A 56783-nucleotide genomic window follows, 5' to 3' on the forward strand; every position below is an offset into this window, starting at 1 on the left:
CGGTCCGGCAGCAACGGCTCGATGCGGGCCCACTGGGCGTCAGTCAACGACACACCCAGACCAACGATCCGATGATCTGAAAGAAACGGCCTAGGCCCGCCGTCGGCGTCGTACGAGGTCGCGGGCCGCCCCCGGCCACGCCGGGTACGCGAAGCCGAAGCCCGCGCCGGTCAGACGGCCCGGGACCACCCGCCGGCTCTTGAGCAGCAGCTCGGTGTCCGAGCGGAGCGCGAACGCGCCCAACTCCGCCATCCACCGCGTCGCGGGCAGCCCCACCGGCATCCGCCATGCCCCACGCAGGCCGCACATGAACTCCCGCTGCGGGAGCGGTTCGGGAGCCGCAAGGTTCACCGCCCCGGTGATGTCGTCCCGGTCGATCAGGAACTCCACCGCGCGGACGAAGTCGTGGTCGTGGATCCACGACACGTACTGCGCACCGCCCGCGACAGGACCGCCGAGACCGAGACGGGTAAGCCACGACAGAACGTCGAAAACGCCGCCCCGGTCGGGGCTCATCACCATCGCGGAGCGCAGGGCGACCTTCCGGGTCCCCGGCGTCTCCGCTTCTGCCTGCTCCCGCTCCCACGCCCTGGCGATGTCGACGCTGTAGGACCAGTAGCCCGGGAGGTCCGGCTCCGTACCACCGATCACACCGGTGGCCTCGTCGTTGGGCGCGTCGAAGCGGTGCGCGTAGACGGTGGCGGTGCTCATCTGGAGCCAGACACGCGGCGGGCGGGCCACGGCCCCGATCACCTCGCCGACGACGCGGGTGGACAGCACCCGTGAGTCCATCATGGCGCGGAGATTGGCGGGCGTGTAACGGCAGCTCACGCTGCGGCCCGCGAGGTTGACGACGACGTCACTGCCGTCGACCTCCTCGACCCACGCCCCCGCGGTCCTGCCGTCCCAGGCCACCTCCCCCGGCGCGCCCGGCCGCCTGGTCAGCACCACGACCTCATGCCCGGCCGCACCGAACGCCCGCTTCAACACGGCCCCCACCTGCCCGGTCCCCCCAGGAATCACAATCTTCATCGACCCCTCCCCCTCGGTACGGAGCCCACCCTATCCCACTTTTGAACACGTTCAACTCCGGCTCGACAGGCTGCGCCTGCACTTACCCCTCGGCTCGCTACCGGCTGTCGCCGCGCGGGTGCCCGCGACAATCCCGCCGCACGCCCCGGAACGCACCCGATCGGCCCTTCAACCGGCGTCAACGCTAGGACTCGGCGCGCGGAGGAACTGGTGAACGACCACGGTTCACCAGATCGAGTACACGCGTACGCGCACGCTCCTCGACGGACGTCAGTGGTTCACCCCGGACCCGGCTCGCTCCGGAGGGACCGGACGATTTCCTGGACCTCCTCCGAATACCAGGACAAGCGGAGCTCCAACTGTCTGCGGATGGGAGGGCTCGATCGATACATGGACCGCACCAGCGACGCCCACGCGGCCTGGTTGCCCGGACTCAGGTTGTGGGACTGCTCCACGAGTTCCTGGAAGTAGACGCAGTAGAGCTCGGCGAGTGAGGCGATCCTGCCGGCGTCCGGATGATCGGGCGGAACCGGGACGTCGTCGAAGAAGAAGGGCCGCAGGTGCGGGTGCTCGATGAGGACCAGTTTGATCTGGACCCCGATGTCGTAGGTCGCGCGACGGGCCGACGACCTCATTCCCTCAGCAAGGTGCCTCAGTTGCACGATCACCGCGGCGAGGCCCACGACCGCGGCCGTACTCGCGACCACCGCGGCAAGCGCCTCCGTCGTGTCCGTCCACTGCACAACGCGCCCCCCAGTGCGGCTCGCACCTGCGCTTATGACGTCCTGTCCCCGCAGCAGAGTACGTCGCGGCCCCTGTCCCGTCCGGGGCGTTCCCGACGCGCACGGCGGGCACACCGGCGCACGTGCGTGCTCCCCCTCCGCCCCCGTGCCGCATGGGAGTACGATCCGTCACGCATCGACTACTGTACGAGGGCGTTCGGCCCGTGATCGGCATCGTGGAGGGGGTACCTCATGGTCGGCAGCGCGCCCGCGCCACCGCCCGGTCCACAGGCGCCCCCGGAGCCGGAATCCGCCGAGGTCCCGGTGCCCCCGTCCGTCGAACCGGCGGAACCCGCAGTCGAGTTCACCGACACCGGCGTCAGCACGGGCATCGAGGCCGAGGACATCGGCGAGGCCGGCCGGATGCCCTTCGATCCCGAGCTCATCGACGTCGTGCCCCGCAACCCCATGATCGACCTCGTCCTTCAGCGGCTGAAGCGCGGGCTCATCGACCTCCAGCCGGACTTCCAGCGCCGTTCCGGTATCTGGAACGACACCGCGCAGAGCCGGCTGATCGAGTCGCTGCTGCTGCGGATCGCCCTGCCCACGCTGTACGTCGCGGAGGAGGCGGACGAGTCCTGGTCCGTGGTCGACGGCGTCCAGCGGCTCACCAGCATCCTGCGCTTCGTGAAGCCGGAGGCAGCCGGCCTGAAACCGCTGCGGCTGGAGAACCTGGAGTACTTGACCCGGTACGACGGCGCGGGCTTCGAGGACCTCCCCGGCAGGATGCAGACCCGCATTCTGGAGAGCGAGCTCTCCGTGCTGCTGATCCGCAAGGGGACCCCGGAGGAGGCCAGGTTCAACATCTTCGCCCGGATCAACACGGGCGGTCTGCCCCTCTCCCAGCAGGAACTGCGGCACGCCCTGATCCCCGGCCGGGCGCGGACCTTCCTGGCGAAGCTGGCGGAGAGCGACGCCTTCCTCGAGGCCACGGCGCACAGCGTCTCCCCCGCCCGCATGGCGGAGCGCGAACTGTGCCTGCGCTTCCTGGCGTTCTGGACGACTCCGCCCGCCCGCTACGTCACCCAGGACTTCGACGGCTTCCTGCGCAGGACCATGCACGCCGTCAACGCGCTCTCCGACGACGAGCTGAAGAAGTTGGAGCTGCGCTTCCACGTGGCGATGCTGGGCAGCCGGCTCGTCTTCGGGGACCAGGCGTTCCGCAAGCAATTCCACGGAGTCACCCGCCGCTACCCCATCAACAAGGCGCTCTTCGAGGTCCAGGCCGTGACGGTGGCCGGGTGCGAGCCCGACGAACTCGAGACGCTGCACCGCCGGGCACGCACCCTGGAGAAGAAGTTCAAGAAGCTGATGGACGACACGGCCTTCTACGACGCGATCTCCTCCGGCACCGGCGACGCCGACAAGGTCAACTACCGGTTTCAGTCCATGAAGGACCTGTTCCGCGAGGTACTGCATGCTTGAGTCATTAACCCTGACCAACTTCAAGGCGTTCGCCCGCCAGGAGATCAGTCTGGCCCCGTTCACCCTGCTCACCGGGCTCAACTCATCCGGCAAGAGCTCCGTCTTACAGGCGCTCGCCCTGCTGCGGCAGTCGTACGAGTCCGGTGACCTCGCCCCGGTGGGCGGCCGCGAGTCGGGGCTGCTGCTCAACGAGGAGCTGGTGCAGCTCGGTACCGGACAGGACGTACGGCACGAGGCGTACGACGACGACACCGGCCCCCACATCTCACTCGCCCTGCGGGGCAACGGCGTGACGGCGCGGTGGACCGCCGTCTACGAGCGCGAGGCGGACCACCTCGAACTGGTCCCCGCCGAACACGGCATCCAGCCGGATCCCGCCTCTCTGTTGCCCAGCCTGTTCGGACCGGGCTTCCAGTACCTGAAGGCCGACCGGGTGTCCCCGCAGGTCAGTTACCCCCGCTCGCACCACGCGGTGACCACCCGCGGCTTCCTCGGCTCGCACGGCGAGCACACCGTGAACTACCTGCGCACCCACCAGGACGATCCGGTGACGGGCAAGGCCCTGCTGCTCCGGGACGCCGCCTCCACCACCCTCCTCGCCCAGACCGAGGCATGGATGCAGCGGCTGTGCCCCGGGGTACGGCTGGTGGCGGAGGACATCGACGGCACCGACGCCGTCCGGCTCGGCTACCACTTCGGCAGCGGCTTCTCCGAGTCCAACCGGTACCGGCCCACGAACGTCGGGTTCGGGCTGACGTACGTGCTGCCGATCGTCGTGGCGTGCCTGTCGGCCCGGCCCGGGACCCTGGTCCTGCTGGAGAACCCCGAGGCACACCTCCACCCACAGGGGCAGACCTGGATGGCGTACCTGGCGTGCGCGGCGGCCGCGAGCGGGGCGCAGATCGTCATGGAGACGCACAGCGACCACGTGCTCAACGGCCTGCGGCTCCAGGTGAAGAACGGCCGGCTGGCCGCCGGCGAGACGGCCGTGCACTACTTCCGCCGCAAAGGACAGACCACGGAGGTCGTCAGCCCGGTCGTAGGACCGGACGGAACGCTCTCCGAGTGGCCCGAGGGGTTCTTCGACGAGTGGGAGAACTCCCTGGACCAGTTGCTCGACTGATCCAGGGGACGTGTGAAGGGCACGATCAAGAAGGGGGTAGGACGTGCCACTGCTCGTGTTTCTCAATGAACGGTCCTGTGCGTCGGAGCGCGGACCGGACGAAGTCGCCGCGGGGATGCGGACCTTCGTGGACGTACTGCGGGAGTTACGGCGCTGGCGGGACATCAGCCTGGCCACCCAGAGCCCGCTCGACCAGGCAGAACTAGCCCGCGGCCACTACTACGCCCAGTGGCGCAACGACGCGCGCAACAAGGACCAGCACCGCTATATCCAGGCGATGCGCAACCGCTGCACGACCTTCCAGACGGCCCTGCACGCGTCCGCCGCGCCCGACCACGCCGGTGTCTGGCACCGGCACGAGGGAGTAGACGTGCAGGGGCTCGGGGCGGCGCGGATGGCGGACGGGATGGCCGTCAGCCTGCCGCTCGACCCGGCCTGGGACGCCTGCTGGCTCGACCTCGCGATCGAGGAGCTGTCGGAGGACCCCGCGACCGGGAACGTCTCCGCCGACGAGTACACCGACCGGGTCCGGCACGCCTCACGGGTGGCGCACCTCGGCGAGCACGAGGCGTGGGGGCGTCTGGAAGGGCTCGACGCCGTCTCGAGTGGCGCGGAACTGTGGGCCGGGCGGGAGGACTTCTTCCCCAACCTCCAGTTCCTCCCCCGGGTTCGGGAAGACCTGGAGAGCCTGGACCCGAAGTGGTTCAAGGGGGCCCGCAGGCTACTGCGGCAGCTCCAGGAGACCGCCGCCGGATGGGATCCCGTCTCCTCCCCCACTGGGCCGCACTGGGAGGCCCCCCACATCCGGCCGGAGCACGAGAACGCCCGCAGGAACCGCTACTGGGACGACCTGGACGGCGAGAGCCGCTGCTTCGAGCTCCACGGGAACCTCAACCGGAACGCGGGGCGCGTCTACTTCCGGCTGGTGCACGAGGAGAAGGCGATCCGCATCGCGCACATCGGACGACACCTCTGACGCCGCGCCCGGCACCATCACGGTGGAGGTCTCGGACACCCGCGCGGAACGACGGCCGCACCTTGATCCGGCGACCGGGGGTCGGGGCGGGGGCTGCTGCTGGTCGACGCCCCGCGATGTTGGCCCCGGCAAGGCGGTGTGGGCCAACATCGGCTGCTCGGCCCCGGAATGAGAACAGCGCTCCGGCAGGACGTCTGCAGGGCACACCACACTCGTCGCTCCGTCGACACCCCGCTCTCCGCCCGCCCCGGTGCCCAAGCGCCTGATCCTCATCACGGGCGGCGTTCTCGCGACAGGAAGGCTGATCGCCTTCAACTCCGTACGCAGGAGGCGCAGCTCCCCGCCGAGGCACCTGACACACGAGGGCTCGAACCCTGGTAACGGCTCGGACGGGATGGGGTCCCACCGAGTCTCCTCCTTCCGGCACCGGCCCTGAACTTCCTGAGCTCAGCCCCGGGATACCGGTGATCCGGCATGATGACCTTCATGGCGGACGAACCGGACCTGCGGGCGGCGGCAGCGGAATTCGACCGGAGCGCGGCGGTGGAGGCCGAGGCTGCCGCCGAGGACGAACGCAAACAGGTGCTGTCGCAGTTCCCCCTGGAAGGCTGGGCGACGATACCGCTGTCGCGCTACGCGCTGGGGCAGCCCGCACCGGCCACGAGCGGGCCGACGTACTGCCGACTGATGGAGTTCGGCACCCCGAACCTCGGCAGCATCAAAGGCGGCAGCGCCGCGAAGCACATCATGTATCACCACAACTCCGGTGAGTGGCGACTGGCTGCACCGCTGCGCGACATGGAGCCGCAGGAAGCGTGGCAGGAACTGCGCGGACAGTTCATGCGAGCCTTCGAGGCTGTAGAAGCCAGGGACTTCGACGCCGTGGACGACCTGGAGGCGCTGCGGTTCGGACCGGCGCTGGTGACCAAGTCCCTGGCCACGTACTTCCCCGAGCACTTCCTGCCCATCTACGCGGCCGAGCACCTGCGCCGGTTCCTCATCCTGTTGGGGGACTCCGCGCAGACCAGCGCACCGGCCTGGCGCAGCAACCGCCGACTGCTGGAGCTCGTGCGCTCGCGCACGGAGTTCGACGGATGGAGCGGACAGGAGGTCATGCGCTTCCTGTACCTGAGATTCGATCCGCGTCCACGCCAGAACACGATCTGGAAGATCGCGCCCGGTGAGCGCGGGCGGCTGTGGGAGGAGTGCCGTGATGACGCGGTGATCCGCGTCGGGTGGGACGAACTCGGTGACCTGGGGCAGTATCAGAGCGACAGCGAGCTCAAACAGGCGCTTGACGCGCGCTGGCCGCGTAGCAGCGGAGGCAGCCTGACGCTCGCCCGACGGTTACTCGCCCTCCGCGACTTGGAACCGGGGGACCGGATCGTCGCCAACCGTGGGACGGACGAGGTCCTCGCGACCGGCACCGTCAGCGGGAGTTACCGCTTCGAGCCCGACCGCTCCGAATACCAGCACGTCGTTCCGGTGACCTGGGACGTCTCCCATGCGCAGAAGCTTTCGGAGCCGCAGCACGGTTGGCGATCCACGTTCGCCAAGGTCGACGCTGCGTTCTTCGCCCGGATCTCCGTGGGCCTCGCCACCCCGGACACACGGTCCGCAGAGCCGCACGCCGGTGATTCCGTCATGTTGCCCGAGGACGTCGAAAGCGTGCTGGAGGCACTGGAACGCAAGGGGCAGGTGATCCTGCACGGGCCTCCTGGAACGGGCAAGACCCGGCTAGCTCTCAGCACGGCCCTCGCCCTCGCCGGCCGGGCCGACGCCCTGAGCTCCACGCCGGAGCAGCGGGCCGCCGCCCAGGCGGAGATGTTGCGGACCGGCCGCATCCACATGGTGACCTTTCACCCTTCCTACGGATACGAGGACTTCGTCGAGGGATTCAAACCGGATATGAAAGCCACGGGACCCGGACTGACGCTCGCGCTCACCGACGGCGTGTTCCACACATTGTGCGCCCAGGCCACGACCCACCCGGACAAAAAGTTCCTTCTGATCGTGGATGAGATCAACCGGGGTGATCTGCCACGTATCTTCGGTGAGTTGGTGACACTCCTCGAACTCGACAAGCGTGGCCTGCCCCTCACCCTGCCCGTCAGCCGACGCACGTTCTCGGTACCGCCGAACGTGCGGATCATCGGGACCATGAACACGGCGGACCGCAGCGTCAGCCACCTGGACGCCGCCGTACGCCGCCGCTTCGCCTTCCTTCCGGTCGGCCCCGATCCGGATGTCGTGTCCGGCACCGTAGGCCCACTGGACCTGGCGCAGTTCTTCGAGTCGCTCAACACCCGCATCGCCCGGCACCTCGACGCCGACCATCAGATCGGACACGCTTACCTGCTTCGCGACGGCGAGCCGATCGCCGCCGAGAACGACCTGGCCGCCGCCTTCCACCACGAGGTGATCCCACTGCTGGAGGACTACTGTCTCGGTCGCGCCGACCTGCTGCACCGCCTCCTTGGTGGCCTCGTCGACGCGGACACCGGGCGTCCCGCGCTGATGTCCCCGCAGGACCTCGTCGCCGCGCTGGCGAGCGAGTTCACCAGCGGCGCACCGGGTCCCGATGCCTGATCGCGCCAGGGTACGGATCGGGGAGTACGGCTCGGTCCTGCTGGCGGACTCACAGCTCACGCCCCGTGACGTCAAGCGTCTACGCGCCCTGCAGGCGCGTGGTCGCCTCGGCCTGGAACAGATCCCGACAGGATGGCGACTCAAGGCCGGTGCGACGGTCGGCCTGCTGGTACTCGACCGCATTCGCCTGGTCATGGAGCCCAAGTTCGCCCTTTCCGGCGATCGGCTCATGGACTGGCTCGCGTACGCCCTCGGTGCGCCGGCTCCGCTCCTGGTGGCGTCGCGGCACTGGACCACCAACCCGGAAGGCTACGCCGACCTTGTGGTCGCGGCCCTGTTGGAGCAGTGCGAGCAACTGCTGCGGGAGGGCCTGCACCGGGACTACGTACGCCGCCAGACCCTTGAGCCGGTCCTGCGAGGCCGTCTGGACGTCGCGGCCCAGGCAACCCGCCGTTACGGGCAACTGGACAAACTGCACGTCCGCACCTTCGATCGGGAGACGGACATCTGGGACAATCGGATCCTGGGAACCGCGCTGCACATGGCCCGCACCCTGACCACGAGTCCCAACCTGGCCCGCGGTCTCCACGCCATTGCCGACGCGTTCCCGAAGGCCGCGCCTGCCGACGCCGCCCTCCACGCCCTGGACCGCACCCAGTACACCCGGATGAACACCCGGTACCGCGCCGCGCACACCTGGGCGCGCCTGCTACTGCGCGGCGGCGGCGTGACGGACATCCTCACCGACCGCGGCACCGCTGCGGACGGCCTCCTGCTCGCCATGCCTGCCCTCTGGGAAGCCGTCGTCCGGCGTCTGGCCACCGACGCCGCCCTCCCGCACGGCATGCACACCGTCCCCAGCAGCGGCGCGGCAGGCATCACCGTGCGGGGCGACCTCGGCATCACCTCGGCCTTCCGGCCGGACGTCCTGATCAGCCTTCCCGGCCACGACTCGACCGTGCGCACGCTGCTGCCGGTGGACGCCAAGTACAAGCGCTACGACCGCCACGGCGTCGGCGCCGCAGACGTCCACCAGCTCCTCAGCTACAGCGCCGGCTACACCCCGAGTGACGATCCGCGTGCCGTCATCGTCCACCCCCGCACCGGTGGGCACTCTCACCGTGTCCTCCAGGTCGACAGCCCACGCGGAAGCCTCGGAAGCATCCACGTCCTCGGCGTCGACACCGACACGCTCCCCCAGCAGGCAACCTCATGGGTGGGATCGGTGCTGCCGCTGGCCAACGGATGAGCGCCTTCCAGCCGACATATCCAGCAGCATGCCAACCGCCGCTCCTCGCGAAGGGCGTCGGCGAGGGGCGGTTTTCGGACGATGTCGTTCCCGGCGCAACCGTCCCCCGGGCGGTCTGTCGCATCTGATAGTTGATCAATAACCTTGTGCGGTACACGAAGTCACGATCGCAGGGAGCTCCATGTCCACCGCGCAGCAGGTGCCCGACATCCTCTCGCCCGAGTTCGCCGCCGACCCCTATCCCGCCTACCGGGTGATGCGGGAGACCGCGCCCCTCATCTGGCACGAGGCGACGAAGAGCTACATCATCTCGCGCTACGAGGACGTCGAGCGCGTCTTCAAGGACAAGGCCGGGGAGTTCACCACCGACAACTACGCCTGGCAGCTCGAGCCCGTGCACGGCAAGACGATCCTCCAGCTCAGCGGGCGGGAGCACGCCGTGCGGCGGGCCCTCGTCGCGCCCGCCTTCCGCGGCAGCGACCTGGAGCGGAAGTTCCTGCCGGTCATCGAGCGCAACTCGCGCGAACTGATCGACGGCTTCCGGCACACCGGCTCCGCCGACCTGGTCGCCGACTACGCCACCCGCTTCCCGGTCAACGTCATCGCCGACATGCTGGGCCTGGACAAGGCCGACCACCCCCGTTTCCACCGCTGGTACACGGCCGTCATCGCCTTCCTCGGGAACCTGGCGGGCGACGCCGAGGTGACGGCGGCCGGCGAGCGGACCCGGGTGGAGTTCGCCGAGTACATGCTGCCGATCATCCGGGAGCGCCGCGAGAAGCCGGGCGACGACCTGCTGTCCGTGCTGTGCGCCGCCGAGGTCGACGGGGTGCGGATGAGCGACGAGGACGTCAAGGCGTTCTGCAGTCTGCTGCTCGCCGCGGGCGGCGAGACCACCGACAAGGCCATCGCCGGCATCTTCGCGAACCTGCTGCTCCACCCCGACCAGCTCGCCGCCGTCCGAGCGGACCGCTCGCTGATCCCGCGCGCCTTCGCCGAGACCCTGCGGTTCACCCCGCCCGTTCACATGATCATGCGGCAGTCGGCGACGGAGGTGGAGCTCAGCGGCGGCACCGTGCCCGCGGGCGCCACCGTCACCTGCCTGATAGGCGCCGCCAACCGCGACGAGAGCCGCTACGCCGACCCCGACCGCTTCGACGTCTTCCGCGACGACCTCACCACCACGACCGCCTTCTCCGCCGCAGCCGACCACCTCGCGTTCGCGCTCGGCCGGCACTTCTGCGTCGGCGCGCTGCTGGCCAAGGCGGAGGTGGAGATCGGTGTCAACCAGCTCCTCGACGCCATGCCGGACGTGCGCCTCGCCGACGGCTTCGAGCCGGCCGAGCAGGGCGTGTTCACCCGGGGACCGCAGAGCCTGCCGGTGCGGTTCACCCCCGTGGGCGGCTGACCCGTACCGGACAGTACGCGTTCACCGACCCGGCCCGCCGGGTCTCCGGGCCCCTCGCCGTGGGCCCGGAGACCCGGGCTACCGCACCACCGGCGTGAACCGCACCGGGAGCGCCGACAGCCCCCGCATCCAGATCGACGGCCGCCAGGTCAGTTCCCCCGGGTCCACCGCCAGCACCAGGTCGGGCAGCCGCTCCAGCAGCGTCTCGACCGCCGTGCGCGCCATCACGTCCGCCAGCAGCGGGGCCGGGTAGGGGCAGCGGTGCTCGCCGTTGCTGAACGACAGGTGCGCGGCGTTCTCCGCGCCCACGTGCCCCTCCGGCCAGATCTGCGGGTCGGTGTTGCCCGCGGCCAGCCCCAGCACCAGGCAGTCGCCGGCCCTGATCTGCCGGCCGCCCAGCTGGACGTCCCGCACCGCCCACCGTCCGATGAAGTTCTGCGTCGGCGTGTCCAGCCACAGCACCTCGTTGAGCGCCTCGCCCACGCTGAGCCGGCCGCCCGAGACGTTCACGGCGAACCGCTCGTCCGTCAGCAGCAGGCGCAGCGTGTTGCAGATCCAGTTCGCCGTCGGCTGCTGCGCCGCCGCGATCACGGAGATCAGGTCCTGGACGATCTCCTCGTCCGTCAGACCCGCCGGGTGCGCCAGCATGCGCGAGGTGACGTCCGGGCCGGGGGCGGCCCGCTTGTCCTTCACCAGCTGCCGCAGCCGCTCGCCCACGCGCCCGTACGCCGCCACCGGGTCGTCGCCCTCCCCCGCGTCCAGGGAGATCCGCAGGTCGTCGACGAGCCGGCGGGTGTCCTCGCCCGAGGTCGGCATCCCGCACAGCTGCACCACGGTGCGCATCGGCAGGGCGTGCGCGTAGTCGGCCATCAGCTCCGCCTGGCCGCTGCCGGCGAACCGGGCGATGAGTTCGTCGGCGATCAGCAGGCAGTCGTGGGACAGCTCGAACTGGTCGACCCCCTCCAGTGCCTCGGTGATCACCCCGGCCCGCCGCCGGTGCTCCTCGCCCTCGGTGAACAGCACCGACGGCTGGTATCCGACGAAGGGCAGCAGCGGCCAGTCCGACGGGATGTTCTCCCACTGGTTCCAGCGCCGTGAGTCCCGCGCGAACAACTCGTCGTGGCTGGTCACGTACGTGAGCTCGGAGTAGCCCAGCACCAGCCAGGCCGGGATGCCGCCGTCGAGCACCACGGGCGCGACGGGGCCGTGGTCCCGGCGCAGCGCGCGGTAGAGCTGCGACGGCGTCTGCTGGTACTCGAGCCCCGTCAGGCTCACCGCGCCGGCGTGGGCGGGACACCCCGGGGGCGCCGGGGGTACCGGGTGCGCGTGAGGGCCGCCGGGGTCGGTCACAGTGTCGCCTCCTCGGCGATGGCCATGGCGTGGAGGTGGTTCACGAGGGTGATCAGCACGTCCTTGCCGGAGTGCCGGACCCGTGCGTCGCAGTCGACCATCGGCACGTGGGCGGGCAGGGCGAGGGCCTGGCGGATCTCGTCCAGGGAGTACCGGTCGGTGTCGTCGTCGAACCGGTTCACGGCCACCACGAAGGGCGTGCGGTGGTGCTCCAGCCGGTCGATCGCGTACCAGGAGTCGTCCATCCGGCGCGTATCCACGAGCACCACGGCGCCCAGGGTTCCCGAGAACAGCCTGTCCCACAGGAACCAGAAGCGCTCCTGGCCGGGCGCTCCGAACAGGTACAGCACCATGCGGTCGTTGAGGCTGATCCGCCCGAAGTCGAACGCGACCGTCGTGGTGGTCTTCGACGTCACCGCGCCGGTCTCGTCGACGCCCACGCCGGCCTGGGTCATCACCTCCTCGGTGTTGAGCGGCCGGATCTCGCTCACGGAGCGGACCAGGGTCGTCTTGCCGACGCCGAACCCGCCCACGACGACGATCTTCAGACCGGTCTCCGCGGTGTCGTTCAGCGGTGTGCGGTGGGAGGGCAGCTCAGAGGTTGCGGAGCCCATGGAGCACCTCTTGGAGTAGGGCGGAATCAGGCAGGGAGGCGACGGACGGCGCCGCGCGCGGATGACGGGCGGTGATGCGGCCGGTGTCCAGCAGATCGCCGAGCAGGATCCGCACCACCATGACCGGGAGCCCGAGCTCCGCGGCGACCTCGACGACGGCGATGGGGTGCCGGCACAGCTCCAGGATCCGGGCGTGCTCCGACTGCATCCCCGGCACCGGTCCGCTCTCGCTGACGATGAGGGTGACCAGGTCGAAGGACTCGTCGGCGCGGCTGCGTCCACCGGTGACGGTGTAGAGCCGGTCCGGATCACCCGTGTCGACGGGTTTGCGCGTCACGAGGTGCCGCTCCCCCTGGCCTGGTCCCGCGGCTCGGCCCGCAGGTGTTCGCCGAGCTGCTCGACCAGCTCCGTCATCTGGTGGCCGATCACGCCGGGATCGGCGTCCTCCCGGGCGACGACGGCGAGATGCGCCCCCTCGCCGGCCTCCACGATGAACAGCAGGCCGCCGTGGAACTCGGTCATCGACTGCCGGACGCCGCCGGTGCCGTCGCCGAACTCCACGGAGGCCCCCTGGGCGAGGGCCTGGATGCCGGAGCAGATCGCCGACAGCTGGTCGGCCCGGTCGAGCGTCAGGTGCTCGCTCCAGCAGAGTTTCAGGCCGTCCCGGGACAGGACCAGGGCGTGACGTGCGCCGGGGGTCTGTTCCAAGAGGCTCTGCAGGAGCCAGGTGAGGCTGTTGTCGGTGGTCTGCATGATGGGTGATGGGACGGTGGTGTCCGGCTGACCGGTCACCGGCCCGTTCCTCCTATCTCACGAGCTCGAGCGGGAAGGGGCGCCGTCGCCCCGGACGTCGTACGGGATGGGGCGGGCCGACGCCGTACGGGAAGGGGTGGGCCGACGCCGTACGGGAAGAGGCGGGACTACGGAGCCGCGGGCGGCTCGGATCCGGGCCGGGCGGCCGGTCCGGCGGTGCCGCCGTCCGCGGACTGCCGTGCGCGGTGGAAGGCGCCGAAGCGCGAGCCCGCGTCGCGTGCCGGGCGCCGCGTCGACGCCGTGTCACCGGCTTGGGCGGACGCCGACTGGCGCTGTTCGCGTTCGCGTTCCGCCTCGGCCATGGTGCGGCCGGGGGCCCGGACCGGCAGACCGTTCGGCGTGGTGCCGTCGGGCCGCCGGTACCGCCCCTGTTCGGGCAGTTCGGGCCGTGCGGTGACCGGGGGCAGTTCGGGCCGTGCGGCCGAGTGCTCGGCGGCCGGGGACAGCGCCGCGGCCTCGGGGCGGGCGGTGGCGTCGGGCAGCGGGGCCGGGGCGGGTGCGAGCGCGGCGGGGGCGGGTGTCGCGTCGGGCAGGGGGGCCCGCTCGTGCGGGACCATGTCGCGCTGCTGGGCGAGCAGGTCCAGGGGCAGCAGGACGACGACGCCGGTGCCGCCGCGGGAGGAGGGACGGTAGTTGACACTGATGCCGTACTTCGCCGCGATCCGTCCCACCACGGCCAGGCCGAGCCGGGTGCCCTGCAGCGACGCGAGGTCGGTGACGCGGCCGCTCACGGCCTCCTCGGCGCGGCGCATCGCCGCGTCGGCCATCTTCAGTCCACTGTCCTCGATGGTGACGACGATGCCGGCGCTGCGGTCCTCGACGTAGACGTGCACCTCGTCGATGGGCGGGGAGAAGTTCGCGGCGTTGTCCATCAGCTCGGCGAGCAGGTGCATCACACCCTCGGCGGCGAAGCCGGAGACCGCGGCGCGGGTGGAGCAGTGCAGGCGGACTCGCTGGTAGGCGGCGATACGGCCGACGGCACCGCGCAGGATGCTCTCCATCACGATCGGCTTGTTCCAGGCGCGGCTGGACCTGCCGCCCATGAGCAGCGCCAGCCGGTCGGTCATCAGGCCGAGCTGGGAGGTGCCGTGGTCCAGCTTCAGCAGGTCGCCGAAGACCTCCTCGCCGTGCCGCTCCTGCATCTCCCGCAGGTCGGCGAGCATCCGCACGGCCTTGGCCTGGACGCGGCTGAGCGCCTTGGCGGAGGCTGCCTGTGCCGCGGCGGCGCGCCGCTCGCTGTGGGCGAGCTCGCGGATGAACGACTCGGCCGGGGTGCGCAACGCCGCCAGCTGGGGCAGGTCGGTTTCGGCGAGCACGGTGTCGGCGGACCGGCCCTCGCGCAGCCGGGCGACCGCGGCGGGCAGCGTCTCCCTCACGAAGCGCTCGTACTCGGCCGCCGCCTGCTCCACCTCGCTCCGCATCCTGCGGTATTCGCCGTCCAGGGCGACCGCCCGACGCACGTCCTCCTCGACGGAGACGGCGAAGGTGTGGGTGATCCGCCGCAGTTGCGGGTCGGACGGCGGCGGCACACTGCCCAGCACGTCGGCCGCGCTCGCGCCCTCCCGCAGCCGCTGGGCCACGGCGGGCAGCGTCACACCGGCCAGGTGGGAGATCTCGGCCGACAGCCGGGCCGCTTCCGCCTTGAGGCGGCTGTTCTCCGCATCCCGCTCGGCGGCCGCGCCGCGGGCCCGGCGGACGAGCCGGTGGTCGACGAGGACGGTGACGGCCACGCACACCCAGCCGGCCGCCACCACGGCCAGGGCCCACGTGGTGGCGTCGGACGGTGCCAGGGCGACCGCCGCGCCACCGGCGGCGGCGCTCGTCACCAGCACGGCCGTCCGTGCGGTGAACGTAGTGCGCGGTGCCCCCACCGGTTGGTGCTGGCTGGGCGAAGCAGGCACTGGCATGGAGCGGTCCCTCGGTCGGTGAGAACAGGGGAATCAGGGGGCGGCGGCACGAGGCAGCCGCGGGCCGGAAAAGAGGTCAGCCAACAGGAGGGTGATCTTCCGGCCGCGTACGGCTCATGCTAATCACCCGGATGTGCGAGGAGGCTCCGCTTGTTGCACAGGCCGTCAGCAATCCGAGTTCGTCGTGAACCCGTCGCCCGTGCGTCCCGCTGTGGTATCCGGGACGACATGGGCACGCCCGGCCGGAGGGCGGGGACGTGGGCGGGGAGGACACTGACACGGCGTCACACCGCCTCGGTTGCTTGGGGTACACCGGCTCCCTCATCCGCACGAGCTGTCGAATTTCAGCCAACTATACGCACAGTCAGCGCTGTTCACTCCCCGGCCCTCGTGATGAGCGGGCCGTCGGAGTGGGGGAATGCCGCTGATCGTGAAGTTTCCGTGACGGCGACCCGCGCGGAGCGGGAGGCGGGTCGAACCGCCGGCAGGAGCCTCAGGGGGTCCGCCCGAGGACGTACGAACGTGTTCGGCGGGGAGGGCGCGCAGCCGTGTCCTGGGCGTGGTCCGCTCCTCGTTCCATGCCCTCGCCCGGCGCCTTTCGCCGTCCGCCGCGGCGGGCACCCGCACGTCCGGAAAGAGCCTCTGTCCCGGATCAGGGGCTGCCCTTTCCCGGGTGAGACCTCGGGTGGCGGCAGACGAGTCGGGCTGTACGCCGGGGAGAATCACCGCAGCACTATCACCTGCGGAGACAGGTAGGACGCCCACCTCTGTGGCTACTTTGGTGGCTACTTACGCTTCCCACCCGACTCCACGCCTACGCGATGGCGTCCAGCGGCCCAGCCGTCAAGACCTCGTCAGACTCCCAAGGGTAGAGGCGAACGGGGCGTCGCGCAGCCTCCTCATCTCAACTCAGAGAGTCCAACATACGGACACTTCCTATGACTTGTGTCACACCCCTGTAATTATCGTTCGAATTCCGGCAACGCCCTGCACGGAAACGCGCGCCCACGGCGGACCCGAAATGCGCCATCGCCGCATGCCTCTCGGATGAGCCATGATCCGGCATCAGATCGCACGGGCAGCACACGGACGGATTGCCCTTAATCCGTACGCCCGATCGGCGTCGGTGGCGTCGTTCTCGAGAGCGCACAACGTGAGCAAGACGAGGGGCCTGGCGCTGTGGTCTGGTACGCCACTGGATTTCATTGAGGCGCTGCTACCGCATATCTGCACAGCGGTACTAATCAATGCCCGTCGGAGGGCGGGGACACGCGCTCGACATAGAGCGGCGTAGCGACGACGACTCTCGGCTCGTCTCTCCACTGGGACGGCACCTTGGCAGTCACGCGCGCATGGCCCGCCATCCACGAGGCCGTCAAAAACGGCTCCACGAGGGAGTCCAGATCTCGGACCTTGCCGCGTACCACGTCTGCGACGGTAACGCTTCTGCGCTCCGACCTCCCGGGTGGCGACCATGCTGTCCAGAGCGGTCGTTCATCCAGCGCAGCCACTGCATCCGCGTCTCCGTTGTCCGCGGCGGCCCAACTGCGGTTCAACTCGGTCAATAGACGGCTGAACCCTGTGAAGTCGCTGAGGTCGTTGAACCGTACGGCGGGAAACGAGTCTTCGGGGTCTCCAGGATGCACGGGCGGACTAGTTGCTGCACCAATCACATGCGCTTCTGACCCATGCATCAGAAGGCGGACTTTCCCGCCAGTCGGGTAGCTTGCGGTCGGCTCGCCGTGGTCGATGAAGACGACGGCCCCAGGCTGGTCGCCCACGCCCAGCGGCGCATAACATAACGGGGCCTCGAAGTACACCCACTGGCCGGGCTGTACGGCTGGGTCGCCAAACCACATCGCCGCCCGGTCCGACGCCTCCAGCGCGGCGATCACGCTCTCCACATCAGGCGTAACCGCCTCGCCAGTATCAGGTGATGTGGGGCCGAACCTGACACCGCCGAAGCCGAGAAAGCTAATCTCGCCCTCGATGGGAGTTCGGCTACTCCAGCGCCGCCGCTTTCCGAGCCTGAACTGTTGCAGCTTGCGTTCGGACAAGTACACCAGCTCGCGCATGAACACATCATGGCAGAGTGACTGCCTGGCGAGCGGCCAACTACAGAAGCGGGCAACAGTATCCGGGCCGCACAGACCTACCGAGGGTTCCTCCGAAACGGCACGGACACCCAGGTCACATACCCAGCCTCATCACTGCGGTACTGCCCGATGTCGTCGGTGAGGCGGTGCACGAGGAACAGCCCCGGCTCCTCCTCGGGCGCTGGCAATGGCCGGCCCATCTCTCCGACCGTAATCAGGACATGATCCCCGTCGTACGACACCCGGCCACTCAGGTCGACGCTTGCCCGATGCCGAGCGGTGACGTCGACGAGTTCAGTCAGAACGGCGAGCGTCGCCTCCTCGACGGCTTCGACATTGGATGCGCCAGCAAGCAGCGTCGGCAACACCTTCGCAACGAAACTACGCGCGCGGCGCATGCTCTGGACGGCGGTGTGCTCGGGGCCGAGGCGGAACTCGATCGAGTCCTCCAGGTTGGGCAAGCCCAGTGACACGCCAGTGCCCGACCTGACCGCGGCGAACTGCAGCCTCGAAGCCCAGAGTTGAGGCATGGCGTCGGAGATTGTCACAGCTGACCCGTCCCGTCGGTTAACTCGTGGGCGAATGTTAGTTCGATATACATGGGCGCACAGATCAGGCTCCCACGGCACAGAGAGATGGAACGCCTCCTCCCTGGTGAGGCCGCAAGCAGCGAGTGCGCGGGCGAGTCGAGCGCGGGAGGACGAGCACCATCCATGACCCAGGATCGTTCATGCTCCCCTGCCCCTCCTCAGTAGTGTGCTGTTCCGGGAATCGGCCGGTCTACGGGCCGGCAACCACCCAGAGGCCCCCGGAAGGCAGGCCCGGTGAGCCCCACGGGCCCATGACCCAGAAGCGGAATGTGTGCACGCTGCGCACAATCTGTGATCATGCCTTCGACGCCTACCTGTGTCAACTAAAGTACACAGAGACAAGATCGAAGAGAGCGAGACGGTACGTGGTTGAGTGCAGTCATCGGCCGGACGGCTTCCCGGCCATGCCCGGCAAGACGGGTGCGCGGTGAGCCCCAACCCTCCGTCGCTGGCAGACAAGCTCAAGGCCCTCATGACCAGCCGACGGGACACCAACGGCCGGGCACACACTTCACGGTCACTGTCCGCCTCTGTCGACGCGCTTCCCGGCAATCACGTATCGGTCTCCCACGCCGCTGTCGCCAAACTGGCCAACGGGTCACAGGACAACCCGACCGTCGGGACGATCATGGCCCTGTGCGAAGCTCTGGGCGGCGTACCGCCGGCACACCTGCTTCCTTACGACAGCTACGACGACCTTGACGCGCTGGAGGCCTTCGAGGATCCGTCTGCGCGCCGTGTCCTAGCTCTCCTAAACGGGTTGCCTGAGAGTGAGTTGCGGAATGTCATTGCAGACTTGGAGCGCCGACGCGCCGACCTCGGCATGGCACCGGTGCCGCGCAGGGAGGCCGACGAAAGACCGGGCCGGCGTCAACGACGGCGTAGTAAGGACGAGGCCGCCCAATATGCGGCCGATGCATTGGAAGGGCTCTAAGTGGACGGCATAGTCTTCGGGATATGCACTGTGGCCGGCTTATTGGTCACCGCTCTCTGCACCAGGAGAGCTGTCGGCAACCCGCGCGTGTCGACCTGGTCCATCGCCGCCGCGTTCGGCATCTGCACCCTCGGCGTCTTCTTCGCCGTCCCCGCGGTCGCGCAGGCAACAGAGGATGCCACCGGTGTCGCCAACGTCGGCAAACTGATTGCCCACATCTGCGCAATCCTGTGGTGCGCCGCTCTCCAGATCACGATGGTGGACCTGGCCTACCGTTCCGAGTACCTGCGCGCCGCGATGTTCCAGCGGGCCTTCGCGGCCATGGTGGAGCTGGCGATCATGGTGCCGCTTTTCCTGGCGACGAACAAGCCGGACATGGAGTTCACCACTGCGTATGTCCACAACGAATCGGTGGCCGCATACCTGCTGATCTACCTGTCGTACGTCATGGTCACCTGCGGCGAGTTGGCCTTTATGTGCGGAAGGACCGCGCAGCGCAACTGGGGCATCCGGCCTTGGAGCGGTGCCGGCTACGCGCTGTCCTCCATGGCCGCGACGCTCGGCATGGCGTACACCGTGTCCAAGGGCTCCTACATCATCTTCTACGTCCTCGGCGACCCGTGGTCGCTGGACGTCGAGGAGGTTGTCAGTCCCTCGTTGAGTGCCCTGGCCGTGCTGTTCCTCTTCCTGGGCTTGACGCTTCCCATGGTGGGCGCGCTGCGTGAGCGGGTTCGCCAGCGGAAGGAACTGGCCGATAGCTGAGGCTGCCTCAACATGAACGTGCGCCGCCTGCAACCCGCATATGGCCCACGTTCAGGTTGAGGCGGTCGGCGGCCAGAGAAACGGATGGCCGCGGAGCGCGCAGATCCGCGGCGCCTGTGGCGTCAGAACAGACCAGATTGCCCGGCGTCCTCGAGGGCCCGCCGCTGCTCCTCAGCGCGTTGCTGCGTCTCCTGCTGCCGTATGAGAGCCGCGAGTTGGGCCTGACGTGCTCCCTGGGCCGCTTTGCGGGCCTGCAGCTCCGCGGACGTCGCCCACCGCACCAACAGCTCGTGGTCGGCGAGCCCGACCGCGTCGCCGTCGACGTGACACCTCACGTACGGCTGCTCCAGCCGGTGACGGGCCTCGCGCATGGTGGTGAACCAGTTCGGCCCGTACGCGCCGACGATGACGAGCAACGCCCCAGTGGCGTCGACGTGCTGTCGGGCAGCGAACCCGTCGGTCTCGTGCCGGGCGGGGTGGCCGGCCTTCTGCGCGGCCTCGCTGAGCCCGAGGTCGACGAGCCCGCCTTCCACGAGGTGACGGCGGATCGTGCTGACGCGGGTGGCACGGGACATGGGGGCGGTTCCTTCCTTTGGGACGGGGCCGGTGCTCTCCGGCCCCAGATACAGACGGACGGGCCGCCCACGGCGCCGCTCCCGGGCTGGGGCGGGCCGTGGGCGGCTCGGAGGGGCCTACTCGGACGCGCGGGCCTTGAGGTCGTCGAGGACGCCGTGGGCGCGCCGTACGGCCTCCTGCGCCATGGACCGCACCATGCGGATGCCGACGACGTCAGCGAGCCGCCGAACGGTGTCGTCGGCGAACATGCCCAGCTCCGGCCAGTCGGCCATGCACGCGGCGATCTGCTCGTCGGTGAGGCGGTCGATGGTCCACGCCGACGGTGCCGTGCTGTCGATGACCCGGCACTTGGACATCTCCGCGTCGATCGTGCCGAAGTCCTCCACTATCTTCGCGGCGATGTCGTCCCGCTCCTCCATCAGCTCGACGTCCCACGCGAGTCCCTTGCCCTTGCGCTCCTCGGAGGAGTGCCGCGCGAGGCTGGTCTTCCACACCTCGGTGTTCGTGCGCAGGTTGGCGAGCGGGGTGTTCAGGTCGGGCTTCTGGTACATGGTGGTGTCCCTTCGTTCGGGTCGGTGGCGGGGTGCTCTCCCCGCCGGTGGGCCCGGGGCGCCCGTGGCGGACGCCCCGGAAATCTGGTGGATCAGGCGGTCAGCGTCAGGAGCTGCCGGTGATCGGGGAGGGAGTTCAGGAGACGGTTCCGCCACGCCATGGCGTACCGCGGGCAGTTGCCGCAGTGCTTGTGCGTGCACCCGGGCATCGGGGCCCGCTTGGTGGCGTTCAGGCTCCACGCGAGGGAGTCGGAGGAGTAGAGCAGGTGGGAGGTCTCGCGGAGGCCGGTGACCTTGAAGCCGAACCCGTGGAGGCGGATGCCCATGGACCACAGAGTCTCGATGATCCGTACGGCCTCGTTCGTGGTCTGTCGACGGCACACGGAGCCGATGCCGACGACCGGCTCATACGTGAGGTCCACTCCGGCCCGCTCGTAAAGGTCCACACAGCGCAGGTAGTCGTCGAGCGTGAAGCCCTGGAGGACGGGCATCCACGGCAGATCCGCGTCCAAGCTCATGAGGTTGAGGAAGGACGCCACGGTCTTGTACTGGTGGCGCTCCACCGTCAGGCCGGTCTTCGCCAGGATCTCGTCCTCGCACATCCAGTCCTGAATCGCACAGACGTCCATCATCCCGATCTCGTCGCAATACCGGCGTGCGGCCGCGGCGTACTCGTACGGGGTGACGGTCCACTGGCCGTACTTCGACAGCTCCGTGAAGCCGCCGCTGTCGAGCATCCACGGGGTGACGGCGCGCGGCAGGGTCTTGCGGCCGGAGAGACGGTGGTTCGCGACGCAGAGCGGGACGCAGTCCTCTCCGAACTCCGGCCGGGCGAGCCACGACGGCTGATGCGTGCCCAGGTACGTCACGCGGTCGACGTCGTCGTACGAGCGACGCCCGGGGTTCTTCGGGGCGGCTGGTCGCATGGCTGCACTGTTCTCGGCAGACGCCGGAAGGTCGAAGAGGACGACAGAAGACACGCGGGATTCCTTCGTTCGGGACTCGTCGGCGGCGCTCTCCGCCAACACCCCATATAGTACAGCAACGAGACTCGCAGGGAAGGGGTAACCCGCAGAAAAGCGGGGTCCACCCGGCCGGGCGGCCCCCGCAGCACACCGCGGCGCTCAGCTCTCCTCGGCGCCAGCCTGCTGGTGCGCCTGCACCTTGCGGACCAGGTTGGCCATCTGCCACGGCGCCATGCCCATGTGCGCCAAGGTCGCCACCATCCCGCCCAGGGCACGCAGTTCGGGCCGCTTCTCCAGCTCCGCCGCGACCTGCTCCTCGGACAGCTCCCGGCCGATGCTCCACTCCTTCGGCGCACGCCGATCCGCCGTCGCCCGCTGGTCGAACTCGGCGAACCGCTCCGCCAACTCGTAGCCCGCGGTCGCGCGCTCCTCGAGGGCCTTCACCTGCTCCCAGGTCTCCGCCCCGGGCGTCATCGGCTTCACCACCGCGGCGGCGAGCCCGCGCAGCGCCTCAAGGTCGTCGTCCAGGGTCGGGGCGGGCTTCCTGTCGGTCATCGTGTTCCTTCGGTCGTCGGAGCGGTCGGCCGCGGTGGTCGTGGGTACCTGGGGCGCAGGGCGGATCTGCTCGGCCGGCACGGGCCGGTCCCTGCATGCGGCGTAGCTGAGGTGGGTGTCCACCGGCAGTACGTAGACGGTGCCGTTGGCGAGCGGCCAGCCGAGGATCGCCACGGGCCGGGCGGGCTCCCCCTCCTCCCGCTTCCACATCGCCCGGGAGCCCACGGGGTGGCGCTCGGCGAACTCGGGAGCTGTCAGCGGCATGCCGACCAGTCTCCGGCCGCGCTCGGTGATGCGCAGGGAGTTTCCACGCTCCCAGCGGTCCGCGACCGGCACGGGGCGGCCGTCGCTGTCCTGGAGGACGGCAAGACCGTCGCGGACCAGGGCGAGCATGTCACTGTGCCCGGTCGTGCCCGGCAAGCTGCCCGTCTCAGGGTTGGCCCGCGCCAGGAGGGAGAAGCGGCCCAGCGGCGCAAGCGCGGCACGCCCCTCGACGGTGAGGAACCGGCCCCCGGCCGCCGCGTCGGTGCGCGCCCAGGTCTCCGGGATGCTGTTGAGCACGCGCTGATTGGCGCCGTCGGGCAGTTGGCCGTCCGCGTCGACGGCGGCGAGCATCACGCGGCGCTGTCCCGGCGTGAGCTTGTCGGTGGTGTAGTCGGCGGTGGTGAACACGGACACGGGTCTTCTCTCCGGGGTCGAGGGGGAACGGCGGGGCCGGGGCGCATCGGGCACCCCGGCCGGGCAGGCGGCTACGGGTGCCGCGGGCGGCCCATGCGCTCCTCGCGGGGGAGCAGCGAGCGGTCGACCGGCGGGCGGGGCACCGGACGGCCGTACACCCCGAAGCGCAGCGCGGACTCCCCCCGCTCCACGCGCGCCTTGAGCCACGGCGCGGAGCGGCGCTCCCCGTACCGGTACGAGCGGGCGAGGCAGGCACGGGCAGCGCCGACGGTGCTGCTCGTCGACCGGATGCTCGCGGGGCGGGGACGGCGGTCGGTCCAGCGGGGAGAACGGGCCTTGCGGGCACGGTGGGCGCGGATCGTGGCATGCATGGTGAAGTCCTCGAGGTCAGTGGAACGGTCGGGGCGGCGTACGGCCGGGGCGCGTTGAGGGCGCCCCGGCGGAGGGAGTTGCTACGCGGCGGCGCGGGCCTGCCGGGCGGCGTGCGACTCGGCGCAGCCTCCGCACTCGGGGAGGCCGAGGATCATCCAGCTGTCGGGATGCCGGATCTCCCCGTTGTGCCGGTACCAGGAGGCGAGCTGCCACTCCTGCCCGCACAGGGTGCGGCGGCCCAGCTTGTTGGGGTTGGGCAGGTGCCGGGTCCTCGCGGAGTGCGTACGGACGTAGACCGGCTCACCGGTCTCCGGGTCGGGCCCGGGGTGCTCGCCCTCGTCCCACTCCAGCGCGGCCGCCCAGCACGCGGTCACGGTGCGGGTGCCGTCGTACAGGTACGCGGCGCGACGGGCGACAGAATCACGGCGCACGGTGGGAAGCGCGAAGAACTTGGCACGCCTCTTGGTGAACCCCGGGGCCTTACTGCCGCCGGGGCCGTCCGCGGCGTACAGGTCGGCGATTGCCTCGGCCGCCTCCTCCTTCGAGGGGTAGAAGCCGACGATGCCGCCGCGGTTGCGGCACTTCGAGGACCAGGCGGCGAACCCGCCGCGTGCCAGCTTGGCCGGGGACTCGTCGAAGACGACGCCGATCATCTCGCCGTCCAGTTTGACGTTCAGCTTCATCTCGCCGCGGCGCGGGGAGTCGGGGGTGACGGTGAGGCCGGCGCGCATGGGGCGCTCCTGGGGCTTGGGCTCCTCGGCGGCGACCGGTTCGACGGTGGGCGCCTGCGCGGTGGGCGTCTCGTCCTCGACGACCGTCGCCGCGGTGGCCTCGTACCGCTTGGCGTACGGGTTGGACGACCGGGGCGCCTTGACGGCCTTCGCGTACGTCTCCTGCGAGCTGTAGCCGAAGTGCACGAGCCCCTTGCCCAAGTCGCCCCACGTGATCCAGCGGATCGGGCGGCCGCCCTTGGTGAAGGTGACTTCCTCGTTGGTCTCGGGGTGGATGGTGCGGTATGTGGTCTTGGTGCGGGCCATGGCGCGGACTCCTGGTGTGCGGAAGACGGTTGGGGGAGGGTGCCGGGGCGCGGCGGTGAACGTCGCGCCCCGGCCGGTGGGGGTGCTACGCGGTGCGGGGAAGGCCACCGCGCAGCCGTACGTGATCGGTCACCGCGGCATGTCCGGCCCGATGCACGTGCACTCCGCGCGCCGGGCGAGCAACGTGCGTATCTCCGTCCAGGCGTTGTCCCGCTCGCTCGTGAGGGCCTTGTGCCGGGCGTTGCGCTCCTCCGGGTGGGCGGCCCAGTAGCGAACCTCGGAGCGGTTGCCGGTCATCGAGCGCAGTGCGTTGTCGGCGCGCAGCTCGGCCTGCTCGGCGCGGAAGATGGCGCGCGCGGTGATCCACGCGAAGCAGGTAGGGGCCTCGGGCTCCTGCATCCAGGAACGGCGGCATTCCGGGTAGGTGGGGCGCTCGGTGACGGCGACGGCGACAGTGGCGGTGGCAGTGGACATGGGGCTCCTCGGGAAGCGTGTGGCCAGTTGGGGCGGAGGCCGGAGCACAGCAGGTGCCGCGCCCCGGCCGTGAGAGACCGGACCGGTCAGGTGACGTCGGTGACGTCGTAGAAGCTGGCCACGCCGCGCGTGAACCGCTCCGGGGGGAGCTGGAGCCGCGTGTGCCGGACCTCGTCGCGCACGGCCTTCTCGTACGACAGCTCCGCCATGGCGCCCGTCTCGTGGTCGCTGGCCCAGTACCGCAGGACCGACCAGTAGTCGACGCCGTACCGGGTCCGCTGAGTCACCGGGTCGATGTACTCGACGAACCGGATGATCAGGACCGGCCTACCGTCCGCGCCGTTCACGACGGACTCTCGCTTGCCCTTCCCGCCCAGGATGTTGAAGCGGTAGACGTCGGCCTGTTCGCGGGGGACGTCGGTGGGGGCGCTGGAGTTCAGCACCGTGCGCATCGGCCCGTACTGCGCGGTGAGCTGTGCCAGGGGCTTGATAGCCAGGACAGCGTTCATCGGCGGCGTTCCTTCCTTCGGGACGTTGGCGGCGCTCTCCGCCAACACGGAAGACAGTACAGCAATGAGACTCTTGTGTGTAGTACCCCGCCCGATACAGGGGGGACGCATACGCGGGTCTCATTGCTGCATCGTCAATCACGCGATGAGCGTGACCTCCCCGATGGTCTTCGCCCGCCGAATGAGTACCGTCCCGCCCGTACGACGCTTCGGGCCCGGCTCCGGCAGCTCCCGCACCGGCGTGCCCATGGTCCCGTCCCGGCCCGTGAGCTGAGTGAACCGCTCCTCGAACCTCGGGCGCTGCTTGTCGTGCACCCCGGCCGGCCCCGCCACCAGGTACGCGGACGCCGTCGGGTAGCTGTCGCCCTCAGTCAGGTAGTGGGCCCGCTCGATCCCGGAGTGTTCACCCCGCTCGAGCCGCATGTCGTATGCGACGGCCATCGCCCGTACGTACGTCTCCGCGGCTTGCCGGTTCCCCTCGAACACGGTGCGCACCGACCGCCACGCCTGGCCCTTCTTCGCCTGCCCCCGGCATGAGTCCCAATAGCCGGAGCACCACGGCTCGAACCGGCCCGCGGGATGCCCTTGGACGCACTCCTGCGTACGGGGCTGACGGCACCACCAGCGCGGCGTCCGGCAGTTGCCGCCGTGCCACTGGCGGCAGTCGTCCGTACGGGCGGCGAAGTAGATCCGGCGGACCTCGTAGACCGCGTGCGGGGCCTGATCCAGCGACAGCGCGAACGCGTCGAGCACCGCGGTGTTCTGCCCGTCGTCCGTGAGCCGCTTCCGCAGCGACGTCGTCCCGTACAGGGCTACGCGCTCGTTCAGGGCCTGGGAGACGTACTCCATGCGCAACACGTCGGCCGCGACGTGCGGGTGAGCCCTCAGCCGGTCCTCGTGGGCGTCCCTGGAGGCACAGACGCCACTGAACGGGCACTGCGCGCAGTACGACTTGCGGATGGGCTCGCCGAGCTGCGCCAGGACGTACGCCTCCACCGCGGCCCGGTCCATCTTGGCCAGGATGAGCGGGTAGTGCGGCTCGCAGATGCTCCGGCCGGCCTCGGCGTTCAGGCGCCGCTGGATGCTCGTGTCCTTCTCCGCCCGGCCCATCTCGCCCGCGTGGTAGCCGATGACCCGCCGGAAGCTCGACGTGCCGAACTCGTGGGCGGCCCAAGCGTCCAGGCACCAGCCCTTGAACTTGATGGAGCACGTACGGCGCCCGTTCGCCATCTGCGGCACCGTCCCCGCCGCGCGCAGCTCATCCGACAGGCGCCACGGCCCCTGGGAGAAGATCCGGCGCGGCTGCCGGGAGTCGTCCAGGATCACCACCCCGTCGGCGTCCTCCGGCCCGCCCCGGGCTATCTGCACCAGCCGTACCCCGGCGCGGCGCAGCAACGGCAGGACGAGCCGGTCTACGTAGCTCAGGGAGTCCGGCCACTCGTCGCCGGTGACCGCGTGCACGACCACCAGGTCCGACAGGTCCCGCGCCAGGCCGTACCGCTCCGGGTCGGCGAGGAACATCAGCAGGATCGCCGTACTGTCCGCGCCCAGCCCGTACGACAGCACCGTGATGCCGGACCGGCGGAACGTGGCAGGCGCGGCCGCGGGGCGAGCAGAAGCGGGCACGGGGAGGTCGAACAGAGCAGGCGCAGACACGGGCGTTCCTTCGGAGATCCGGCGACGGCCGGGGAGGCAGGGGAGCTGAGAGACGGGCGAGATCAGCGGCGGCGCAGCACCCGGGCCAGCAGGGACCGAAGGGACTGGACACGCCCGCGCCGCTCGTACGCCCGGACCATCGCGGCGACGTCGGCCGGGTCCGGCGAGTTGTGCCAGATCACCTTGATGACCAGGGCCTGACGCAGCTCCCCCTCCGGACGGTCCATCAGCAGCACCGCGCCGTACCGGTCGGGCTTCCACAACAGCCAGACGTGATCCGTCTCGGAGCTCCGCTCGAACTCCCCGGTGCGCATGGTCGGCGGGAGACCCAACAGGCGGGCCACCTCGTCGGCGAACGACTCGAACGTGTACCTCGGCGACTCGGCGGCCTGCAGGTGGGACTGGAGCCAGGACGGCAGCGGAGACATGGGGCTGGAACCTTCCTCGGAGCGGCGAACGGACCACGGCGGACCAGGACGCCAAGAGCGGGGGCAACAGGGCAGACAGGCGGGGTTATGGGACTTCTGGGACCGTCCACACGCGCGCGGGCGCGTATGGGCCCGTGGGGCGCCGCCCGACCCCTCCGGCCGGGCGGCGCCGGGGCGGATCAGGGACGGCGGTCGCGGATGTACTCGACGGGGACGGCGACACGGAACCGGGAGCCGAGCACGCGGCGGGCGTTCTCGGCGGCATCCTCGCGGCCGTCCCGCTTGCGGAACTTCACGACGATCGGCGGGTGCGCGGGGGCGTGCCCGATGGGCGAGTCCAGTCCGGCGGTGATCGTCGCGGTGACGGTCCATCCGAGGCCGGAGTCGCTACGGCAGTGCACGCGCACGGTGGGCGTGCCGGTGGCGACGGCGGACAGCTCCTCGGGCGTGGCGTCGACGGCGTTGTACGCCAGGGCTGCGACGCGGATCTCCTCGGCGGTGCCGGGCATGTCCGTGCCGTGCATCCGGTGCGCGCGAGGGGCGACGGCCAGGATCACCGCGCGGGCCCGCTCGACGGCGGCGCGCGCCTGGTCGTGGGCGGCGTTGCGGGCGTTGAGGGTGTGGGCGGTGCGCAGCGCTTCCCACGCCTCCTCGAGGTCCGCGCGGGTCTCGACGATCTCGAGGTGGTGCTCCGGGGCGGAGATCTTGCCCAGGGTGAGCAGGTGGCGGTCGAGGTTTGCGAGGTCGCGGGGCGCACCACCGAGGGAGGCGTGCACGGTGGACTCGTACGCGGCGAGGGCGGCGTACAGGGGCGTGGTGTCGGGCGCGGCCGGGGCGGTCTCCCCGGCGGGGGCGGGGCGCTCCTCGACGGCGGCCGGGCGCGGCATGCGCCACAGGCGGATGGACACGGGCTTGCAGCCCTGTAGGCGGCGGGCCTGCTGACGGTGGGCGAGGCGGACGGAGATGGCGTTCGTCAGGGCTTTGTCCCAGCCGCGCGAGTCGTCGTCGCCGCCCTCGGTGATCTCGTCGCGCAGCGCGTGAACCGCGTCGGTGCTCATGTGGTGGAGCTGTTCGCGGATGGCCCAGTACCGCTCATCCTCGGTGAAGATGACCCGGACGCGTTCGGACTCGGCACGCTTGCGGATGATGCGGCGCACCATCTCCTTGTTCGCCTTGCCCTGCTCCTTGTCGGCGTCGCGGCTCATGACGGCGTCGACGAGGTCGTGGGTGACGACGCGGCCGTTGTGCTCCCTGGCAGCGATGAAGATCTGCAGCGCCATCCAGTCGGCGCGCTCCGTGGCAGTGATCACCGGGTGTTCCTTCGTTCGGGACGTCCCGGTTGCTCTCCGGGACTGTGGTGGGGCGGTGCGCCCTGCGCCCGTTCCGGCGTGTGCCGGCCTCGAGGGCGGGGCGCACCGCCCGCCGGGGGTGGGGGCGGGCGGTGCGGGCCTGTCAGAGCTGGTCGAAGCTCTCGGGGGTACTGCCGGGGGTGTCGTCGCCGAAGAGGCGGGCGGCCTGCTCCTGACCGTGGAGGTATCCGGCGATGGACTCGATCTCCGGCTCCTCTTCGTCCTCGGCGAGGGTGGCCGTGTCCTCGTCGTCGTCGATGCCGAGGCAGGCGCGCATCACGTCCTCGAACGTGCTGGGCACGGGGGAGATGAGCCGACGGGCCTTGAGAGCGGCGTCACCGGCGCTCACGGCGTGCAGTTCGACGTAGACCAGCCCGGGGACCTCGAAGCACTGCGCCTCGATGTCGAGGCGCTGGAGGGCCTGTTCCACGTCGTTGTCGGCGGCCCGCTCAACGGACACGACGTCGACGCGGTTGTCAGGGGTCTGGGGGGTCCACTGGCCCGTGGTGTCGGCGACGACGAAGAACGAGGCGGTGAACTTGCGGAGTTCGACGCGGTAGGCGGGGGCGCGGTCCATGTCTTCCGGGAGGGGTGCGGGGGTCTTGTCGAGGGACACGGGCATGGTGACTTCCTTCATTCGGGACTGCCCCGGTTGCTCTCCGGGGCGCGGTGTGAACCACCGAGAGAACAGTACAGCAATGCGACTCTAGGGCAACAGGATTCCCGTAAGAATCTGTAAACGTGCAGGTGAAGCGGCATGCCTGCTCTCGGGTCGGTCTCATGGCTGTACTTTTCCGTGTCGGCTGTGTACGTTCTGGAGCCCCGCCACCCGGCGGCCCGGGGTCGAGCAACCCCGGGAGTCCCGAACGAAGGATCACCACCATGCGCATGCCGCACCTTCTCGCCCGTCGCCCCCGTCCCGCCGCACTCCTGGCCGCTGGACTGGCTACCGCACTCCTCGGTGCCGCCGCCCTCGGCCCCACCTTGGACGCCGACACCCCCGCCGCGACGCCCAAGGCGCACCCCGCCGCGATCGTCACCGTGGACACGGCCGACCTGGTCGCCGCGTACAACGGCGGATGGATGGCGGGCGTGGCCGCCCTCGGCGACGACTCCAAGCCCACGTATCCGGACGTCGTCGCCGACGGCAGCGCCCCGGGCACGGTCGCTTGGATGGACGGCTGGACCGACGGGCAGGCTGATGTCCTCGGTGACGACAACCGGGACGGCGTCGTCGACGAGGATGAATCCGGCTGGGACTGCCACACCGTGGACAACCGCAAGTGCGGCCCCACGGTGCCCGCCCAGTGCCTTGGAGAACTCGACTTCGCCGATCCGTGCGCGACGGTAGCGGAGCGCCCCGCGTACGCCTGGACGGACGCCGACGGCACCCCGCACTCCGTGGCGGCCGGGCGGGAGTTGCTGACCCGCGTCACGGCTGTCCCGGGCACCGAGGAGTTCGCCGCCGCCCTCTTCGCGCTCGACACCCAGTGGGCACAGCACAACGAGGACTGACCGCCCGCCGTCCCCGGCCGGGGGCGCACTGCTCGTGCCCCCGGCCCGGCCCCGGACAGGAGACCGCCGTGACCGCCACCAAGCTCCCCGGGCGCAACTGGCTACGCATGGCGCCCGCCGACTTCGACCGCGACGCCCCGGACGCTGTGGACCACCCCGTCCCCGCCGTCCCCGACGAGTGCGGCACCGCGCCTCTGTTCGGGGAGGACCCGGCGGCCGTGCGCACCCCCGACGCCCGTATGCCGGCCGCAACGTTCCCCGAGCAAGCAGACACCCTTTTCTAGGCCGCGAGAACAGTGCAGCCGCGAGACCTCCGACGCACACCGCGAACCGTGTCGATCTGTGTCCCACCTGCGAGGCCTTCGATTCTTTTCGGGATCTTTTAGTGCCCCGGAGTCTCATTGCTGTACTATCAAGGGGTTGGCGGAGAGCACCGCCAACAAGTCCCGAACGAAGGATCACCACCATGGCTTCTGTCGCCGCCCGCCGCGTACTCCGTGACCGCGTCCGCGCCAACCGCGCCGCCTCCGCCCAGCGCCGCACCGTCGCCCAGGCCACCCGCCGTGTCCGCACTGGCGCCCGCTCCCTGGTCACCCACATCATCGCCACCGGCGCCGACCGCAAGACCGTTGAAAGCGTCGCTGACGCCCTGCGCACCGTCGCGAAGAAGAGGGGCGTCAAGGGCCGCCGCGCCCGCATCCGCCGCTCCTTCAACGGCGCCCGGAACATCGTCAAGACCATCTACCGGTACACCCGCGCCCAGGTCGCGCAGATCGCCGCGCAGTACAAGCCTCGCAAGGCCGAGTACAAGGCCGTCCGCGCCGCGCTGATCGCCGCCTGAGCGGCTCCCTGACCGCCGGGGCGCGGCCCTTCCCCCCGCCGCGCCCCGGCACCCCACAACACCCTTCACGCCCCGGAGACGGAGACACCCATGCCTGCCACGCCCAACGCCCTCGCCGCCGCACACCGCGCCAACACCATCGCCACCATCGCCCGGACCCGCGCCGCCTCCCCCGCGCCCGTGCCGAACGCTGAGGGCCGCGCCGCCCTGCTGGAGATCGCCGCCCTGCTGGAGACCGCCGCTCACTCGCTCCAGACCGAGGAACCCGGCACCTGGGACGGCATCGTGATCACGAACACGATGGACTGGGACGCCTCGCACGCGCTCCACACCGCCGACGAGATCGCCGCCGACCACCCCACCATCGGCTTCCCGCCCCGCTTCACCCAGTACGTCACCGCCCCCGTGTTCGGCAACGAGGTTGACCTGCCCCCGTCGCTGCTCCCCGGCGGCCCCGTGCTGATCGCCCGGGAAGGGGACCTGTTCGCCCGCCTCCACGCGATCCACGGCCACCTGCGGCGCATGCCCCCGGCCCGGGACACGACCGCGCTCCTGGAAGGCGCGTTCGCCCTGCACTGGAAGCACACGCTCCTCGCCGCGTCCGAAGCCGTCATGACCGACCGACCGGCGAACCGGCCCGCCGTCCCGGCCGCCGTCGAGATCGCAACCCCGGGCACCACCATGGCGCTGCGCCGCGCCCACGGCGCGTACGGCGCGACCGTGACGTACGGGCTCACGAGCCGCCACCTGCCGTGCCACGTCAGCGACGAGGGCGTCACGCACACCGCCGTCCGCATGGTCTCCCACCTCGGCGCCACCATCGCCACCTGCGACGACGACAGCCACCGCAACGCCGCCGCCGTCGCCGCGCGGGAGCTGTACGACTCCCTCGACTGACCAGCCCCGCCGGGCGGACGCGACACAAGCCGCGCCCGCCCGGCCCACTGGCCAACGGCCACACAGCCCGCCGCGCCCCGGGGCCGGACGTACGAGCCGCCCCCGGGCGCGACACAAGCACCACCCGCATGACCACATCACCCGGCCGGAGAGCACCGCGCCGGAACGTCCCGAACGAAGGAACACCGAATGTCCCTGTCCACCACGGCGCCGACCGTCACGGTCCCCGGCGCCTTCGGCGAGACCTTCACCGTCACGCCGGGCCACATCGACGACGCCGCGCTCCTGGCGTTCACGTCCGGCCAGTGCCACGCCCTTGCGCGTGCCATCGCGGACTCCACGGGGTGGCCCATGGCCCTGATCATCGACGACGAGTGCGCGTACGACCCGGACCTCTGCGCTGACGACGACATAGCCGAAGGACTCTGCGCCTGCCAGCTCCGGCACATCGTCGTCGTCCGCCCGGACGGACACCACGTCGACATCACCGGCGCGCACGCCCCGGGCACCGTGCCCGGCTACGAGGGCGCCCCGGCCACACCCCTGACCGAGGACCTGTGGCAGCACCTCCTCGACTCCTCGGACTGGCGGACGCCCGCCCTGAACGTCGCCCGCACGTTCATCGCTCCGCTGCTCGCCTCCCTCTCGTAGCCCCCGTCCACCCGGCCGCGCCCCCGGACTGCTCCCGGGGGCGCGGCCCCCTCGAAAGGCCCTCGCCATGACCCCGACCGCCATCGCCCCCGCCCGCCCCACCTGCCCCGCCCAGATCCTCGCCGGACGCGTCGCCGCCCTCCTCCCGGAGCGCGCCGGTGTCCCGTGGACCGTCGAGCCTCACACCGCGTGGTGGACCGTCCGGTACCCCGCCGCCCGGCTCGTGCAGGGGGGCCGCGCCCTGGTCCTGGTCGCCCGCACCTGGGACACGCAGATCGGTTGGCAGCTCCCCGACCGCGAGCCGACCCGCCCCGACCTCCACCTCGAGAGCATGAGCCCGGCCGTCATCGCGCGTGAGGTGCTGCGCCTGGTCTTGCCCGTCCTCGACGACGAGGCCGCCGGACGCGCCGCGAAGGACGGCCCCCGCGTGATGGGGCGCCTGGAGCTGCTGAACGAGATCGGTCACGCGATGCGCATGCAGGGCGCAGCGACGTACAACCGGATCGGTCTCCTGCCGAACACGTCCACCCTCGCGTGGGCCGCGCCGTCCGGCGCCCGGTACTCCGTCGCCCTTCACGGCACGAACCCCGTGGCCGACGTCCAGATACAGGGCCCGGTGCGCGCCGTCGAGAAGGCCGTGACCTGCTTTCTGCCCCCGGCTGCCGACGGGCGCCCTGAGATCCCCCGCGTCCGCGGCCGTCTGCAGCGCCGCCTGGCCGCCGTCCTCGCCCGGCACGGGCACGTCGAGCAGACCGACCAGGGCGGACTCGCCTTCAGCACGGGCCCCGGCTCCGGCCCGTACGGGTACGCCGCCCCGGCCACCGACGCCCAGGCCCGCGCCCACGACACGACCCCGGCGTCCATCGACCTCCACGGCATCGGCGCGGACTTCCTGATCTCCCTCGCCCCGCAGCTCTGCCGCTGACCCGACCCGGCGCCCCGAGGCCGGCCTCGGGGCGCACCCCACTACTGGAAGGACACCCGCGTTGTCTGAGTTCACCGTGCTCGCCAAGAACCTGGCCACCGGCCGAGAGATCACGCTCACCGGCAGCGGAGACGACACCGCCGATCGCGTCATGGAACGCGCCGCTCGGGCGGGGGAGCTCCCCGGCGTCGACGGCGGTCTGCCGACCCGCCTCATGTGGACGGAAATCGCCGACGGATACGAGTGGCGCTCCGTGCCCGCTGCGCCCAAGCCCGAGCACCGCCCCGGCGAGGACCCGCTGCCCGACGAGCGCCTGGCGGAGATCCGCGCCGCCGAGGACACGCCGGAGGTGCGCGACCTGCTCGGGGAGCTGGACCGCGTCCGCGCGCTGCTGAGCACCACCATGGAGGCGAACGGCACGCTCCTCGACAACTGGGCCCGGCTGGAGGGCGTAGCCCCGCACCCGTTCCTCGGCGTGTCCTGCCGGACGTGCCGCGCCGAGGTGCAGGTGGGCACGGAGGGATGCCCGCGGCACTCGCCCACCGTGATCGGTCGCGCCCTGTACGCGATGCACGCGGAGAACCGGTCGCTCCTCGACGCGGAGGAGGCGGGCAACCGCGCGGTCGCGATGCTGGACGCGGCGCTGCCGCTGCTCGCCGCGGTGCTGAACCCGGTGGACCACAAGGAGGGGTGCCGCCCGCACGACTGCCGGTGTGCGTGCGACCGGCGGCAGAACTGCCAGGACTGCCACCGGTGTGTGTGCTGGCGGTCGGAGTGCTGCGCGGAGAAGGCGATTCGGTGGCACGCCGAGGACCGGTGGGCGCGGCTGGTCGTCGAGGCCGGCCTCGGGCCCGAGGGCTCCGGCGCCGACGCGGAGGGCCCGAAGTGCGCGGTGTGCCTGACCCCGATCGCCGAGCACGAGGGGCGGCACTGCGAGCGCCCGGCCACCCGGTACTGCTGAGCGCTGCGCCCGGTCCCCTTCGACCACGGGGGGCCGGGCGCACCCCGTCATAATGATGCAGCCGTGAGACTCGTGCGGGCATTTTACCTGTCCCTCTGTTGCGGGAGTCTCATTGCTGTATCATCAGGCGTGTTGGCGGAGAGCAGCCGCCGACAGTCCCGAACGAAGGAACGCCGCAATGAGGACCCTCCCGGCCAAGGTTCAGACCGCCGTCCACGTCGCCACGCTCGCCCGCAAGGCGGGTCTGCCCATCCCCGCCAAGGTCCTCCCCGTCCTCGAAGAGGCCGCCGCCCCCTGGCCCGCCGAGTGGCTCCTCGCCCCGCTCCCCGGCGACCCGATCCGCGTCGTCGAGCTGTTCGCGGGCCCCGGCGGCTGGTCCGAGGGCATCTCCGCCGTCCTCGGCGTGGCCGTCGACTCCTGCGGCGTCGACATCTCCCCGGACGCCTGCGCCACCGCCCGCGCCGCCGGACACCGCCGCATCTGCGCCGACATCACCGCCCTCGACCCCGAGCACATCGCGCTGCGCCACACCGCCGCCGTCATCATCAGCCCGCCGTGCCCCACCTTCTCCCCGGGCGGCAAGCTCTCCGGCCTCGAGCTGGGCAACATCCAGATCCTCGGCGACGCCATCGCCTACGTCGGCGAGACCGCCGGGTTCATCCCCATGGACTGGCACCACAGCGACTACGACGACGGCGAGTGCGAGTGCGACCCGGACGCCCCCGACGGCAAGGGATGCCACGGCGACGGCTTCGCCCCCCGCTCCGGCGCCACCTGGGACGAGGTCCGCGAGATGGCCGCGGGCGTCAGTGACCCGCGCATCGCGCTCATGCTCGAGGTCGCCATCTGGCCGATCGCCCTGCAAGCCGCCGGTGCGCCGATCCGCTGGATGGCCATGGAGCAGTCCAGCAACCTGCCCCAGGAGATCATCAGCGACCTGACCATCGAGTTCCAGTGCGCTGAGTGGTTCTACACCAGCCACGAGATCAAGGAGGCCGCCGACTACGGACTGCCGTCCCGCCGCAAGCGCGTCTACATGATCGCCTCCCGTTCCTACTCCCCCACCGTCACCCGCTGCATCCGCCCGCTGCCCGCCACCACCATGGCGCAGGCCCTCGGATGGCAGCCGGGGGAGCGCGTCAACACCCGCGGCAACCGCCCTGTCGACCCGAAGACTGGCCGCGCCAAGGGCGGCAACGCGTTCTCCGCCGACGGCCCGTCCTGGTGCCTCACCGGCAAGTCCCGCACCTGGAAGCGCGAGAGCGACGGGTACCGCCTCATCGCGGCCGAAGCCGGGCTGCTCGTCGGGTTTCGCCGCTCCTACCCGTGGCAGGGAAGCCGCTCCAGCGCCTTCCAGCAGGCCGCCGACGTCGTCTCCCCGGTCATGGCCGCGATCGTCCTCAGCGGCGTCCTGGGCGGCCTCGCCGAAGCCCTGGTGCGCGACTACCTCGCCCAGCTCTACGAGATGGACGACATGCTCAGCCCCGACGACTACGCGCTAGTCAGCTAGGCCCCGGAGCGCCCGGTCCCCGCACCCGCGGAGGCCGGGCGCTCCGGCGTTCCCGGGACGGCAGCGCCGTACGTGTCGCCGACCGCACCGGGCGATGTCACCGACTCGAACTAGGCTCCGAAGGGTGAGCGCCACTACCCCTTTCCCTGAGCCGACCTCCGACGACGAGGAGAAGAAGCCGTTCGATCCCCATGACTTCCCCCGGGATCTGCGGGACGCGCAGCGCGAGGCGGCCGAGCTGTACGCCGAGCTCCACGCCCTACAGAAGCGTCTCCCTTGGTCCCGTGAGCCTCACGAGGGGTGGCCGGAGGTGAAGGAACGGGGCCAGGCCGGCCGCGAGCCCTCCCCCGGCTGGAAGCCCTACGAGGCCGCGGCGTACGACCAGCTCTGGGAGAGGCTGCGCGAGAGGACGGCCGCGGTGACGGCACACGGCTGGTGGAAGACCTGCAAGGAGCAGGGCATCCAGGGCCCGGACCTGGTCACCGCCCGGCAGAAACTCAAGAGCGCGAAGGGCGCCGTCCCGCTGGTCCGGGAGGACATCGAAGCGGCCGCCTGACAGCCCCCAGCGCGCGCCCGGCCCCGCACCACCGCGGCGGCCGGGCCCCGCGGGGACGGGCGTTCCTGTCCGATCGGGCCCGAGACCCGCTAAGGGGTACAGGGCGCCCGTACGGACGGCGCTCCCGCCGAGAGGCCACGCCATGGCTCACCGCCCCGCCCATACCTACCTGGTCACCAACTCAGGCCCGCTGTTCGGCGCCCGCCGCATCACCTTCCGCAGCTCCGCCCCGGCCGGTGCCGTGGTCCGCCTGGACGTCGACGGCCACCCCGTCCGCGCGCTGCTCACCGACACCGCGCTGAACGGCGGTCTCCTCGCCGCGGAGCTGGAGATCACCTACCTGTAGCCGAACGCCCCTGCGGACCCGTACGCGGTCGACGGCACGGCGTCTGCGGCATCTCGCCCTGGCGCCGCTCGTCGGCCCCCTGGACAGCTTGGCGTCGCTTCCGTGGCACTTCCGCAGCCCGGGGTGTCCCCACACGTACGTGCGGTGCGTGATCGTCGTGTCCCCGCGGAGGTCCACCAAGACCTGGTACCGGAACGTGCCGTCCGCCCAGTCCTGCCGGGCCGTCACCGGCGCGTACCGCCACGCCCCGGCCGACCACACCTTGAGCGCCGGACGGTCGCCGGACGGCCACGTCCACACCTCGGGCTCTGGCCCGTCCTCGGGGCGCCACGGGCGGGCTGGTTCAGGCTCCGGGATCGCGCTCATGACCTCGACTGTAGGCGCCACGCCCTCGAGCGCCTGGAGGTGGGCGAGGAACTGAAACGCACGGCGCTCGCAGGGGGACTCGAACCTCCTCGGTGGCACGACGCAAGGCGCCCGGGTCGGACACGGTCCGGCCTTCCAGTTCCCGAACCGAAGGACCCACCGTGTCAGAACCCGCCCCCAAGCCCGCCTGCAGCTCCCCGTGCCCGGCCGCGCTGGAGCCCGCCAAACTCATCTCGGACGGCAACTGCCGCACCTGCATCCGGTACAGCCGCGCCATCCTGGTGCTGCTCGTGGTCAACCTGCTCGCCACGGTCGTCTTCGGCGTGCTCGGTGCCGTATGGGACGACTCGACGGAGCCGGGCCCGAAGCCGTCCCCGACCGCCACGGCCACGCCGAGCCCCAGCGATCCGGACCCGTCTGGCGGCCCGACGGCCACCCCGGAGCCGACCCCGACCGCGCCCATGCCGTCGGACCCGAGCGACGGCGGATGCAACATCTTCGACCCGGAGTGCTCCAGCACGGGCGGCACCGACGCGTAGCCCCTCGACTGCGCCACCGCGCCCCGGCCGCACCACCCGCGGCCGGGGCGCAGCCGTAACCCCGGCACGCCCAGGGCGTTGGTCCTGGTGACGTGCCCGCCTTCCCGTGGACACAGCGCGCGGGGCCCCTCGTCATGGCAGGTGTGGGGCCCCGTTCCGCCTCTACGCGCCGACCGTGCACATCAGGTACTCGGCAGTCGCGCACGGCCATGGTGTTCCGCAGAAATCGCAGTCCGGGTTCTCCTCGTTCTCCGGGCGGTGATGTTGCAGCATGACGGCCGACTTGTGGTGCGAGTCGCGCACCTCGCGATCCTTGGCGAGTTCCTTGGCCGTCGCGAGCTTCGCCTGTGCCACGGCGTACCGCCGACGCTCGGGTGTGTCCAACACGCGCATACCGCCTTCCGCCCATATTCGGGCAATGCTCGAAAAATAGTGCAAGTGAGCGAACATCGGATGATGTCCTAACCAGATAGCGCAAAGCTGCGGGACGATGTTCCGAAGGTGATCGACGTCTCACCGTCTGACCTGGAGTTTCCCCGGACGCAAGCACGCCGACGTAGGCACGGTGCGCCGTCGCTCAGGGCACGTCCCGCGGCCGCCACCCGGCAGCCCCGTGACCTGGGCAGACGGGAGGAGACGTGCAGACACACGTCCAGAAGGCTCTCGATAGCTGGTACGGGGCGTGGGAGCTACACCAGGAGACGGCTCAGGAGGCCTTCACCGCGGCGTTCCCCGCCCTCACGCCCGCCACCCGGTGCCAGTGCTTCGGGCCCACCCTGCGGTGGACGACGCCCGGGGAAGGCGGGGGGAAGGTCTGCCTCGACGACCACGGCCGCGCGACGATCGAGTTCGAGAACGTCCCGAAGACCGCGGTCGGCACGGCCATGACGGAGTGCTGGGGCGCGGACTGGTTCGACGAGGGAGCGGGCGGGTTCGCCGAGGCCGAGCCCGGCCAGTACCACTACGAGGACGAGCAGACCTACGCCGAGTACGAGTTCGACGTCAACGCCGACGGCACGGTGACGTTCGGGATCTCATACGTGAAGGTCGACGACATCGTGACAATGCTCGACGCCCTCGAGCGGGCCCTCGCCATCCAGCGCCCGGCCTGATCCGCGTGAGGTGAGGTGACGCGGTCTCCTGGCCTGTTCCGCGTCACCTCGCGAATCTGCCGCTTCAGCCAAGATCGTCCGCTTATCGCTTTTACGTGGGCCCCCTTCCTGGCAGCGTGTCTCTCACGGGGGCGCACGGGGCGTGCCGTGGAGGGGGAGCGGCTGTGGCGATCTCGCTACTGAGGGACGACCTGAGTCCGTCACAAAGCGACGACCTGATCCATTTCACTGGCCGGAACAGCGCGCGTCGTCCGGACTGGGTGGATGAGGACATCCGGAAAATGACGGCGAAGGAGCGCCTGGCAGCCATAGTCAGGGGCGGAAGAATGAAAACGTTCGCTCCCTACGGCGGTGGGACGATGCGCTGCGCGTGCTTCTCGGAGGCGAACCCTGAGCACCTGAGTTACCTGCTGGGCAAGCGTCGCTATCTCCCGTTCGGCATCGTAGTGACGCGTAGCCAGGTGCTGGCGAAGGGCGGCGGCACGGTGGCCTACATACACAACGAGCTGACCCTGGAAGAGTTCACGAGGGCGAAGCTCGGGCACTGGGTTGTGCGCACCGAGTACGACTCGGACTGGACACACGAGCGAGAATGGCGCATCCCCTGGAAGCATACGCAGATACGTTGGGACGAACTCCGGGCGATCCTCGTGCCCAATACGACTTGGCGGCCGGTGCCCGCGGGCGAGGAGCTTCCGGAGCTGTGGGTGAAGTCGCCGATCTGGGTGTGGAACTCCAAGACGAGTAAGGCCGAGGAGTACGCGCCCGGCACGCTCGTGTGAGTCATGGCCGAGGTGACGTAGCGTGGCCTGAGCTGCCGGTCCGCGTCACGTCACCTCATCGGCGCGACGCTAAAAGGGCCCCGTCCGTACGGTCCGCGGCCATGGTCACCCCCTACGCCCTGTGGACCGACACTCTCGCCGGATTCACCAAGGACGTTCTGGGCGTGACCACCTGGGCACAGCTCCACACACGGCTGGACGCGACGTAAGCCGGACCGGCGGCTCATGGTCCCGGCTCGCTCCCGCCGTCTCCCCGCGGCCGCCGCTCCCCGGCTGGCCCAGCGCGCGGGGCAGGACGGACGGACCCGTGGCAGCAACGAGCCTCACCCCCGCCGGGCAGGAAGCCCTGATACCGGTGGAGGAGCTGACCGGGCCTGAGCCGGTCGTGCACTGCGCGGATGCCCTCAACCACCTTCGAACTCTCCCCGCCGCGTCCGTGGACGCGGTCGTGACCGATCCGCCGTATGAGCTGGGGTTCCTGGGGAAAGCGTGGGATGCCTCCGGCATCGCCTATAGCGTGGAGCTGTGGGCGGAGTGCCTGCGCGTCCTCAAGCCGGGCGGGCACTTGGCCGCGTTCGGCGCGACCCGCACCTACCACCGCATGGCCGTGGCCGTCGAGGACGCCGGATTCGAGATCCGTGACTCCCTGCACTGGCTGTACGGCACCGGCTTCCCCAAGGGACAGGACGTCGGGAAGCTGATCGACCGGCGCCGCGACGACCACCCCGCCCGCCGCCGCTTCACCGCCGAGTTCGCCGCGCTCCGCGACTCCGTCGGCTGGACGAACCCGCAGATCGACGCCCTGTTCGGCTTCAACGGCATGGCGCAGCACTGGACGACACAGAGCAAGACCGCCGCCGTCCCGACCGTCGAGCAGTGGGAGCAGTTGAAGGCGGAGATGGGGTTCGAGGCCCCCATCAGCGTCGAGGACCTGGTGCACGAGCTGAACGGGCGGAAGAACGCGCCCGGGGAGGCGTGGGAGGACCGGGAGGTCATCGGCAAGGGGCACCGGGTCCGGGGCGGCTCCGGGGTGTTCCCGCAACTCCAGTCCGACATGTTCGACGTGACCGCACCGGCGACCGCCGAGGCCACCCGCTGGGACGGCTGGAACACCGCCCTCAAGCCCGGCCATGAGCCGATCGTCCTGGCGCGGAAGCCGCTCGAGGGCACGGTCGCCTCCAACGTCCTGGCGCACGGCACCGGCGCGATGAACACGGCGGCGTGCAAGACCCCGCCCGGCGACGCCGAGGGGCGTTGGCCGACCAACGTGCTGCTGTCGCACGCGTGGGCCGTCGACGAGGCGGGATGGATGGTCGACGGCTGCGCGGACGGTTGCGCCCAGGGGTGCCCGGTCGCTGAGCTGGACGGCCAGTCGGGGCGGCTCACCTCCGGGGCGAACCCGCGGCGCCGCGGTTCGGACAAGTTCCGCGACGTGTACGGCGACTTCAAGGGCCAGACCGTGTGCAAGCCGGTCCGGGGCGCGGACTCCGGGGGCGCCTCCCGCTTCTACCCGGCGTTCCGCTACCAGGCCAAGGCCCCCACCAGTGAGCGGCCGCGCCTCCCGGACGGCACGGTGCACCCCACGGTGAAGCCGGTCGCGCTGATGCGCTGGCTGGTCCGGCTACTCACCGCGCCCGGCGGGATCGTCCTGGACCCGTTCGCCGGTACCGGCACAACGCTCGAGGCCGCCCGCCTGGAGGGCTTCGACTCCATGGGCGTGGAGTCCAAGGCCGAGTACGCCGAGCTGTGCCGCCTCCGGCTGCGCCGCGAGAACGTGAGGAGCAACTGATGCGCATGACCGGCTTCGACTCCACGCGCCTGCCCGGGGGCGTGTACCTCGGCTTCCAGCGGTTCGCGGACGAGGGCGCCACCTCTCGCACCTGGTCCCTGAGCGGGCTGGGGGCGCCGAAGCTGTCGCTCAGCACCCTCGTGCAGACCCGCGAGGAGTTCTACGGGCCCCGGGGCAAGCGGCCGCCGGGGCTGTGGAAGCGAGTGCTGCACGCAGTCGTCAAGAGCAACGGGCGTACGACGTCGTACTACTGCCCGGACATCCCGCCATCACGGCTCGGGATCTCCCTGGCCGTGCCCCGCTACGTCCTCCACCTGCGATGGGAGACGCGCCGCTTTCGCCAGGCGGCGACCGAGCACCTGGGACGGCCGTGTCCGGCGTGCACGGCCGCGGGCTGGCGCCGGGCCGAGGACGCGACGTAAGGCGCGGCCGCCGTCCACTCTCCCCGCCTCGCCCGGGGCGTGCCCGACCAGGACCGCGACTCAGCGATCCGGCGCCCGGGGCAGACGAGGAGACCAGTGCTGTGGCACGACGACGGACCGGCCCCACCGACGTGGTGAAGGCCATGGTCTACGACCGCGACGGCGGCGCCTGTGTGCGCTGCGGAGCGCTGGAGAACCTGACCGTCCACCACCGGGTGAACCGCGGCATGGGCGGGGCGCGGGAGCCCTGGATCAACCAGGCACACAACCTGCTGACCGCCTGCACCGTGTGCAACGGCTGGTTCGAGGACAACCCGCGGGAGTCGTACGAGGCCGGGTGGAAGGTGCGCCGGCCGCAGCTCCCCGGCGAGGTCCTGGTGCGCTACCCGGACGGCAGCGAATACCGGCTCACCCCGGACGGCGTCCGCGCCACGACCGTGGCGGCCGCCCGATGAAGCGCCGCCGCCGCACCCGCGGCTCCTCGACGTCCCGAACGGACTGGATCGCCGCCGCGATGGAAGGCCTCTTCGACGCCGTGGCCGAGTTCCTGTACTCCTGGGGGCGGCGATGAAGCGCCGTCGCCAGTGCCCCGCGATCCCGGCCGCGCTCGTCGGCTCCCAGGGCTGGCGGTGCCAGCGCCTCGTCGACCACGACGGCCCGCACAAGGCCTCGTACTCCGACCGGTCAACCATGCACTACTCGTGGGAGGGCGACGCCACCAGCATCTTCGGGTACCAGACGCTCCCCGGCACCGTCCGCTTTCGGCCGCCGCTCTGGACGCCGCAGCGCCGGTACCGCGCCGGTGAATGGACCATGAGCCTGCTGATCGCCCTGGTGCTGGGGTGGTGCTGGTCGCTGAGCGCGGCCGCCGTGTTCCTCGTGCTGGAGCTGTTCACGTCCATCCGGCGGGCGCACTTCGTCGACGTCGGCCGGTTCACCGCCGGCGTGTACCTCGTACGCCGGGACAACTACCCGGCGTTCTTCGCGATCGGCTTCGCCCGGTACGGGCCGGAGGCCAACGCGAAGAGGAGCGGCCTGCAGGTCGTCGTCGGGCGCCTGTCGCTGATCGTGTGCGCACTGCTGCCGCGAGGCGAGTGGGCCGACTACCAGCACCGTAAGGCCGAGCGCGAGGCACGTCGGAAGGACGTCACCCATTGAGACAGAGTATGGACGAAGAGAGGTCGGCCGGGGCTGAGCGTAGTCGTCTGCTGGCGAGCGACTCGAACGGCCCCAGGTCTCGTTCAGATGCTGTGACTGGGAAGCGAAAAAATCAGTACAGAGCCGGTTACTCGCGAGCTAAGATGCCGACCAAACTAGCCGCAGAAGGTCTCCATGTTCCAGAAGTTTCACCGTTCCCGCCACGCCGGAGATGACGACTTCCTCAGGCGAATGATCAGCGACGCCGTGATGGATAAAGTTCGGGATGGTTTCGACCCCGAGCGTGTCGACGAGCTGGTCTCCAAAGCGGTACCTGAATTCATCGACATGATGGCGCCCCAGCTGGCCCTCTCGATGATGCGCAATAAGCGGTCTCTCAGGGCCAATAATCGAATGGAGCGTGGGTATGACCGGCGGATCCGGAAGCGTTGGGGCAAGGCATTCGACCTCTATATCATAGTTCATGCTGTATGTATCGAATTGGGCGAGAAGGTGTCTAATAGGGAGAGGGATGGCCTCACCTCCGCCCAGGTGCACACGCTAGAAGCTCTCACGGGGCTCCATGTCACTGCGTCTCGTATTGCAGGCGAGGTTCTGGCCCTCCTCTCCCAGGGATACCCCAGGGGAGCCCTGGCGCGTTGTCGCACGCTGCACGAGGCGGCTGTCATTGCTTGCATCATCGCGGACTCGGCTGCGGATCCAGACCATAGCGACCTGGCTGAACGGTTCCTGGATCATGAAATTGTCACCTTGCGGCGAGACGCTCTTCAGTTCCAGAAGGATCACGAGATCCTTGGTGAGGAGCCACTGGAGCAGGAATATCTCGATGAACTAGAGGCAAGGTACGACGACGTAATTGCGAAGTACGGGCAGAGCTTCGCGCGTGAGTATGGCTGGGCTAAAAAGTTTTCGCCCGATGACAATTTGCGCGCACTTGAAAAGAAGGCATCCCTTAGTCACGTTAGGCCGCACTATCAGTCGGCCAGTAGTGAAGTGCATTGCGGTTCCAGGGGGCTTGCCAACAACTTCATCGAAATGCGTGGCGTCACGCTTCGGCATTCAGGAAAGATCAACGTTGGCCTGACCGGACCAGCCGACTTGGCGCTTAGTTCGCTCCTTCAAGTCACTTTCTCGCATGCAGTACAAGGACATCCTGACGGCCTTAACGTTGAGTCGCTTCTGTGCATGAAGGCACTGGAAGAAATACGTTCGGCCTGTTTGGAGGAGTTCTTGGCTACGCAAAAATCCATTGACCGTGCAGAAGAAAAGATCCTGAAGCGCATGCAGCGGTGAGCCGCAAGCGCCGCTAATGCGCGTTGTGGCGAGTCGGGGTTGCTGCTTGGCTCGTCCTCACTCAGGGCACCGTTCAGAGGCTGGCTGCAAGACCCGCGTACGGCGGCCGCGCGGACTGCGGCTCGGGCCGTGGCTCCTCTGGGTCGTCCGTCTCCCCCAGGGCCCGAACCTCGGCCTTGGGCGGATCGCGATCACGGACACCCCCCGCGACCCAGCTCCCGGCCAGACCCGGGCGAGAAACGGCCAAGGACGGGTTCTGATCGTCGGCGGCGTCGCGTTCGTAGTGCTTCGATGCAGGTAAGTACCTGTGCGCTGACACTCCGCTCTCGTGGCTGTATCATTTCCGGCTGTGCGCAGGCGTGGGGTAACCCCAGTCGGCGTGAGGCGCAGCCCCGCGCCACAGCTTGAGACGGGAATGGCAGCCATGCCCAAGGCCGGGATCACCTACTCGAAGAAGAAGATCGAGAAGACCGACTTCAAGGCCCTCCGCGAGGCCGCGGAGCGCGCCGTGACGGAGGAGCTGGGCCGGATCACTCGCCCGGACGACCGGATCGAGCGCGCCGCCGAGGTCATCCGCCAAGCGGACGCCGAGGTCGCACTGCACCTCGATGACCGCGACAAGGCCGTGGCCTCCCTGTGGTTCTACGAGCACGTTCCTGGTCTCGCTGGCGCGATCGGTGTCACGCCGACCGCCTACCGCGAGGTCCTGAGCAAGGCGTTCTACGGCGGCCCTGAGCGAGTGCGCACCGAGAGCGGCCACTACGAGCTGCGGCCCGTTCCCGACCTCCCGGGCACTGAGCTGGTCAAGGCGGCCCGGGAAGCGGGCGTGCCGTTCGTTGGGGACGCCGACGAGAAGCTGCCGAAGCTGGCTACCGTCGTCGCCGAGGCGCGTGCCCGCCGCGGCGCCGCCGTGGTGTTCATGCGGGATGCCGCGCTTGCCCTGTCGGAGGAGCCGTACGGATGGGACGGGCCGAGGATCGCCGAGCACGCCGGCGTGCAGAAGAAGCTGATCTGGCAGCAGCAGGCAGCCGCCCGCGCGGCCCGCGAGCGCGCCGCCAAGCGCTGACCGATCCGCCGCACACTCCCAGGCCGGCCCCGAGCACCTTCGGGGCCGGTCTCCTTTTTGCCCGCAGGTCAGGCCGGGGCCTGATTATCAGGCGCCGGTCACCGGGGCCTGGAAATCCGGCTTCCGGTGGGACGGGCACCGGTAGTCCGGTCGCCGGTAGATCAGGCGCCTTTAGTAACAAGATCAAGCACCACAATGAAGTAAGAGTTCCGATGCCTTCGCTTCGCTCAGGCATCGGCGTGCATCGCCTCCGAAGGACCCTCGAAGCGGCCCCAAGCGCAGCAACAGGGCGGCAAGGGGGAGGGGTGTCACAGAATCCGGCCGTTGGCGTTCCCCCAGACATGACGATGCGATCCATGCCCCCGCACACGGTGCTCCCGCCGAACCTGACCCGGCACTTCTACGAGACCCGCCGGGCGTTCCTCCAGAGCGCCGGACAGGACTCCACCCCGTGGTTCCAGCTCTCCCCGCTGGAGCGCGGCGTCGTCGAGTCGGAGATGGAGATCTTCCGGCAGTCGATACGGCGGGCCGAGGAGGAGCAGGACCTGCTCGCCAGCCTCGACGCCACCCGGGCCGCCGCCGTCGAGGAGCCGGCCGCCGAGGAAACATCGGAACCCGCGGCCGCCGACGAGGACGCCGAGGAGGAGTGCTGCCTCGGGTGCGCGGCCGTCGCCGCGGTCCTGACCCTCATCGAGGGGGTGAGCCAGAACCCGAAGCCGTCCGCCGAGGCCCCGGTGACGAACCGCTTCCCGTTCAGCGTCGCCGAGGTCACCACCGTCCCCCTCGACACCCGCCCGTGGGGCGTGCCGCTGAGCGAGGAGGAGAAGGCCCGCGTGAAAGCCGCCGAGGGCAAGCTGCCCGCGTGGCTTATGACCGCGGGCATCGACCTCGACGTCCTCGACGGCACCGCGCCGCGCATCCCCGTCACCCTCGACGCCCGCCCGATCAGCGTCGAGCGCCTGCTGATGATGGATCGCTCCCCCTTCGGCGACGTCCGCGCCGAGTTCTGGCGCAAGAAGCCGCCGACCGTCAACAAGGCGTAACAGAATCCGGCGCGCGACGTACTACAGAGTGCGGCTGGCCCCCTGCCCCCGAGATCCCCCCGGGGAAAGCACTCCAGCCAGCACCCCCCGGCCGGGGTGACGGCCCTGCTCCACCTCCCCGGTGCAGGGCCTCACCCCGGCAACAGACTTCCGGCAGGCCGCGGCCGCTCAGTGCGGGCCTCGCCGGACCCCCGCGGCCTGGCCGACGTTCTGGGCATGGACCGCTCGGCCAGGCCGCGACACTAGATCCCCGCGGGCGCCACCTTCCCGCCATGTCCCGCACGCAGCTCTCGCCCACCACCCGCCCCCGCGTGGTCCCACCGGCCCGGGAGCTGCGCAACGGGCGTCAGCCGGGTGTCAAGTCCCGCGACGCGGCCAACGTCGCCGACCTTCTCCTCCGGGCCCCCGTGCCCGCCAGGCGCCGCGCCTTCAAGCACGACCTCACCGCCCGCGAACGGCCGCACGTCATGCGGGAGGTCGAACGGGCCACCGGCTCGATGTATGGGCTCTGGCACGACACCCCCAGCGGCTTCATCGAGGACGTCCTCGGCGAAAGCATCTGGAGCCGTCAGCGCGAGATCGTCGACGCCGTCCCGTTCCACAAGCGCATCGCTGTACCGGCCGGCTTCGGCGTCGGGAAGACCTGGATCGCCGGACGCCTGGTCGCCTGGGCCGGAGCCGTCAACGCCCCCGGGACCATGGTCATCGTCACTACCGCGACCCGATTCCGACAGGTACGAAACCAGCTCTGGCCGCACATCAGGAAGACCGTCGCTCGCGCGGGCCTGCCCGGATACTGCGACACCACCCAGTGGAAAATCCCTGATCAGTGGGGCAATGACGTCATCGTGGCGTACGGCTTCACGGCGCCCGAGAACGACGAAGCGGCGATGCAGGGCATCCACGGCACGCCGAAGTTGCTCATCGTCGTCGACGAGGCTGGCGGTATCGCCCGCACGATCGGCAACGGCACGAACAACCTCCTCACCGGCGATGCGCGGATGCTGGCCATCGGCAACCCCGCGATGGATGACCCGCGGAGCTGGTTCGAGACGCTGTGCGAGGAAGGCGAGGACCCCGAGGAACGGGGAACGGTCACGATCCCCATCGCAACGTTCGCCTCCCCGGCCATCACGAAGGAACGGGTCCCGTACTGCAATGACTGTCCCGACGGTGTCCCCCCGCACTCCCTCGCCGTCCACCTCCCCGATCAGGAATGGGTGGACCGCACGATCCGCGAGTACGGCGAAGATCATCCGTACGTCATCGCCAAGGTGCACGCCCGCTTCCCGAAGGGCGGTGGCGGCCTCGCGATACCCGTGACCTGGGTCGAGGAAGCTCAGAACAACGACGACCCGACCGGGGCCGGCTGGCACCGGCTGTGCGACCTCGGTCTGGAAGGTGAGACCGCCAAGCACACCGTGCGCGAAGGCGCCTGGGTTCGCCTCGGCGTCGACGTTGCCGCGGACGGCGGCGACGAATTCACGATCTACAGAGCCGTGGGCGATGCGATCGAGATGCGGCACGCCAGCTCTGGCATGGCCAACGACAACCAGGTGAAGGTCGCCGAGAAAATCTTGGAGGAGATCCGCGCGGCGCAGCGCCTCGCGGACGCCCTGGACTCGCCCCACCCCGTACGCGTGAAGATCGACAAGAACGGCATCGGCCACGGCGCCACCAGCATGCTGGAGGTATGGGCGGAGAACGGCACCCACCAGGCGCAGATCGTGGGCGTCATGGTGTCCGAATCACCGTCGCAGGACGACCCGGGCGCCGTCATGCGCCCGTACCGCAAGCGAGACGAGATGTGGCTCGCCACCCGGGCGCTCCTCCAGCCTGACCCGTCGACCGGCACCGGCCGGCTGCGCCTGCGCGTCGACCGGCAGGCCGGAATCCAACTCTCCACGCCCAAGCTCGGATCGAACACCGCCGGGTACAGCATCATCGAGTCGAAGAAGACGATGAAGGCCCGCGGAATGAAAAGTCCTGACCGGGCCGAGGCCGCTCTGCTGGCCGTGTACGAGCCTGAGCCGCTGAACCAGCCGCGCCGCCGCGGTCTCCTCAACTGAAAGAAACCGGTGCTGCTACGGCGTTAGACCTGCTTTCTGGCCGCAGAAGATGTCCGGATCGATACCTTTGAGCAGGGCATACACGCTGGACCTCGCCGTGACGCGCCCTCCTGTCGGTGGCCTGGTCTAGCGTGGCTCCGGCACGCGTACGCCTATGGACCGCCATACCACGAGAGAGGTACGACACTCAGTGGCCACTTCGGTACACGACGTCCTCCGCATGATCCGCAACAGTTCGGACACGAACCGTGACCTCGGCACTCGCTTCGAGCAGCTCATGGTCCAGTACCTGCGGACTGACCCGGAGTGGACCCAACAGTTCAGCCAGGTATGGATGTGGACCGACTGGCCAGGAGCCGAGGGTGACAAGCGGGATGTCGGCATCGATCTCGTGGCCCAGGATCGTGAGACCGGCGGGCTCTGCGCGATCCAATGCAAGTTCTATGAGCCGGATCACACGGTCCAGAAGGCGGACATAGACTCGTTCTTCACCGCGTCCGGCAAGGGCGACTTCAAGCGCCGCATGATCATCTCTACGACGGAGAAGTGGGGCCCCCTCGCCGAGGCAGCGCTGGACGGCCAGCAGATCCCGGTCACCCGCGTCGGGCTCGCGCAGATCAACGAGAGTCTCATCGACTGGGGTGCCATCGTCTGGCCGAAGCCCGGTGAGAACCTCGAGCTCAAACTGAAGCGCAGGAAAACCCTTCTCCCGCACCAGCACGAGGCAATCGACGCTGTTTTCGAGGGCTTCACGAAGCACAACCGCGGCAAGCTGATCATGGCCTGCGGCACGGGCAAGACGTTCACGGGTCTGAAGATCGTGGAGCGGGTCCAGCGTGAGCGGGCGGAGCGGGGCGAGGGCGAGCACACGCGCATCCTGTTCCTGGTGCCGTCCATCGCGCTGCTGTCGCAGACGTTGCGGGAGTGGACCGCGCAGGTCCAGGTCCCGATGACCAGCTTCGCAGTCTGCTCCGATACGAAGGTCAGCAAGCAGGCCGCAGCCAGCGATCTTCAGGACATGGCCACGCATGACCTGGCCTTCCCCGCCACAACCAGCCCGGCCAAACTGATCGAGCAGGTGACCAGCGTGGAGGCCGGTCCTGGGCTGACCGTGGTCTTCTCCACCTACCAATCGATCGCGGCGGTCGCGCAGGCCCAGCAGGCGGGACTCGGCGAGTTCGACCTGATCCTGTGTGATGAGGCGCACCGTACGACTGGCGTTTCTCTGACGACGGCGGACGAGTCCAGCTTCGTCAAGGTCCACAACAACGACTACATCAAGGCCGCCCGCCGTCTCTACATGACGGCGACCCCGCGGATCTTCAGCGACGACACGAAGACCGACGCCAAGCAGCACGAGGCCGCCCTGGTCTCGATGGACGACGAGTCGCTGTTCGGCCCGGAGTTCCACCGGCTCGGCTTCGGCAAGGCGGTCGAGCAAGGTCTGCTCACCGACTACAAGGTACTGATCCTCACCGTCGACGAGGAGTACGCCGCCGCGTCACTGCAGCAGCAACTCGCCGACCAGAATAGCGAGCTGTCGAACCTCGACGACGCCGTAAAGATCATCGGCTGCTGGAACGGCCTGGCGAAGCGCACCGGCGCCTTCGCCGACGGAAGCGGCTTCCAGGACGGCGAAGCGCCCATGAAGCGCGCCGTAGCCTTCGCCAAGAACATTGCCGACTCCAAGAAGATCACCGAGCTCTTCGAGGAGGTCGTCGAAGCCTACGACGGCACCGACGACAACATCCTGCACTGCGAGATCCAGCACGTAGACGGCACCTACAACACCCTGCGCCGCAACGTGCTGCTGGATTGGCTCAAGCAGGACCCCGGCGAGAACAAGGCCCGCATCCTCTCCAACGCCCGCTGCCTGTCCGAAGGCGTCGACGTCCCCGACCTGGACGCGGTGCTCTTCCTACACCCGCGCAACTCCGTGGTGGACGTCGTCCAGTCCGTCGGCCGCGTCATGCGGAAGGCCGACGACAAGCAGTACGGCTACATCATTCTCCCGGTCGGCATTCCCGCGGGCATGCCACCGGAGAAGGCTCTCTCGGAGAATCAGCGCTTCAAGACCGTCTGGCAGGTCCTCAACGCACTGCGCGCCCACGACGACCGCTTCAACGCGACCGTCAATCAGCTGGAACTGAACAAGAAGCGGCCCGACAACATCATGGTCGGCCACGCCGGCCCGGAGACGGAGTCCCTCGGCGACGGCAACACTCAGGGCGATGCCGCCGCCGCTCGCTGGGTACAGAGTGCCTTCGACATCGAGGACTGGCGCGAGGCGATCTACGCCCGGATCGTCACCAAGTGCGGCGAGCGACAGTACTGGGAGGACTGGGCCAATGACATCGCCCAGATCGCCGAGAAGCACAAGGCCCGCATCAAGGCCGCTCTCCAACTCCCGGAAAAGAAGGCAGCATTCGAAACCTTCGTCGAGGAACTGCGGGGGAGCATAAACCCTGGCGTCACCGGCGCAGATGCCCTTGACATGCTCGCCCAGCACATCATCACCAAGCCGGTCTTCGACGCCCTGTTCAAGGACTACGCTTTCTCCGAGCACAACCCGGTCTCCCAGGCCATGCAACGCATGCTGGACACCCTGGAAGACCAGGCCATCGGCGAAGAGGCGAAGAAGCTGGATGCCTTCTACGAGTCCGTGCGCGTGCGGGCCGAGGGCATCGACAACCACGAGGGCCGCCAGCGCGTCATCACCGAGCTGTACGAGAAGTTCTTCAAGACGGCCTTGCCGAAGACCGCCAACGCCCTGGGCATCGTCTACACGCCCGTAGAGGTCGTGGACTTCATCCTCCGCGCAACCGACCAAGCCCTCGGCAAGTACTTCGGCTCATCCCTGTCCGATGAGGGTGTCCACGTCATCGACCCCTTCACCGGCACCGGCACCTTCATCGTGCGGCTCCTCCAGTCCGGACTCATCAAACCGGAAGACCTGCTGCGCAAGTACGTCAGCGAGCTTCACGCCAACGAGATTGTGCTCCTCGCGTACTACATCGCTGCGGTCAACATCGAGGCCGCCTTCCACGACCAGCACCAGGGCGAGGAATATGTTCCATTCGAGGGCATCGTTCTGACCGACACCTTCCAGCTCGCTGAAAGCAACGTCGAGAAGCTCTTCGGCGTCCTCGAAGGCAACAGCGAGCGCGTCACGAAGCAGCAGGCGCAAGACATCCGCGTCATCATCGGCAACCCGCCCTACTCGGTCGGACAGGATAGCCAGAACGACGACAATCAGAACCAGGCATATCCTGCATTGGACGGCAGGATCGAATCCACATACGCGGCACTGTCAACAGCAAAGACGAAAAAGTCGCTCTACGACTCGTACATCCGCGCGATCCGGTGGGCCTCAGACCGCATCAAGAATGAGGGGGTCATCTGTTTCGTCTCGAACGGCGGATACATCGACGGGAATAGCGCCGACGGCCTCCGGAAGTCGCTCGTCGAGGAATTTGACGCGATCTACTGTTATAACCTCAGAGGGAACCAGCGAAGCGCCGACTGGGAGAAGGAAGGTGGCAAGATCTTCGGCTCGGGAAGCCAGAACACCGTGGCCATCCTGATCCTCGTGAAGGCCACCACACCGGAAAGTGAAGACGCTGACTGCAGCATCTACTACCGGGATATTGGCGATTATCTGGACCGCACGAAAAAGCTCAGCATCTTGGCTGGACAGGGCCTGGAAAAGGTGGAGTGGCAGAAGGTCACTCCGAGCCGCGAAGGCGACTGGATCAACCATCGCGATGAGCGATTCTCCACCTTTCAACCCCTCGGAGAGAAAACAGAGAAGAGTGCGCAGCAGGGCCCCGCATTTTTCGAGACCTTCTCGCAAGGCGTCCTGACTAGTCGAGACGCCTGGGCCTATAGCTACTCAAAAGACAAGCTTGCCCAGAAGATGCAGACCACGATCGATTTCTACAATCGCCAGGTTGATGGATTCAGAGAAGAGTGTGCCGAGAACGGCATTTCAAAGCCAACACCCAAGGATGCAGAGAGGTTCATCGATCGCGACCAGAAGAGGATAAGCTGGTCTTCGAGCCTCATCCCAAAGGTGGCGAGGGCAAAGAATGTCGCGTTCTCCAGCGGAAAGGTCGTAGAGGCAGTCTATCGACCTTTCTGTAAGCAGTTCCTGTACTTCGACGGTGACTTCAATCATCGGGTTTCACGGATGCCTGACGCTTTCCCTTCACCAGAAACCGAAAATTTCGGCTTCTACGTACCCGGACTTGGCATCGAAAAGCCCTTCTCTGTGTGCGCGATGAACCAGATCCCAGATCTCGCTTTCTGGGGATCTGGTAATGGACAGTTCTTCCCCCGCTACACCTACCGTGAGCTCGGTGGAGGAGATGACCTTTTTTCCGCCGTTGAGGAAACAGGGTATGAGCGGGGCGACAACATCTCGGACGCCACGCTGCGCAATTACAAGGAGACCTACGCCGACGAGACGATCACCAAGGATGATCTCTTCTACTACGTCTATGGCCTGCTGCACTCCACTGCCTACCGCGAGCAGTTCGCCGCCGACCTGAGGAAGTCACTACCCCGCATCCCCAAGGCCCGGGACTTCCAAGGCTTCGTCGATGCAGGCCGCAAGCTCGCTGATTTGCACCTCAATTACGAAGCTGCGGAGCCGTACGCAGGGATCGTGGAGAAAGTCACCGCCCCCGCCGATACATCCCCGTCCGAGCTGTACCGCGTCACGACCAAGATGAAGTTCCCCTCCCGCAAGGGCGAGAAGGATAAGTCGACGGTCATCTACAACAGCCGCGTTACCCTCTCGAATGTCCCAGAAGAGGCGTACCGCTACCAGCTCGGCGGACGTTCTGCAATCGAGTGGCTCATTGACCGCTACTACGTCAAGACGGATAAGGCAAGCGGCATCGTCAACGATCCCAACGACTGGTCGGATGATCCGCGCTACATCGTCGATCTACTCAAGCGGATCGTGACCGTGAGCCTGGAGACGATGAAGATCGTGGATGCCCTGCCTACCCTGGACATCCTGGAATAGCAACCATCCCGGTACCGGGTACGCGCTCGTCGGCGCGTACCCGTGCGGTCCGTCAGCGTTGGGAAGTCGCCCGCCCGCTGTTTCTCCAGATCAACTCTGCGTTTTGGTCTCCGGGTCGTACATCGGGACCCTCTTGAAGGGGTCCTTGGACGTGTCTTTGGCCGGGCGCACGTACCTCTCCCGGGGGATGCGAGAGCCCTTCTTCCAGCGCCCGGCCTCCTCGAGTTCTTCGTCCGTCGCCCCGTTCATGCCGAGGTCGGTGGCGCCGCCGGCGCGAAGGCTGTGCGAGGAAACGGGTCGGCCGTCCGTCTTGAGCCCGGCCTTGGCGAACCACAGCTTCACCCGCTCGTTGACGGTCTGCGGGCGCAGGTAGTCACCGCGCTTGGTGGCCGTCTTCGCCCGGGTCTCCGACGAGGCGACAATGCCGTTGCGCTTGACCTCCCGGAATACGGGACCGGTAGTAATGCCCTGCTCAGCGAGGTAGTTGACCCAGCGACGCATCCGGAAGACCAGGCACAGGTCTTCCCGGTCGTGGAGGTAGAGGGTCTGTTCCTCGCCCTTGTGTGTCTTGTCCTCGGCGAGCCACACCGTGACCATGTTGTCGAGGATCATCAGGTCCTCGAGGTCCAGGTCGACGTCTTCGATGCTGCGCCCGAGGAACCGGTACCCGAAGGCGAGCATCGCCGAGTCACGCCAGCCGATCGGCCGGTCGTCCGCCTCCGCCTTCTCCATCATTGGGACCAGGTACGGCAGGGTGATCGGGAAGGCTTCCTTCCTGCGGAGCGCCCGCTTGTTTTTCTTCCGGTACTGGGCCAGGAGCAGCAGGAACAGGCTGTTGTCCGGCTTCTTCCCGGGCGGCATGGACGTCCGGATCAGCGACATGTAGTGCCGGATCGTGGTGACCTTGAGCCCACGCGACATCAGGTGACGGCCGTACTCGGTGTACGTCGCCGTGGTGCACGGTTTGGCCACCCGCCCCTGCTCCGCACACCACGCCTTGAACAGGTCCATCGCGGTCTTGCGCTGCGGGGACCCCTCCTCTTCGGCCTCCTTCAGGGCCTTGGCGGTCTCCTCGCTGACGTATAGGTCGCGCTCGGTGTACGTCGTGCGCGGATCGTCGCTGGTCGGGATCTCCTCACCGGGCATTAGCACCGTGTGTTCGTCGACGAGCGGGCGTACAGCCGGCGCGGCGCGCACCAGCTCTCCGTCCTCGACGAGCTCGGCGTCAACGATCTCGTCCTGGTCGCGCAGGTTCATTCCGGTGTCGCGTCTTCCGCGGGCTTCGCCTGGAGCTGATGCAGCAGCGCGTGCAGGGTGATGATCTGCGAGTTGGTAGACGTGCCCGTCTCGGTGAGCTGTCGAACCAGGTGAAGGAGGCTTCCGACTCCCTGCAGGTCCTGGTTGTAGAGCAGAACGAAGGCGGTTTGGTCAGTCGGGAGCTGCGTGGGAAAGTACCCGACGCGTTGGGCTGCGAGTTCGCGCTCAATGGCCGCGATAATGCGCCGCCCTGCCTTACGTTCGCCCGCCACCGCCAGCAGCTCCTGCACACTCGTCTGCCGCCAACCTCGGTCAACCTCGGCGATCATCTCGGCGTACGTCTTCCACGGCGTATCAGTCATCGGTCGCTCCACTTCCAACAATCGGGGGTGCAGTCTTTCGATATGGCGGTAGTCAGTAGCGTTGCATTCTGTGCTCGACACAGTTGCCGCACATGTCTGCTTCCGGGATGGCGAAGGTGCTGACGGCGAGACCGCAGTATCCGCAGACTCCCGCGCATTCGATCCCGCAGAAGAGGCAAAGTAGCGTCGAGGTTTCGCCGTCACCGCCGATTGGTACATCGGTCACGGCTTCTGTGCCGCACTCATCGCATTGGTGCACCGGGGATGGGCCGCCACCAGTGATGATCTCGTGCTCCGAGGTGTCCGCGTAGATCCAGGCTGCTTCCGTCGGTGGGCCCAGGTGGGAGTCACAGACCACGCAGGCAAGATCGGCGCCGCCATGTACAGGGACTGCGAGTGCTGCGCAGACAGGACAACCGAGGATGGTGGGAAACTGGCCCAACAGCTCCCGGGCGGGCTTTATGCGCCGGTCTACGAGACGTTGGATGCGGCCCAGCCCCGGGCGGATGCGTTCCACGGCCTGCTCGGCAAGCGTCAGCTCCTCTTCCTCTACCAAGGGCAGCAAGTCCTCGCGTACGAAGGTGAGCAGGTTGTCGAGCACGGGCGTCGTGAGCACTTCGACAGTGATGGCACTCTCCGTGACTCCGACGTGCGCGAAGCGGTTGCGCATCTGAGCGAGGGCCTTGAAGTGCCGCGGTTCCAGCAGCATGGCCTCAAGGTCGCACTCCTTGATGACTCGCTTGCGGGCGTCCTCCCAGCCGCAGCTCTTGAAGTCCCCTCGTGCATGCTTGGCCGGGTCGTAACCGTCGGGCGTTGCCCACACGAGGGCAGGGTTCTTCATCGCGAGCCGCGCCTTGAACAACGTCTCGGCCGCGGATGCCAGGTGCACCACGGCGTACTTCAGGTTCCGGGGCGGTACCTCTTCCTGCACGGAGAGCAGATCGACGGTGCTCTCCAAGAAGTCGAGCCCATTGAGCACGGGCGGAAAGTTGACGCTCGGCCCGCTGCCCTTCGTCACGCTCACTGCCGCGCCTCCGCAGAGGGTCCGTAGTGACTCTGCCCGTCGACGGCGCTCACGGCTTCCACGGCCGGTTCACTCCTCTACGGTCGGCGTTCAGCTTCAGCGACGTGACTTCCTTGAGGGCAAAGTCCAGGCGGTGCACCGTCGCGTTCAGCTCATCCGCCGGGTCCTGGAGGGCGAGTTCGTGAACCAGGCTCAGGAGGTAGCCGATCCCGTCGTGTTCCTTGCTGTAGAGCAGGACGCGACGCGTGCTGTCGGTCGGGAGTTTGGTCGGCAGGTGGCCGATGTTGTGGTCGGCCAGCTTCTGCTCGATGCGCTCGATGACGCGGGCGCCGGCCTTCTGCGCGCCGGCGATGCGCACCAGGCTCTCAACGTCGCGCGCCTCGTGCCCGGCCCATCTCAGCCTGTGGGCCAGACTCTCCCACTCGTCCATGTCTTCCCACCGCTTCGCGGCCATGCGTACCCCGCCC

At 69.1% G+C, this 56783-nt stretch carries 56 protein-coding genes; 30 read left to right on the top strand and 26 right to left on the bottom strand.

The features are described 5' to 3' along the window. Positions 1–90: 90 nt before the first annotated feature. Positions 91–1032 (bottom strand): epimerase, encoded by a 942-nt coding sequence (locus ACGFR9_RS10365; RefSeq protein WP_393205233.1) that lies wholly within the window; start codon positions 1030–1032, stop codon positions 91–93. A gap of 278 nt (positions 1033–1310) precedes the next feature. Continuing rightward, the gene (locus ACGFR9_RS10370) at positions 1311–1775 is read right to left on the bottom strand and encodes a hypothetical protein (RefSeq protein ID WP_393205236.1); all 465 of its coding nucleotides are present in this window, start codon (positions 1773–1775) and stop codon (positions 1311–1313) included. Between the two features lie 231 nt (positions 1776–2006). Here ACGFR9_RS10370 and ACGFR9_RS10375 point away from each other — a divergent pair, with 231 nt between their 5' ends. The 6 genes from ACGFR9_RS10375 (at position 2007) to ACGFR9_RS10400 (ending at position 10584) form a co-directional block, all read left to right on the top strand. Then, positions 2007–3239, top strand: a complete 1233-nt coding sequence (locus ACGFR9_RS10375; protein ID WP_393205239.1) for a DUF262 domain-containing protein — start codon at positions 2007–2009, stop codon at positions 3237–3239. After that, a complete protein-coding gene (locus tag ACGFR9_RS10380; RefSeq protein WP_393205242.1) occupies positions 3232–4362 on the top strand; it encodes a DUF3696 domain-containing protein in 1131 nt (376 codons plus the stop codon). Before ACGFR9_RS10375 ends, ACGFR9_RS10380 begins: the two co-directional genes overlap by 8 nt. Before the next feature lie 43 nt (positions 4363–4405). Further along, positions 4406–5338 carry a hypothetical protein gene (locus ACGFR9_RS10385; RefSeq protein WP_393205245.1) on the top strand — a complete coding sequence of 311 codons (933 nt, stop codon included), beginning with the start codon at positions 4406–4408 and terminating at the stop codon, positions 5336–5338. 486 nt (positions 5339–5824) lie between these two features. After that, entirely contained in the window at positions 5825–7927 is a 2103-nt protein-coding gene (locus ACGFR9_RS10390; RefSeq protein ID WP_393205248.1) for an AAA family ATPase, read from the top strand. Then, entirely contained in the window at positions 7920–9176 is a 1257-nt protein-coding gene (locus tag ACGFR9_RS10395; protein WP_393205251.1) for an McrC family protein, read from the top strand. The genes ACGFR9_RS10390 and ACGFR9_RS10395 overlap by 8 nt, the downstream gene beginning before the upstream one ends. Positions 9177–9357: 181 nt before the next feature. Then, on the top strand, positions 9358–10584 hold the full coding sequence (locus tag ACGFR9_RS10400) for a cytochrome P450 (protein WP_393205254.1): 1227 nt from the start codon (positions 9358–9360) through the stop codon (positions 10582–10584). Positions 10585–10662: 78 nt separating this feature from the next. Here the strand turns inward: ACGFR9_RS10400 and ACGFR9_RS10405 are convergent, their stop codons facing one another. The 7 genes from ACGFR9_RS10405 to ACGFR9_RS10435 form a co-directional block, all read right to left on the bottom strand. Beyond that, on the bottom strand, positions 10663–11934 hold the full coding sequence (locus ACGFR9_RS10405) for a cytochrome P450 (RefSeq protein ID WP_393205257.1): 1272 nt from the start codon (positions 11932–11934) through the stop codon (positions 10663–10665). After that, entirely contained in the window at positions 11931–12548 is a 618-nt protein-coding gene (locus tag ACGFR9_RS10410) for an ATP/GTP-binding protein (protein ID WP_217128569.1), read from the bottom strand. Before ACGFR9_RS10410 ends, ACGFR9_RS10405 begins: the two co-directional genes overlap by 4 nt. Next, entirely contained in the window at positions 12529–12885 is a 357-nt protein-coding gene (locus ACGFR9_RS10415) for a DUF742 domain-containing protein (RefSeq protein ID WP_311647777.1), read from the bottom strand. The genes ACGFR9_RS10410 and ACGFR9_RS10415 overlap by 20 nt, the downstream gene beginning before the upstream one ends. Further along, the gene (locus ACGFR9_RS10420; RefSeq protein WP_393205261.1) at positions 12882–13301 is read right to left on the bottom strand and encodes a roadblock/LC7 domain-containing protein; all 420 of its coding nucleotides are present in this window, start codon (positions 13299–13301) and stop codon (positions 12882–12884) included. Before ACGFR9_RS10420 ends, ACGFR9_RS10415 begins: the two co-directional genes overlap by 4 nt. A gap of 167 nt (positions 13302–13468) precedes the next feature. Next, positions 13469–15268: an ATP-binding protein gene (locus ACGFR9_RS10425; RefSeq protein WP_393205264.1), complete on the bottom strand. Its 1800-nt coding sequence runs from the start codon at positions 15266–15268 to the stop codon at positions 13469–13471. A gap of 1244 nt (positions 15269–16512) precedes the next feature. After that, the gene (locus ACGFR9_RS10430) at positions 16513–17343 is read right to left on the bottom strand and encodes an SAVMC3_10250 family protein (RefSeq protein WP_393205267.1); all 831 of its coding nucleotides are present in this window, start codon (positions 17341–17343) and stop codon (positions 16513–16515) included. 77 nt (positions 17344–17420) lie between these two features. Continuing rightward, the gene (locus tag ACGFR9_RS10435) at positions 17421–17912 is read right to left on the bottom strand and encodes a hypothetical protein (protein WP_393205270.1); all 492 of its coding nucleotides are present in this window, start codon (positions 17910–17912) and stop codon (positions 17421–17423) included. A gap of 469 nt (positions 17913–18381) precedes the next feature. Here ACGFR9_RS10435 and ACGFR9_RS10440 point away from each other — a divergent pair, with 469 nt between their 5' ends. Together ACGFR9_RS10440 and ACGFR9_RS10445 are read left to right on the top strand one after the other, a co-directional pair. After that, a complete protein-coding gene (locus ACGFR9_RS10440) occupies positions 18382–18888 on the top strand; it encodes a hypothetical protein (protein WP_393205273.1) in 507 nt (168 codons plus the stop codon). A gap of 30 nt (positions 18889–18918) precedes the next feature. After that, positions 18919–19650, top strand: coding sequence for a hypothetical protein (locus tag ACGFR9_RS10445; RefSeq protein WP_393205276.1), 732 nt, complete (start codon positions 18919–18921; stop codon positions 19648–19650). Between the two features lie 122 nt (positions 19651–19772). Here the strand turns inward: ACGFR9_RS10445 and ACGFR9_RS10450 are convergent, their stop codons facing one another. The 12 genes from ACGFR9_RS10450 to ACGFR9_RS10505 form a co-directional block, all read right to left on the bottom strand. Next, on the bottom strand, positions 19773–20225 hold the full coding sequence (locus tag ACGFR9_RS10450) for a hypothetical protein (protein WP_393205279.1): 453 nt from the start codon (positions 20223–20225) through the stop codon (positions 19773–19775). Positions 20226–20342: 117 nt separating this feature from the next. After that, entirely contained in the window at positions 20343–20777 is a 435-nt protein-coding gene (locus tag ACGFR9_RS10455) for a hypothetical protein (RefSeq protein WP_393205282.1), read from the bottom strand. A gap of 92 nt (positions 20778–20869) precedes the next feature. Further along, positions 20870–21703 carry a hypothetical protein gene (locus ACGFR9_RS10460; protein WP_393205285.1) on the bottom strand — a complete coding sequence of 278 codons (834 nt, stop codon included), beginning with the start codon at positions 21701–21703 and terminating at the stop codon, positions 20870–20872. Positions 21704–21901: 198 nt separating this feature from the next. Beyond that, a complete protein-coding gene (locus ACGFR9_RS10465; RefSeq protein ID WP_393205288.1) occupies positions 21902–22975 on the bottom strand; it encodes a hypothetical protein in 1074 nt (357 codons plus the stop codon). 71 nt (positions 22976–23046) lie between these two features. After that, positions 23047–23346, bottom strand: a complete 300-nt coding sequence (locus tag ACGFR9_RS10470) for a hypothetical protein (RefSeq protein WP_393205291.1) — start codon at positions 23344–23346, stop codon at positions 23047–23049. An 81-nt stretch (positions 23347–23427) separates the two neighbouring features. Next, positions 23428–24384 (bottom strand): hypothetical protein, encoded by a 957-nt coding sequence (locus ACGFR9_RS10475; protein ID WP_393205294.1) that lies wholly within the window; start codon positions 24382–24384, stop codon positions 23428–23430. A gap of 129 nt (positions 24385–24513) precedes the next feature. Next, positions 24514–24858 (bottom strand): hypothetical protein, encoded by a 345-nt coding sequence (locus ACGFR9_RS10480; protein ID WP_393205297.1) that lies wholly within the window; start codon positions 24856–24858, stop codon positions 24514–24516. 86 nt (positions 24859–24944) lie between these two features. Then, the gene (locus ACGFR9_RS10485) at positions 24945–25367 is read right to left on the bottom strand and encodes a hypothetical protein (RefSeq protein WP_393205300.1); all 423 of its coding nucleotides are present in this window, start codon (positions 25365–25367) and stop codon (positions 24945–24947) included. 138 nt (positions 25368–25505) lie between these two features. Beyond that, positions 25506–27023: a hypothetical protein gene (locus ACGFR9_RS10490; protein WP_393205303.1), complete on the bottom strand. Its 1518-nt coding sequence runs from the start codon at positions 27021–27023 to the stop codon at positions 25506–25508. Between the two features lie 62 nt (positions 27024–27085). Continuing rightward, positions 27086–27451, bottom strand: coding sequence for a hypothetical protein (locus ACGFR9_RS10495; RefSeq protein ID WP_393205306.1), 366 nt, complete (start codon positions 27449–27451; stop codon positions 27086–27088). A 179-nt stretch (positions 27452–27630) separates the two neighbouring features. Beyond that, positions 27631–28761 carry a hypothetical protein gene (locus tag ACGFR9_RS10500; RefSeq protein ID WP_393205309.1) on the bottom strand — a complete coding sequence of 377 codons (1131 nt, stop codon included), beginning with the start codon at positions 28759–28761 and terminating at the stop codon, positions 27631–27633. Between the two features lie 142 nt (positions 28762–28903). Next, the gene (locus tag ACGFR9_RS10505; protein ID WP_393205312.1) at positions 28904–29422 is read right to left on the bottom strand and encodes a hypothetical protein; all 519 of its coding nucleotides are present in this window, start codon (positions 29420–29422) and stop codon (positions 28904–28906) included. Between the two features lie 260 nt (positions 29423–29682). Here ACGFR9_RS10505 and ACGFR9_RS10510 point away from each other — a divergent pair, with 260 nt between their 5' ends. From ACGFR9_RS10510 to ACGFR9_RS10560, 11 genes are all read left to right on the top strand, one after another. Next, positions 29683–30315, top strand: coding sequence for a hypothetical protein (locus ACGFR9_RS10510; protein ID WP_393205315.1), 633 nt, complete (start codon positions 29683–29685; stop codon positions 30313–30315). Positions 30316–30383: 68 nt separating this feature from the next. Next, positions 30384–30599, top strand: a complete 216-nt coding sequence (locus ACGFR9_RS10515; RefSeq protein ID WP_393205318.1) for a hypothetical protein — start codon at positions 30384–30386, stop codon at positions 30597–30599. Between the two features lie 182 nt (positions 30600–30781). After that, complete coding sequence (locus ACGFR9_RS10520) at positions 30782–31156, top strand: hypothetical protein (protein ID WP_393205321.1); 375 nt, start codon at positions 30782–30784, stop codon at positions 31154–31156. A 90-nt stretch (positions 31157–31246) separates the two neighbouring features. Then, positions 31247–32053, top strand: coding sequence for a hypothetical protein (locus ACGFR9_RS10525; RefSeq protein ID WP_393205324.1), 807 nt, complete (start codon positions 31247–31249; stop codon positions 32051–32053). Between the two features lie 189 nt (positions 32054–32242). Continuing rightward, positions 32243–32704: a hypothetical protein gene (locus tag ACGFR9_RS10530; RefSeq protein WP_393205327.1), complete on the top strand. Its 462-nt coding sequence runs from the start codon at positions 32243–32245 to the stop codon at positions 32702–32704. 67 nt (positions 32705–32771) lie between these two features. Next, positions 32772–33629, top strand: coding sequence for a hypothetical protein (locus ACGFR9_RS10535; RefSeq protein ID WP_393205330.1), 858 nt, complete (start codon positions 32772–32774; stop codon positions 33627–33629). A gap of 61 nt (positions 33630–33690) precedes the next feature. Beyond that, on the top strand, positions 33691–34590 hold the full coding sequence (locus ACGFR9_RS10540; protein ID WP_393205333.1) for a hypothetical protein: 900 nt from the start codon (positions 33691–33693) through the stop codon (positions 34588–34590). Positions 34591–34768: 178 nt separating this feature from the next. Continuing rightward, positions 34769–36100, top strand: coding sequence for a DNA cytosine methyltransferase (locus tag ACGFR9_RS10545; protein WP_393205336.1), 1332 nt, complete (start codon positions 34769–34771; stop codon positions 36098–36100). Between the two features lie 124 nt (positions 36101–36224). Further along, positions 36225–36656 carry a hypothetical protein gene (locus ACGFR9_RS10550; protein ID WP_393205339.1) on the top strand — a complete coding sequence of 144 codons (432 nt, stop codon included), beginning with the start codon at positions 36225–36227 and terminating at the stop codon, positions 36654–36656. 142 nt (positions 36657–36798) lie between these two features. Further along, on the top strand, positions 36799–37002 hold the full coding sequence (locus ACGFR9_RS10555) for a hypothetical protein (protein ID WP_393205342.1): 204 nt from the start codon (positions 36799–36801) through the stop codon (positions 37000–37002). Positions 37003–37529: 527 nt separating this feature from the next. Continuing rightward, positions 37530–37907 (top strand): hypothetical protein, encoded by a 378-nt coding sequence (locus ACGFR9_RS10560; protein ID WP_393205345.1) that lies wholly within the window; start codon positions 37530–37532, stop codon positions 37905–37907. Between the two features lie 162 nt (positions 37908–38069). Here ACGFR9_RS10560 and ACGFR9_RS10565 read toward each other — a convergent pair whose 3' ends face one another. Next, positions 38070–38300 (bottom strand): hypothetical protein, encoded by a 231-nt coding sequence (locus tag ACGFR9_RS10565; RefSeq protein WP_393205348.1) that lies wholly within the window; start codon positions 38298–38300, stop codon positions 38070–38072. A gap of 245 nt (positions 38301–38545) precedes the next feature. Here ACGFR9_RS10565 and ACGFR9_RS10570 point away from each other — a divergent pair, with 245 nt between their 5' ends. The 11 genes from ACGFR9_RS10570 (at position 38546) to ACGFR9_RS10620 (ending at position 53673) form a co-directional block, all read left to right on the top strand. Next, positions 38546–39019, top strand: a complete 474-nt coding sequence (locus ACGFR9_RS10570) for a hypothetical protein (protein ID WP_393205351.1) — start codon at positions 38546–38548, stop codon at positions 39017–39019. Between the two features lie 164 nt (positions 39020–39183). Then, positions 39184–39801 (top strand): hypothetical protein, encoded by a 618-nt coding sequence (locus tag ACGFR9_RS10575; protein WP_393205354.1) that lies wholly within the window; start codon positions 39184–39186, stop codon positions 39799–39801. Between the two features lie 307 nt (positions 39802–40108). Next, entirely contained in the window at positions 40109–41590 is a 1482-nt protein-coding gene (locus ACGFR9_RS10580) for a DNA-methyltransferase (RefSeq protein ID WP_393205357.1), read from the top strand. Continuing rightward, positions 41590–42012, top strand: a complete 423-nt coding sequence (locus tag ACGFR9_RS10585; protein ID WP_393205360.1) for a hypothetical protein — start codon at positions 41590–41592, stop codon at positions 42010–42012. Before ACGFR9_RS10580 ends, ACGFR9_RS10585 begins: the two co-directional genes overlap by 1 nt. Positions 42013–42113: 101 nt before the next feature. Continuing rightward, on the top strand, positions 42114–42467 hold the full coding sequence (locus ACGFR9_RS10590; protein WP_358278734.1) for an HNH endonuclease signature motif containing protein: 354 nt from the start codon (positions 42114–42116) through the stop codon (positions 42465–42467). 112 nt (positions 42468–42579) lie between these two features. After that, positions 42580–43170, top strand: coding sequence for a hypothetical protein (locus ACGFR9_RS10595; protein ID WP_393205364.1), 591 nt, complete (start codon positions 42580–42582; stop codon positions 43168–43170). A 174-nt stretch (positions 43171–43344) separates the two neighbouring features. After that, complete coding sequence (locus ACGFR9_RS10600) at positions 43345–44463, top strand: DUF5677 domain-containing protein (protein ID WP_393205367.1); 1119 nt, start codon at positions 43345–43347, stop codon at positions 44461–44463. Between the two features lie 415 nt (positions 44464–44878). After that, positions 44879–45529, top strand: coding sequence for a hypothetical protein (locus ACGFR9_RS10605; RefSeq protein ID WP_393205370.1), 651 nt, complete (start codon positions 44879–44881; stop codon positions 45527–45529). Between the two features lie 356 nt (positions 45530–45885). Next, complete coding sequence (locus tag ACGFR9_RS10610; RefSeq protein WP_393205373.1) at positions 45886–46572, top strand: hypothetical protein; 687 nt, start codon at positions 45886–45888, stop codon at positions 46570–46572. 272 nt (positions 46573–46844) lie between these two features. Further along, positions 46845–48641 carry a hypothetical protein gene (locus tag ACGFR9_RS10615; RefSeq protein ID WP_393205376.1) on the top strand — a complete coding sequence of 599 codons (1797 nt, stop codon included), beginning with the start codon at positions 46845–46847 and terminating at the stop codon, positions 48639–48641. A gap of 220 nt (positions 48642–48861) precedes the next feature. After that, on the top strand, positions 48862–53673 hold the full coding sequence (locus tag ACGFR9_RS10620) for a DEAD/DEAH box helicase (protein ID WP_393205379.1): 4812 nt from the start codon (positions 48862–48864) through the stop codon (positions 53671–53673). Positions 53674–53763: 90 nt separating this feature from the next. Here the strand turns inward: ACGFR9_RS10620 and ACGFR9_RS10625 are convergent, their stop codons facing one another. Genes ACGFR9_RS10625 through ACGFR9_RS10640 form a run of 4 tightly spaced genes read right to left on the bottom strand, consistent with a single transcriptional unit; the run spans position 53764 to position 56746 of the window. After that, on the bottom strand, positions 53764–54930 hold the full coding sequence (locus ACGFR9_RS10625; RefSeq protein WP_393205382.1) for a tyrosine-type recombinase/integrase: 1167 nt from the start codon (positions 54928–54930) through the stop codon (positions 53764–53766). Further along, positions 54927–55292 (bottom strand): hypothetical protein, encoded by a 366-nt coding sequence (locus ACGFR9_RS10630; RefSeq protein WP_393205384.1) that lies wholly within the window; start codon positions 55290–55292, stop codon positions 54927–54929. Before ACGFR9_RS10630 ends, ACGFR9_RS10625 begins: the two co-directional genes overlap by 4 nt. A 52-nt stretch (positions 55293–55344) precedes the next feature. Continuing rightward, positions 55345–56316 carry a hypothetical protein gene (locus ACGFR9_RS10635; RefSeq protein ID WP_393205387.1) on the bottom strand — a complete coding sequence of 324 codons (972 nt, stop codon included), beginning with the start codon at positions 56314–56316 and terminating at the stop codon, positions 55345–55347. A gap of 49 nt (positions 56317–56365) precedes the next feature. Next, complete coding sequence (locus ACGFR9_RS10640; RefSeq protein WP_393205390.1) at positions 56366–56746, bottom strand: hypothetical protein; 381 nt, start codon at positions 56744–56746, stop codon at positions 56366–56368. Between the last annotated feature and the right edge of the window lie 37 nt (positions 56747–56783).

The organism is Streptomyces sp. NPDC048584 (assembly GCF_043199595.1).
In the GTDB taxonomy this organism is placed as follows: domain Bacteria; phylum Actinomycetota; class Actinomycetes; order Streptomycetales; family Streptomycetaceae; genus Streptomyces; species Streptomyces edwardsiae.

Bases quoted from the DNA above. Each gene is read 5' to 3' on its own strand.
- ACGFR9_RS10365 (WP_393205233.1), bottom strand. From the start codon at position 1,032: ATGAAGATTGTGATTCCTGGGGGGACCGGGCAGGTGGGGGCCGTGTTG.
- ACGFR9_RS10375 (WP_393205239.1), top strand. From the start codon at position 2,007: ATGGTCGGCAGCGCGCCCGCGCCACCGCCCGGTCCACAGGCGCCCCCG.
- ACGFR9_RS10380 (WP_393205242.1), top strand. From the start codon at position 3,232: ATGCTTGAGTCATTAACCCTGACCAACTTCAAGGCGTTCGCCCGCCAG.
- ACGFR9_RS10390 (WP_393205248.1), top strand. From the start codon at position 5,825: ATGGCGGACGAACCGGACCTGCGGGCGGCGGCAGCGGAATTCGACCGG.
- ACGFR9_RS10395 (WP_393205251.1), top strand. From the start codon at position 7,920: ATGCCTGATCGCGCCAGGGTACGGATCGGGGAGTACGGCTCGGTCCTG.
- ACGFR9_RS10400 (WP_393205254.1), top strand. From the start codon at position 9,358: ATGTCCACCGCGCAGCAGGTGCCCGACATCCTCTCGCCCGAGTTCGCC.
- ACGFR9_RS10410 (WP_217128569.1), bottom strand. From the start codon at position 12,548: ATGGGCTCCGCAACCTCTGAGCTGCCCTCCCACCGCACACCGCTGAAC.
- ACGFR9_RS10420 (WP_393205261.1), bottom strand. From the start codon at position 13,301: ATGCAGACCACCGACAACAGCCTCACCTGGCTCCTGCAGAGCCTCTTG.
- ACGFR9_RS10425 (WP_393205264.1), bottom strand. From the start codon at position 15,268: ATGCCAGTGCCTGCTTCGCCCAGCCAGCACCAACCGGTGGGGGCACCG.
- ACGFR9_RS10430 (WP_393205267.1), bottom strand. From the start codon at position 17,343: ATGCGCGAGCTGGTGTACTTGTCCGAACGCAAGCTGCAACAGTTCAGG.
- ACGFR9_RS10450 (WP_393205279.1), bottom strand. From the start codon at position 20,225: ATGTCCCGTGCCACCCGCGTCAGCACGATCCGCCGTCACCTCGTGGAA.
- ACGFR9_RS10455 (WP_393205282.1), bottom strand. From the start codon at position 20,777: ATGTACCAGAAGCCCGACCTGAACACCCCGCTCGCCAACCTGCGCACG.
- ACGFR9_RS10460 (WP_393205285.1), bottom strand. From the start codon at position 21,703: ATGCGACCAGCCGCCCCGAAGAACCCCGGGCGTCGCTCGTACGACGAC.
- ACGFR9_RS10470 (WP_393205291.1), bottom strand. From the start codon at position 23,346: ATGCATGCCACGATCCGCGCCCACCGTGCCCGCAAGGCCCGTTCTCCC.
- ACGFR9_RS10475 (WP_393205294.1), bottom strand. From the start codon at position 24,384: ATGGCCCGCACCAAGACCACATACCGCACCATCCACCCCGAGACCAAC.
- ACGFR9_RS10480 (WP_393205297.1), bottom strand. From the start codon at position 24,858: ATGTCCACTGCCACCGCCACTGTCGCCGTCGCCGTCACCGAGCGCCCC.
- ACGFR9_RS10485 (WP_393205300.1), bottom strand. From the start codon at position 25,367: ATGAACGCTGTCCTGGCTATCAAGCCCCTGGCACAGCTCACCGCGCAG.
- ACGFR9_RS10495 (WP_393205306.1), bottom strand. From the start codon at position 27,451: ATGTCTCCGCTGCCGTCCTGGCTCCAGTCCCACCTGCAGGCCGCCGAG.
- ACGFR9_RS10505 (WP_393205312.1), bottom strand. From the start codon at position 29,422: ATGCCCGTGTCCCTCGACAAGACCCCCGCACCCCTCCCGGAAGACATG.
- ACGFR9_RS10510 (WP_393205315.1), top strand. From the start codon at position 29,683: ATGCGCATGCCGCACCTTCTCGCCCGTCGCCCCCGTCCCGCCGCACTC.
- ACGFR9_RS10520 (WP_393205321.1), top strand. From the start codon at position 30,782: ATGGCTTCTGTCGCCGCCCGCCGCGTACTCCGTGACCGCGTCCGCGCC.
- ACGFR9_RS10525 (WP_393205324.1), top strand. From the start codon at position 31,247: ATGCCTGCCACGCCCAACGCCCTCGCCGCCGCACACCGCGCCAACACC.
- ACGFR9_RS10530 (WP_393205327.1), top strand. From the start codon at position 32,243: ATGTCCCTGTCCACCACGGCGCCGACCGTCACGGTCCCCGGCGCCTTC.
- ACGFR9_RS10535 (WP_393205330.1), top strand. From the start codon at position 32,772: ATGACCCCGACCGCCATCGCCCCCGCCCGCCCCACCTGCCCCGCCCAG.
- ACGFR9_RS10545 (WP_393205336.1), top strand. From the start codon at position 34,769: ATGAGGACCCTCCCGGCCAAGGTTCAGACCGCCGTCCACGTCGCCACG.
- ACGFR9_RS10555 (WP_393205342.1), top strand. From the start codon at position 36,799: ATGGCTCACCGCCCCGCCCATACCTACCTGGTCACCAACTCAGGCCCG.
- ACGFR9_RS10565 (WP_393205348.1), bottom strand. From the start codon at position 38,300: ATGCGCGTGTTGGACACACCCGAGCGTCGGCGGTACGCCGTGGCACAG.
- ACGFR9_RS10585 (WP_393205360.1), top strand. From the start codon at position 41,590: ATGCGCATGACCGGCTTCGACTCCACGCGCCTGCCCGGGGGCGTGTAC.
- ACGFR9_RS10595 (WP_393205364.1), top strand. From the start codon at position 42,580: ATGAAGCGCCGTCGCCAGTGCCCCGCGATCCCGGCCGCGCTCGTCGGC.
- ACGFR9_RS10600 (WP_393205367.1), top strand. From the start codon at position 43,345: ATGTTCCAGAAGTTTCACCGTTCCCGCCACGCCGGAGATGACGACTTC.
- ACGFR9_RS10605 (WP_393205370.1), top strand. From the start codon at position 44,879: ATGGCAGCCATGCCCAAGGCCGGGATCACCTACTCGAAGAAGAAGATC.
- ACGFR9_RS10610 (WP_393205373.1), top strand. From the start codon at position 45,886: ATGCCCCCGCACACGGTGCTCCCGCCGAACCTGACCCGGCACTTCTAC.
- ACGFR9_RS10615 (WP_393205376.1), top strand. From the start codon at position 46,845: ATGTCCCGCACGCAGCTCTCGCCCACCACCCGCCCCCGCGTGGTCCCA.
- ACGFR9_RS10620 (WP_393205379.1), top strand. From the start codon at position 48,862: ATGATCCGCAACAGTTCGGACACGAACCGTGACCTCGGCACTCGCTTC.
- ACGFR9_RS10625 (WP_393205382.1), bottom strand. From the start codon at position 54,930: ATGAACCTGCGCGACCAGGACGAGATCGTTGACGCCGAGCTCGTCGAG.
- ACGFR9_RS10630 (WP_393205384.1), bottom strand. From the start codon at position 55,292: ATGACTGATACGCCGTGGAAGACGTACGCCGAGATGATCGCCGAGGTT.
- ACGFR9_RS10640 (WP_393205390.1), bottom strand. From the start codon at position 56,746: ATGGACGAGTGGGAGAGTCTGGCCCACAGGCTGAGATGGGCCGGGCAC.